Here is a 54,432-nt window from a genome sequence, read left to right as displayed (position 1 = left end):
CCTGGCGCCGTTCCTGGACGCGACGGGAGAGGCGCCCGGCGACGCCCCGGCCTGACACCCGCCCCGGCCCGGGGGCGGTCAGGCGGCCAGGCGGGTGGTGAGGGCGTCGGCGCGGTGTTCCAGGTCGTCCAGGCGGGCGTGCAGGGCGGCGCGCAGCCAGGGGGCGCCGGCGGCGCAGTGCGCGAGCATCCACGGCAGCGGCCCGGCGAGGTCGTCGCGGCGCGGGCCGTGCGCGGCCGCCGGGGCGCGGCAGAACACCACGGGGACCGCTCCGGGGAACGCGGTCTCCGAGTGGGGGGCGCCGGGGCCGCGGGTGAGGACGGCGACCAGGTCGGGGCCGGCGGCGAGCGCGGCCATCACACCGGCGGCCGGGCCGGCGGCGCCGCCCGCCTCGATGGTCTCCAGCCGGTCGCAGACGCGGGCCAGCGCCGCCCGCAGCGCGGCCTCCTCGGGGCGGGCGCGGCCGTGCGCGGGGGCGTCCAGGACGAGCGCGACGGTCCCGGCGAAGCGCGGGAGCGCGGCAGGCCGGTCGGCGGGGCGGTCGAGGGGCAGCGCCGGCTCCCCCGGCAGGGCCCCGGCCGCCGTCCGGGCGGCGGGGTCGTCGGGGCGGTAGAGGGCCTGGACGCGGGCGGGTGCGGCGGCGGGGTCGGTGAGGAAGCGCAGCAGGCGCCGCCGCAGGTAGTCCGAGCCGGTGTCGCCGGCGGCGATGCGGCGGGCGCAGCCGCGGGCGGCGGCGGCGCCGAGGGCGTGCTCGAAGCAGTCGCGCAGGGCGGCGCGGCGCGCGGCGATGAGCGCGTCGGCGCCGGGGTGCTCCAGGACGAACCGGAGCGCGGCGCGGGTGGTGTGCTTGTGGTTGGCGCGCAGCCGCCGCAGCGCGAGCAGGACGGTGACGACGTGCGCGGGCGGCAGCCCGAGGCACAGGATCCGGGCGGCGCGGGCCTGCACGGCGCGGGCGCCGTCGCCGAGCCCGGCCTGGGACGCGGCGAGGACCTGCAGCAGCACGCGGGCGCGCTGCCAGGGCGCCGCGCCGGGCGCGAGGCCGAGCAGCGCGTAGCGTTCGGCGTCGCGGGCGTGGGCGGCGCGGTGCAGTTCCGCGTCGTCCCAGCGCAGGGCGGCCCCTGGGGGCAGGGTGAGGGGTGCGCCGTGGCGGCGCAGGTGGGCGAGGAGTGTGGGGGTGTCCATGGTCATCGGCCTCCGCAACCATGGAGTCTAGGAACGATCTCGAGTGCCCCGGCACTCATTTTCCGGCGGCGGCCCCCTCGCCGGAGGCGCCGCCCGCTGCGCCGTCCTCTGCGCCGCCCGTGGCGTCCTCGGCGGGGTCCCCGGTGGCGCCGCCGGGTTCGGGCGGTGCGGCGGCGTAGCCGCCGAGGCCCTTTTCGAGGAGGTCGAAGGCGCGGGCGGCGGCGGCGTAGACGTCGTCGCGCATCTCGTCGAGGGTCTCCCCCGCGCTCCTGCGGTCGGCGATCTGCTCGACCAGGACGGTCTGCACGGCGAAGATCATCGCGGCGGCGGCGTGGGGGGCGATGTCGTCGGGGCCGGCGCCGGTGTCCTCGGCGATGCGGGCGGCGAGGCGGTCCTTGGCGCGGCGGCCGATCTCGCGCTGGCGGGCGCGGAGGGCGGGGCTGGCTCGGACGGTGCGGAGCCAGTCCTGCGATCCGTCGTGCAGGCCGGTGCGGTGGCCGCGGGCGTCCAGGTCCTCGAAGAACCGGCGGCGGAACAGCGCGGCGGCGCTCTCGCCGGGCCGGCGGGCGAGGAAGTCGCGGGCGGCGGACTCGATCGCCTCGTCCTGCCGGTCGAAGAACAGGTCCTCCTTGGTGCGGAAGTAGTTGAAGACGGTGTTGACCGACACGTCGGCGGCGCGGGCGACGTCGGCGATGGTGACCTCGTCGAAGCCGCGCGCCAGGAACAGCCCGGTGGCGATGTCGGAGATGCGGCGCCGCGTCTGGCGCTTCTTGCGTTCCCGCAGCCCCGGTTCGGGCCCGGTGAGCTCCTCACCCATGCGAGGAATATACCTTCGTTGGGGTCACTGAAAATTTGGAGTCACTGCAAAATTGTGGTTACGCTACCGGCGTCGTCCCAGAGGAGGATTCATCGTGATCGAGGCGCGCGGGCTGGCCCGCACCTTCACCGGCGGGCACGGGACCGTCGAGGCCGTCCGCGGCGTGGACCTGTCGGTCGGGCCCGGCGAGATCGTCGGGTTCCTCGGCCCCAACGGCGCCGGGAAGACCACCACGCTGCGGATGCTGACGACGCTGCTGGCGCCGACGGCCGGGACCGCGACCGTCGCCGGCCGCGACCTGCGCCGCGACCCGGCGGGCGTGCGGCGCCGCATCGGCTACGTCGCGCAGGGCGGCGGCACCGACCCCGCCGTCCCCGCCGCCGAGGAACTGGACCTGCAGGCCCGCCTGTACGGCGTCCCCGACCGCGCCGCGCGGATCGCCGGGCTGTGCGACCGCCTGGACCTGGCGGACCTGCGGGCGCGGCCGGCGGGGTCGCTGTCGGGCGGGCAGCGCCGCCGCCTGGACATCGCGCTCGGGCTGGTGCACCGCCCGCCGCTGCTGTTCCTGGACGAGCCCACCACCGGCCTGGACCCCAAGAGCCGCGGCGACCTGTGGGACCACGTCCGCGCCCTGCGCGACGGCGACGGCACCACGGTGTTCCTGAGCACCCACTACCTGGACGAGGCCGACGCGCTGTGCGACCGGATCCTGATCATCGACCGGGGCCGCATCGTCGCCGAGGGCGCGCCCGCCGACCTCAAGCGCCGCGTCGCCGGCGACGTCGTCACCCTGGAGCCCGCCGCCGCGTCCGGCTGCGAAGCGGTCCGCGCGGCGCTGGCGGCGCATCCGGGCGTCCGCGAGGCCGCCGTCGCCGGCGGCCGGGTGCGGCTCACCGTGGAGGACGGCGAGAAGGCGCTGATGCCGCTGATCCGCGCGCTGGACGGCGCCGGGGTGGAGCTGGCGTCGCTGAGCCTGGCCCGCCCCACCCTCGACGACGTGTTCCGCGCCGTCACCGGCCGCGCGCTGCGCGACGCCGCCTGACCCCCGTCCCCTCTCCCCCGTTCTCCATCCGAGCAAGGAGTCCTGCCATGCCGCTGTCATCGCCCGAATCGGCCCCGCCCGCGCCGCCCGCCGCACCGCCGGCGGCGGGGCCGGGCGCATCGTTCGCGCGGGTCGTGTCCGACACCCGGCTGATCTTCCTGCGGTACCTGCGGCAGACGCTGCGCAGCAAGGTCGCGGTGGTGTTCGGCGCGGTGCAGCCGCTGCTGTACCTGGTGCTGTTCGGGCCGCTGCTGTCGGATCTGGCGGACGTGCGCGGGTTCGGCGGCGGCGACGCCTGGCAGGTGTTCGTGCCGGGGATCCTGGTCCAGCTGGCGCTGTTCGGCGCCGGGTTCGTCGGGTTCGGGCTGCTGGCGGAGATGCGGTCGGGGGTGGTGGAGCGGCTGCGGGTCACCCCGGTCAGCCGCACCGCGCTGCTGCTGGGCCGCGTCCTGCGCGACACCGCCGTCATCGCGGTGCAGGGGGTGCTGCTGGTCGCGGCGGGGCTGGCGCTGGGGCTGCGCGCCCCGGCCGGCGGGATCGCCGCGGGCCTGGCGTTCGCGGTGGCGCTCGCGGTCGGCGTCGCGTCCCTGTCGTACGTGCTGGCTATGCGGACCCGCTCCGAGGACGCGTTCGCGCCGCTGCTGTCGGCGGTGACGCTGCCGCTGATGCTGCTGTCGGGGATCCTGCTGCCGATGGGCCTGGCGCCGGGCTGGCTGGACGCGGTGTCGCGGTTCACCCCGTTCCGGTACGTGGTGGACGGGACCCGGGCGGCGTTCCTCGGCGACTACGCCAGCACGGCGGTCGCGGAGGGGGCGCTGGTCACGGCGGTGCTGCTGGCGGTGTCGGTGGCGCTGGGCGTCCGCCGGTTCCGCGCCGAGAACCCCTGACCCCGGGGGCCCGGCGCCGGCTGGCGCCGGGGTCAGCCGTCGAGGACGGGCGCCCCGACGGCGCGGCCGGGGCGGGGGTCCCCGGCCGGCGGGGGCCGGTCGCCGGGGCGGGCGGGCGCGGCGCGCTGGGCGAGGTAGGCGCCGGTCAGCACGATCGCGCCGCCGGCGAGCTGCGGCCCGGTGAGGCGCTCGCCGAGCACGGCCCAGGCGATGAGCGCGGCGGCGACGGCCTCGGTGTAGCAGATCGCGGCGCCGACCTGCGCCGACAGCCGCTGCAGCCCCGCGACGCCGGTCAGGTAGGCCAGCACGGTGCTGACCAGCGCGATCCAGGCGACCAGGGTCCAGCCGGGCGCGGTGTGCCCGGCGACGGGGACCGGCGCGGCCAGCACGTCCCACGGCAGCGCCCACGGCGCGGCGAGCACGCCGAGCGCGGCCGCGGCGACGACGCTGCCGGCGGAGGTGATGACCAGCGGGTCCACGCTCCCGGTGAGCCGGTCGACGATGAGGAAGTAGCAGGCCTGGCAGGCGGCGGCGCCGAGCCCGGCGGCCAGCCCGACCGGGTCCAGCGACAGGCCCGTCCACACCTGCACGACCAGCGCGAGGCCGGCCATCGCGACCGCGACGCCGGCGGCGGCCGTGCGCTGCACCGGGACGCGGCGCACCAGTCGCAGCCACCCGAGCACGATCAGGGGGCCGCTGAACTCCAGCAGGATCGCCACCCCGACCGGCAGCCGCGACGCCGCCACGAAGTAGCAGGCCTGGCACCCGGCGACGCCGGTCAGCCCGTACAGGACCAGGACCCGCAGGTGGGGCCGCAGGTTCCGCAGCGCCGCGCGGCGCAGCAGCGCGGCGAGCGGGACCAGCACCAGCGCGGCGGCCGCGATCCGCAGCCACACCGCCTGCAGCGGGCCGAGCCCGGCCTCGATGAGGGCCTTGCCGAACGGCCCGGACGCGCCGAAGCACACCGACGACAGCAGCGCCAGCCCGAGCCCCGCCGCCCGGGTCCGCGCCGCGCCGCCGCCCGCCCCCGTGCCCGACCCCGCGCCCACCGCCATGCGCGCCGCCCTCTCCGCCGCCCCGCTGGAATCCGCTCGAATCCGCCCGCACGCGCCCGCATCCGGCGGGCTAAGCAGCATCCTGCCAGAACAGTCCTTACATGCCGAGGGGAGGATACCGGCCCGTAATTCCCGCGATGCCGGACGGTCCGCACCGGGCGACTACTATTCGCCGGATGAGCTGGCAGGCGGCCGGGGCGGGGCCCGGCGGAACCGGAGGCGGCCCGAGCGGCGACCTGTTCGCCTCGGTCGAGGGCAACGTGCGCGAACTGGTGGCCTCCCCGTGGTGGCAGACCGCCCAGCCCGCCGACCGCGCGGCCCAGGTCGCCGCGCGGATGCTGTGGGGCGCCGGCGAGTGGTGGCTGTACGGGGCGTGGGGCCGCTGGTACCGGTGCGGCCTGGACGGCAGCTGGCACCCCTGCCCGCCGCCGGCGGCGTTCGAGGACCGCCGCGTCGCGGTGCCCGCGCCGCAGGGCGCCGGGACCCCGCCGGTCCCGCCGCAGCTGTTCCCCACCGGCCCCGACCTCGCGGCGGGCCGGGTGGCCTCGCCGGGGTTCCTCGGGCCGGTGCCCGACACCGCCGTGGTGGCGCGGATCTCCCAGGCCCTGACCACCGCGCTGGCGGTGAACCCGCAGCAGTTCGCCCACCGCGACCCGATGTTCCAGCCGGGCACCCCCAGTACGGTCGCCGCCGCGTGGGGGGCGCTGCTGTGGTGCGCGGGGTCGCCGGTCGCGCTGACCGAGCACCCGCTGATCGAGTCGTTCATCCCGTTCCTGACCACCTCCGCCGACCGGCTGCACTGGATGATGCCGCCCGACTTCGCCACCCTGGCCGGCTACTACATCCACCGGCTCGGCGCCGGCGACGGCGGCGGCGCCGCCCATGTCGCCCGCGTGATGTACGAGGTCGCCGCGGGCCTGCAGGCCGATCCGCGGTTCCGGCCGGGCGCCGACGCGCTGGCCGCGGTGACGGCGGCGTCGCTGCGGATGGTCGGGCAGGACATGGCGACCGTCCGGTACGGGCCCGACGCCGTCCTGCAGGAGTGGCGGCGCCGCTGCCCCGCCGAGTACGCCACCCCGATGCTGCGCGACACCGCGCCCGGGGAGTACCTGCGGCTGGCCCTGTACGACCTGCAGCAGATCGTCGCGGGGCTGACCGGGCCGCGCCCGTCGGCGCCGGGCCGCGGCCACGACGAGGTCCGCCGCGCGGGCATCGCGGTGCTGGCCGCCGACCTGCAGGCGGCGCCGGGCGCGCTGCCGGCGCTGCAGCGGTGGCTGGACCCCGACAGCGTCCGCACGCTGCAGTCCGTGCTGTCGGATCCGGCCAGCCCGCTGCGGGAGCTGTGGCCGCGCGAGGGGCGGCTGCCCGAGGCGCTGCGCGGCGACGACGCCGACGCCCTGGCCGCGCTGCTGGCCACCACCTACACCCTCGGGCTGACGTGGTGCCGGCTGGCGCAGGTCGCGCCGCCGGCGACGGGGTTCGCGGTGCCGCAGGCGGTCGCGGCGGAGCTGACGTCCCCGGCGATGCACACCCCGCCGTCCACCGACGAGCTGTCGGCGTGGGACATCATCAAGGCCGCCCGCGCCCACATGGCCGCCGAGCGCGCCGGGGCGGGCGCCGACCAGCCGGTCGCGCCGGTGCCCGAGCCGCCGCAGGACCCGCCGGGCCCGCCGCCCGCGGTGGCGCCCGCCCCTCCCCCGGCCGCCCCCGAGCCGCCCCCCGCGCCCGCGCCGGAGGCGGCCTCGCCGCCGCAGCCGGTGGATCCGTTCGCGGCGGACGCGCCGCCGCCGCGGATCGCGCCGCCGCCACCGCCCGTCCCCGAACCGGCGCCGGAGCGAACGCCGGATCCGGTGCCGCCGCCGCGGGCGGCGGAGCCGACGACCGCCGACGCGGCGGGGGACGCGGCGGCCGCCCGGCCGCCCGCGCAGGTGCAGTACCCGCCGCCCGCGCCGGACCCGGTGTGGGCGTCGGAGCCGCAGCGCACGCAGCTGGACACCGACGCGTTCAAGACCCAGCTCGACCCGGGCCCGGCGTGGCCGGGCGCCGCCGCACCGCCCCCACCGCCCTCACCGCCGCAGCCCGTCCCGCAGCCCGGCCCGGCTGCCGGTCCGGCGGTGGGCCCGGTGCCCGAGCCGGCCCGGCCGGCGGACCTGCCTCCGCCGCCCGCTCCGGTGCCCGAGCCGCCGCCTCCGCCGCCGGCCGCGCCGGACCCCGAACCGCAGCCGCAGGTCGCCGAGGCGTACGGGATCCGGTTCCTGTGCGGCGCCGACGACATCGAGCGCGTCGTCACCGAGGTGCGGCGGCGCGGCAAGTGGGCGCGGCGGCTGCGCGGCCAGGAGGTGTCGAGCGCGTCGGCGCCGGCGCTGCTGCTGATCGGCGCGCCCTCCAGCGGGCAGCGGCGGCTGGCCCGGATGGCGGCGCGCGCGCTGGCGGAGGTCGAGGCGTCCAGCGGCGAGGTCCACTCCGTGCACGCCGAGGACCTGCGCGAGCACGGCCCCGACGGGCTGCGCGCCGCGCTGGAGGACCACGCGGGCCACGTGCTGCTGCTGGACGGCCTGGACGGCCTGATCCTGGACGAGGGCGACGGCGCGGCGTACGCGTCCGTGCTGTACCGGGCGCGGCTGGAGGGCGTCAACGACACCGCGCTGCTGGGCACGTGCGAGCCGGACCGGGTCGGGGAGCTGTCGGCGGCGGCGCCGGAGCTGACCGCGGACCTGCGGGCGGTGCGGCTGCCGGACCTGTCGGCGCCGCCCGCGCGGGCGGCGCTGGTGGGGCTGCTGGCCGAGGAGCGCAGCCTGCGGCTGGGCGCGGACGCGTGGGCGGTGGTGAACCGGGAGGTGGGGGCGCTGCGGCCGCGCGGGCGGCTGACCGGCGCCCGGCTGGTGGAGGCCTACCTGGACCGGGCCGCGACGCGGCATCTGGGCAGCGCGGAGGCGACGCAGGCGATCGGCAGCGCGCTGTCGCTGACGGCGGCCGACTTCGCGGGCCTGGCGGCGGAGCTGTAGGGCCCCCGGCCCGCCGGGGCCTGGCGGCCCGGTTGGCCCCGCGGGGTAAGGGTTTTGGGTCCCCGCGGGGCGGTGGATTGTCGGTGCCGCGGGTCACGATGGGGGCGTGGATCGCGTTGACCGGCTGCTGGCGCTCGTCGCCGAGCTGCGCGCGGCCGCGCCGGAGCCGCTGGACCCGGCGGTCCTGGCGGCGCGGCTGGAGGTGAGCGAGCGGACCGTCCGCCGCGATCTGGAGCTGCTGGCGCACGGCGGGCTGCCGGTGCGGGCGGGCCGGGGCCGCGGCTACGCGCTGCCGGCGGCGCCGGAGCCGGCGCCGCTGGGCGAGGCGGGGTCGCTGACGGGCCCGGTGCGGGGCACGCTCGCCGAGGCGGTCCGCACCCGCCGGGTGGTGCGGCTGGCCTACACGGGCCGGTCGGGGGCGCGCAGTTTCCGCGACGTGGAGGCGCACGGCCTGGTCATCGCCCCCTACGGGGAGTACCTGGTGGGGTGGTGCCGGATGCGGGACGGGCCGCGGATGTTCCGGCTGGACAGGATCGGCGCGGCGTTCCTGTCGGGGCGCGGCGCGCAGGTCCGCGACCTGGACGGGCTGCTGGCGGCGCTGCGGGTGCCGGTGCCGCGTCCGGCGGAGGCGGCGGGCGCGGGGCCGCGGGGCCCGGCGGACCCGGCGCGTGCGCGGGCGTGGACGCTGGACCGGCTGGAGCATGTGCGGTCGCGGCTGCGGGACGCGGCGGCCGAGGTCCGCGGCCCGGTGCGCGGCCTTGGGAGCGGCCCGGCGCGCGGGGCGGGTGCGGCGGAGCTGCGCGCGGCGCTGGGGCATCTGGCGGAGTGGAGCCGGTGGCAGGCGGCGGCGATCCGGTCGGCGGCGACGGGCGAGGAGCCGGTCCTGGCGGGCCGCCGCCCCGACTTCCCGCCGGTGTTCGGCCGCGACCTGCCCTACGAGGCGCGGGAGCGGATGATCCAGGACGCGATGGCGCCGCGGTCGCTGGGCGAGCTGGTGCGCGATCTGGAGGAGGTGCTGGCGTCGGTGGGGCACTGGGCGGCGGGCTGCGACGACGCGCTGTGGGTGGGCGAGCTGCCCGATCCGCGGCCGTTCGGGCCGCCGGGGCCGCCGCGTCCGCTGGCGGATCTGCTGGCGGGGTGGCGCGGGCCGCTGGCGCACATCGAGTGGCATCTGGACCGCCTCACCGACGAGCCGCCGCCCCCGCCGGCGGGCGGTGAGGAGGAGGCGTGGGTCGTGGACCGCTGCCCCTTGCAGGCGTGATCCCGGCCGTCCCGTCCGGCGGGCTCGTCCGGCGGGCTCGGTGAGGGGCGGCGGGTCAGGGAGCGGCGGTGCCCTGCGCGGCGGTCGGCGGGGCGGGGGCGGTGCGGCGGGTGAACCAGACGGTCTTGCCGGGCGGGCGGGGCCGGGCGCCGTGGTCGGTGGCGAGGGCGGCGACCAGGAGCAGGCCGCGGCCGGCCTCGGCCCAGTCCAGGACGGGGGGCGGCGCGCCGGGGGCGGCGGGCGCGGCGGGGTCGGCGTCGCTGACCTCGGCGGTGAGCAGTGCGCCGGCCGGGCCGCCGTCCGAGTCGCCAGCGGGGGCGCTGTCCAGGCGGAGGGCGAGGCGGACGGGGCCGGCGCCGTGCACGACGGCGTTGGTGACGAGTTCGTCGACCATGAGGACGATGTCGGCGGTGTCGTCGGGGTCGGTGACGTGCCAGCCGCGCAGGGTGCGCGCGGTGAGGTCGCGGGCGCGGGCGGCGGCGCGGGGCTGGGCGGGCAGGTCCCAGGCGGCCGCCGCGCGACCCGCGCCGGTGCCGGGGGTGTCCTGGTCGGTGCCGGGCGGTGCGGCGGCTGCGGGCCGTGCGGTCCCCGTGGTGGTCATGGCGGTGTCCCCCGTTTGGTGCGGCTTGCGCGGTGTTGCGCGGTCATAGTCAGGGACGCGTCCGCGCGCGGGGCGGTGCACGGGCGCAGACAACCCTCACTCCGGGGTGAGGTGGACGCCGCGCGGGGGGTGGCGGTGGCGGAGGCACGGGCCGGGAGCCGTTACAGTGGAGGGGTCGGTGTGGCATGTGTCCCCCGGGCTCTACCTGATGCCTTCGGGGAATACCGCCGGTCCCATGCGGTCCGGGCTGGAGCTTCGTTGTGCCTTTCGCCGTGAGGCGACCTCCACACCGGCTTGAACGCCGAGGCCCCGGCGAGATGATCTCGCCGGGGCCTCGGCGTTCGTGTGTGCGCGGGGTGGGGGCGGGTGTTACAGGACGGCGGCGGCGATGCCGGCGCCGACCGCGGCGAGGACGATGATGACGGCGGCGGCGGCGAGGACGATGGTGCGGGTCCGCCGGCCTCGGGGGGTGCCGTGGCGGGCGAGGCGCTGGGCCAGCCGCGGGTCGTCCTCGCTCAGGCGGACCTCGATCTGGGTGAGGATCCGCTGCTCCTCCATCGACAGCGCCATGCTTCAAACCTCCGGGGGGTGGTCAGGTGACTGGTTCCTCCCCAGAGATCATGATCATTATCCCTTCGCGGCGGTGGCCGTTGCGCCGCGTCCGGGGGCGCTTTCGCGGTGGAGGCGGTCCAGCGCGGTGACGTAGTAGGTGTAGGCGCGGCCGGGTTCGGCGCCCGGGTCGACGATGCCGCCGCCGCGGACGGCGGCGATGAGGGTGCGGGGGTCGACGGGGGCGCAGCCGGGGCGGTTGCCCTCGACCCGGTAGACGGCGTAGGAGGCGGCGCCGTCGGCGGGCTGCCAGGTGACGCGGACGCCCTTGCGGTCGGGGGCGGCGGCGGTGCCGCGGACGGGCGGCGGCGCGGCCGCGGTGTCCTTGCCGCCGCCGTCCGCGCCGGTCTTGCCGCCGCTGTCGCCGGTGCCGGTGCGGGCGGGGGGCGGGATGGCGGGGCGGGCGTAGTGGTCGTCGCGCAGCCGGGCGGCGAACCCGCGGCGGTTGGCGGCGATGTCGGAGGCGCTGAAGAACACGTCGCCGCGGACCTGCGGGTACTTGGCGTTCAGGGTGAGGTGGCGCGACAGTTCGGCGGGGTTCTTCCAGGCGCTGTCGGCGCCGACGCGGTAGGCGGCCTGCCCGATGGTCAGCTGCACGCCGGTGCCCTCGACCTGCTCGGCCCACCAGGCGACGAGGTCGGCGTAGTCGGCGCGGGGGTCGCCGATCGGCCAGTACAGCTGCGGGGTGATGTAGTCGATCCACCCCTTCTTGATCCATTTGCGGGTGTCGGCGTAGATGTCGTCATAGCTCTGCAGGGCGCGGGTGGGGGATCCGGCGGGGTCGCTGCTCTTGTTGCGCCAGACGCCGAAGGGGCTGATGCCGAACCGCACCCAGGGCTTGGCGTCGTGGATCTGGCGGGAGAGGGACTCCACGAGCGTGTCGACGTTGCGGCGGCGCCAGTCGGCGCGCTTCTCGCCCTTGCCGTACGCCTTGTAGGAGGCGTCGTCGGGGAAGTCGCGGCCGGCCTCGGGGTAGGGGTAGAAGTAGTCGTCGAAGTGGACGGCGTCGACGTCGTACTTGCGGACGACGTCCATGACGGCCTTGGCGGCCAGGTCGCGGACCTGCGGCAGGCCCGGGTCGTACCACAGCCCGGTCCCGTACTTGCGGACCCAGTCGGGGTGCTGCCGGGCGGGGCTGTCGGGGTGCAGCTTGCCGACGTCGTCCTGCCGCGACACCCGGTAGGGGTTGAACCAGGCGTGGAACTCCAGGTTGCGGGCGTGGGCCTCCTTGAGCATGAACGCCAGGACGTCGTAGCCGGGGTCCTTGCCCTGCGTGCCGGTGATCCACTGCGACCAGGGCTCGTAGGGGGAGTCGTAGAAGGCGTCGGAGTTCGGGCGGATCTGCACGAACACCGCGTTCATGTTCATCGCGGCGGCGGTGTCGAGGAGCTCGGTGTACTGCTTCTTCTGCGCGGCGGCGGAGCCGCCGGCGTCCTTGGGCCAGTCGATGCCGCCGACGGTGGCGATCCACATGCCGCGCAGCTGCCGGTGCGCGGAGTCGCCGGGCGCGGCGACGCGGGGGCACTCGGCCGCGGCGCCGGGCGGGGGCACCGAGCCGCGCCCGCCGGTCTCGCGGTCGCCGAAGGCGGGGATGCCGCAGGCGGCGAGCGCGCCCGCCGACACTCCCGCCGCGATCGCCGCCGTCACTGCCCGGATCCTGGTTCGCCATGCCATAGCGGCCCATTGTTACGCACCCGTTGCGATGCTCGGGCCGGAACCGCGATGTCCGTGTCCTACCCAACCGTCCCGTTTCGCCGTCCGCGCGTTGCGATCTTCGAACACATGTTTCATGCTCTCTGTGACCGATCGACTCGCCGGCGTGTTCGAGGAGGCGTGGATGTGGGAGCACGATCCGGGGCAGAGCGAAAGCGGCCGAGCGCCGGCCGCAGCGGATCGGGGGCACGGTGCGGACACGCCGATCCTCATGGCGGACGGCCGGACGAAGCCCCTGCGCGCCGTACGCCCTTCCGACCGGGTCTACGGCTCCCGGCTCGAAGGACGCTATCGCCGGTACGTCATCACGGGCGTCCTCGAGCGGAGGGAGCGGCCCGGCGTCGCTGTGCGGGTGACACTGCAGGATGGGACCCGACTCACGGTCGGGCGGGACCAGCGCCTGCTCAGCGACCGCGGCTGGAAGCACCCCACAGGGGCCGAGCAGGGCAGCCGGAGACGACCGCATCTGACGCTCAACAACAGCCTGCTGGGGGTGGGCGCCTTCTCGCCGCCTCCCCGGCGGTGCGCCGGGTACCGCATGGGCTACCTTTGCGGAATGATTCGCGGCGATGGCCAGATCGGCCATTATCCGCAGGGCAGGCCGGAAAAACCGTATGCCGTCATGCACCGATTTCGCCTGGCATTAGCCGATGTCGAGGCCCTGGACAGGGCACGCCGCTATCTCGCCGGATTCGGCGTCAACACACATGAGTTCGTATTCGCCGAAGCCGCCGGTCCCCGTAGTCGGATGATGGCCATCCGCGCGCAGAGCGCCGGCGCCGTCGCTCGAGTCGAGGAACTGATCCGCTGGCCGGCGAGGACGCCCGGACAGGGGTGGAGGAAGGGATTCCTGGCCGGAATATTCGACGCCGAAGGATCGTGCAGCGGAGGAATAACCAGGATCTCCAACTCGGACGCGGAGATCCTGGCCGTGATCAACGACTGCCTCCGGCATTTCGGCTTCCGCGCCGTGAACGAAGATCCGCGCACTCACGCCAACCTGCCGGTGACCGTGGTCCGGCTTCAGGGCGGCCTGCGGGAGCGGCTGAGATTCTTTCACCTCATCGATCCGGCGATCTCCCGGAAGACGTCCATCGAGGGAACGGCGCTCAAGAGCGACGCCCCACTCGGCATCGCATCCATCACGCCCTTGCCGGGCGCGGTCCCGCTGTACGAGGTCGTGACCGGCACAGGGGAACTGGTCGTCGACGGCGTCATCTCCGAAAGCCGTCCGCCGACAGGATGAGCGACCCGGCGGGGCGGGCGGTCAGGTGGGGTCGGGGGTGAGTTCGACGGGTTCGGCGATGACGTCGACCATCGCGCCGTTGCGCAGGACGGTGATGGGCAGCGGCCGGCCGATCGCGTCGGCGAACATCAGCTTCTGCAGCGACTGGGCCTGCGAGACGGGCGCGCCGCCGGCGGTCAGGACCAGGTCGCCGCGGCGCAGCCCGGCCCGGTCGGCGGGGCTGCCCGGCACGACCTCGGCGACGCGCAGCGCGTCGTCCTGCCCGGTGCGCTCCCGCAGCCGCGCCGGGACCGGCACCGGCGCGGCGGCCAGGCCGAGGAACGCCCGCCGCACCCGCCCGTCGCGCATCAGCGCCGCGATGATCCGCCGGGTCGTGGCGTTGATCGGGACGGCCAGCCCGAGCCCGATCCCGGCGACGGCGGTGCTGACGCCCACGACCCGCCCGGACGAGTCGGCCAGCGCGCCGCCGGAGTTGCCGGGGTTGAGCGCGGCGTCGGTCTGGATGACGTCCTCGATGACGCCGCGGACCGCGGTGCCCGTGCGGGTCGGCTGCGAGGCCGGCAGCGACCGGCCCAGCGCCGACACCACCCCGGCGGTGACCGACCCGGCCAGCCCGAGGGGGTTGCCGACCGCGACGACGAGCTGCCCGACCACCAGGGCGTCGGCGTCGCCGAGGACGGCCGGGTCGGGCACGGGCCCGTCGGCGCGGACCACGGCCAGGTCCGACAGCGGGTCGGTGCCGACCACGGTGAACTCGGCGGTGTCGCCGCCGGCGAACGCGGCCTGCCCGCCCGGCGCGCGGCCGACCACGTGCGCGTTGGTCAGCAGGAACCCGTCGCCGGTGAACGCCACCGCCGACCCGGCGCCCTCGCCGCGCCGGTGCCGGACCCGCAGCGCCGCCACGCGCGGGGTCAGCTCGCGGGCCACGGCGGACACGACGCGGGAGTAGGCGTCCAGCGGCCCGGTCGCCGGCTCGGGGGCCGGGCCGGTCGGAGGTTCGGTTTCCATGGCACCTCCCGGATGATTACATCGTTACACGGTAACCATCCGGGGGGAAGAGCTGTTCCCCCGCTGACGCCCCTGCCTGCGGTCACGGCAGCGGGTCGGTCCGCAGGACGCTGTACAGCACCTCGTCGTGGTACCGGCCGCCGAAGAACGAGTAGCCGCGCATCACGCCCTCCCGCGTGAACCCCGCCTTCTCCAGGGCGCGCTGCTCGGCGACGTTGCCGACGTCGGTCTCGGCCTGGATCCGGTGGACGGGGCTGTGCGCGAACAGGTACTCCACCAGCAGCCGCTGCGCGCGCGTCCCGGCGCCGCTCCCGCGCACCTCCGGCATCAGCGAGATCCCGATGCTCCAGCACCACATCCGCGCGGTCGTCATCACCCGCCGGTACGACACCAGCCCGAGCGGGTCCGCGCCGCGCACCACCAGCAGGTTCCCGGTCTCCTCGCCCAGCATGCCGTCGGCCTCCCAGCGGCGCCGGAACCGCCGCGGATCCGACCACCCCTCCCACAGGAACGGCCCCGCCAGCTCCGGGTCGGTCCGCAGCCGCTCGACGAACGGCAGGTCGTCCTCGGCCACCGGCCGCAACCCCACAAGATCGTCCACGGCGGCCACGCTAGGACGGCCGCGCGCCCGCCGCCACCCGGTTCCCCTACCGCAGCGTGGACAGGCCCCCGTCGACGTGGACGACCTGCCCGGTGACATAGGACGCCCGGTCCGACAGCAGGAACACCGCCACCTCCGCGACCTCCCACGCCGTCCCCTGCCGGTGCATCGGGATCAGCCGCGCGACCCGGTCCCGGTCCTCGTTCCCGGCCGAGGCGTCCCGGCCCATCACGGTGTCGATCAGGCCCGGCGCCACCACGTTCGCGCGGACCCCGCGCGGCGCGCCCTCGGCGGCGATGTGCCGCACCAGCCCCGCCAGCCCCGCCTTGGACGCGTCGTAGGACGGCGACCGCGACCCCGGCTTGGTCCCCGCCAGCGACCCGATGAACACCAGCGACCCGCCCGCCTCCAGCGCCGGCATCGCGGCCTTGCCCACCAGGAACGGCGCCCGCAGGTTCACGTGCAGCACCCGCTCCCAGTCGGCCAGCGCCGTGCCCGCCAGCCCGTACCCGACCCCGATCCCGGCGTTGAACACCACCCCGTCCAGCCCGCCGAGGCCCTCGGCCGCCTGCGCGACCACACGGTCGCACGACACGGGATCGGTGACGTCGGCGACCACCGTGCACGCCGTCCCGCCCGCGGCGGCGATCATCGCCGCGGTCTCCCCCGCCGCGCCCTCGTCGACGTCCGCGCACGCCACCGCCGCGCCCTCGCGGGCCGCGGTCACCGCGATCGCGCGGCCGTTGCCGACCGGCGCGGCGGGATCGGCGCTCGGCCGCGTCCCCGCGCCGACGACCAGGATCCGGCGCCCCGGCAGCAGGCCGCCGGGCGAAGCAGGCTCGGGCATGCCCGGCACCGTAGCCCACACCGCCCCATCCCGCCCACCCCCGGCCAGGTTCGGTCCCGGCACGCCCCGGCACGCCCCGGCACGCCCGCAGCGCGGGGCGGCGCGGGGACGGCTAGGGTGCGGGGCATGGGAATCGCCGCGTCCGCACCGCCGGTGGTGGTCGAGCGCGCCGCCGGGGTCGGCGGCGAACTGGTGCTGCGCCGCGCCGGCGCCGACTACGAGATCATCAGCAACGGCGTGTTCCTCATGGACACCCGCAACGGCGAGTCCGAGCGGCTGCTGGTCCGCACCGCCGTGGACGGCCTCGACGCGCCCGTGCGGGTGCTCATCGGCGGGCTCGGCGTCGGGTTCTCCCTCGCCGAGGCCCTCGCCCTGCCCGCCGTCGCGCACGTCACCGTCGTCGAACGCGAACCCGCCGTCATCGCCTGGCACGGCACCGCGCTGCGGCCCTGGTCGGGCGGCGCGCTGGACGACCCCCGCGTCACCGTCCGCGCCGCCGACCTCCTCGACGTCGTCGCCGACCCCGGCGCCGGCCGCTTCGACGCGCTGTGCCTGGACATCGACAACGGCCCCGACTGGACCGTCACCCCCGGCAACGCCCGCCTCTACGCCCCCACCGGCCTGGACCTGCTCGCCCGCATGCTCACCCCCCGCGGCGTCCTGGCGGTGTGGAGCGCCGGCGCCGCGCCCGCGTTCGAGGCGCTGCTGCGCGACCGGTTCGCCCGCGTCGAGGCCAGACCGGTGCCGGTGCCCCGCGGCGAACCCGACATCGTGTACCTCGCGGCGCGGCCGACAAAGCCGGACCGCCCGTTTCTGTAGCCCGCGCTGTTCGTCCCGGAAAGTGCATTCGCTAGGTTTCGGCCTGACAAAACCTTTTTGGGAGGATCTGTGGCTACTGCCCACGCAGCCCAGCGGCGCCCCGCCGTCCTGGGCGACCTGCTGCCCGGTGCCCTGGCCCGCGACACCGCCCTCGTCATCGGCGCCGCCGTACTCACCGGCATCGCCGCGCAGATCGCGGTTCCGCTGCCCGGCACCCCCGTCCCCGTCACCGGGCAGACCTTCGCGGTGCTGCTCGCCGGCGCCGCCCTCGGCCCCGGCCGCGCCGCCCTCGGCATGCTCGTCTACCTGCTCGCCGGCCTCGCCGGCGTCCCCTGGTTCACCGACGGGGCCTCCGGCGCCGGATTCGCCAGCTTCGGCTACATCCTCGGGTTCATCGTCGCCGGCGCCGCCGTCGGGCACCTCGCCCGCCGCGGCGGCGACCGCACCCCGCTGCGCACCGTCGCGACCATGCTCGCCGGAACCGCCATCATGTACGCCGCCGGCGTCCCCTACCTGATGGCCTACCTGCACGTGGACCTCGCCACCGCGCTCGACCTCGGCGTCACGCCCTTCCTGGCCGGCGACGCGCTGAAGGTCCTGCTGGCCGCCGGGCTCCTGCCCGCCGCCTGGAAGCTCACCGGCGCCGCACGCCGCCGCTGACCTCCGCACGCGGGCCCGCCACGCGCGGGCCCGCACCCGGGCCCGCCCCGTCCGTCCCGCCCCCGCACGCATGGGGACGGGACGGACGGGCAGCACACGCCCATGCCCCGCACCCCGGCAGGCCCCGCCCCCGGCCGGTGTGGCGCACATCATCCCGCACCCCCGCCCCCACCGTTTGAACAGGTTCAAATCTGTCGTACAGTGGCCACGTGAAGCTCGCCGTGACAGCACCGGACCGACTCACCGTCCGCACCGTCCCGATCCCCGACCCGGGCGACCTCATCGCGCGGCTTCCCCACCCCTCCGCGCTCGCCTGGATCCGCCACGGCCACGGCATCGTCGGCTGGGGCGAAGCGGCCCGCCTCACCCTCCCCGGCGGCGACGACCGCTTCACCACCGCCGCCCGCCACCTGCGCGACCTCTTCGACGCCGCCGACATCGACGACCCCGTCGCCCTCCCCGGCACCGGCCCCGTCGCCTTCGGCTCCTTCGGCTTCGACCCCAAATCCGGCGACTCCACCCTCATCATCCCCCGCCGCATCCTCGGCCGCCGCGACGGCCGCGCCTGGCTCACCACCATCGGCGACACCGCCGACCCCCTCACCCTCGCCAACCCGCCCCAACCCCCCACCGGCCTCACCTGGAGCGACGGCGCCCTCCCCGAACACCAGTGGAAGGACGCCGTCGCCGCCGCCGTCGACCGCATCCGCGCCGGCCACCTCGGCAAAGTCGTCCTCGCCCGCGACATCACCGCCCAGGCCACCGCCCCCATCGACGCCCGCGTCCTCCTCCAGCGCCTCGCCGACCGCTTCCCCGCCTGCTACACCTTCTCCTGCGCCGGCCTCGTCGGCGCCACCCCCGAACTCCTCATCCGCCGCACCGGCGACCACATCGAATCCCTAGTCCTCGCCGGCACCACCCCCCGCGGCGACACACCCGCCGACGACCACGCCCGCGCCGGCCGCCTCTTCGGCTCCGCCAAGGACCGCGAAGAACACGGCTACGCCGCCGACATGGTCCGCGACGCCCTCACCCCCCTCTGCTCCCACCTCACCGTCCCCCGCCAACCCGAACTCCTCACCCTCCCCAACGTCATGCACCTGGCCTCCCCCATCCACGGACGCCTGGCCGCCGACCGCTCCGTCCTCGACGTCGTCGCCGCCCTCCACCCCACCCCCGCCGTCTGCGGCACCCCCACCGCCACCGCCCTCGACCTCATCCGCGAACTCGAGGGCATGGACCGCGGACGCTACGCCGGCCCCGTCGGCTGGATCGACGCCCGCGGCGACGGCGAATGGGGCATCGCCCTGCGCTGCGCCGAGATCGACGGCACCCGCGCCCGCCTCTTCGCCGGCTGCGGCATCGTCGCCGACTCCGACCCCGCCGCCGAACTCGCCGAAGCCCACGCCAAATTCCGCCCCATGCGCTACGCCCTCCACGGCTGACCCGCACCCGCCCCGCACCACCCCGCACGCTGCGGCAACGACCCGCACCCGGCGACCACGCACCACCCCGCCACCGGTACGGTCATTTCGACCCCAGCACACGGAGACGGAGGACGAAGCACCGTGGACGTCGAACGGACCGCTTTGCCCGGCATCGGCCTGCAGCACATCATGACCACCGGCCGCGGCCGCCAACTCGGCGTCATCTCCCACCGCACCGGCCGCCGCGACCTGGTCATCTACGACAAAGAAGACCCCGACAGCTGCATCGCCACCGTCGCCCTCACCGCCGAAGAGGCCAACGCCATCGCCGAACTCCTCGGCACCGGCCGCATCATCGAACACCTCGCCGAACTCCACCGCCAGGTCGAAGGACTCGTCACCGAACAAGTCCCCATCCCCGCAGGCTCCCCCTACGACGGACGCCCCCTCGCCGACACCCGCGCCCGCACCCGCACCGGCGCCTCCATCGTCGCCGTCGTCCGCGACGGACAGGTCCACGCCAGCCCCCGCCCCGACTACACCTTCACCGCCGGCGACACCGTCGTCGTCGTCGGCACCGGAGAAGGCACCACCGCGGTCGCCCAGATCCTCGCCCACGGCTGACCGCGCATGCACTCAGCCGTACAGCTCATCGAACTCGGCGCCATCATCCTCGCCCTCGGACTCCTCGGCGCGGTCTCCGTCCGCTTCTCCATCTCCCCCATCCCCCTCTACCTCATCGCCGGCCTCGCCTTCGGCTCCGGCGGCATCCTCCCCCTCACCACCAGCGAGGACTTCGTCTCCATCGGCGCCGAAGTCGGCGTCATCCTGCTGCTGTTCACCCTCGGCCTCGAATACACCGCCGGCGAACTCGTCGGCACCCTGCGCACCTCCGCGCCCACCGGCCTCGCCGACCTCGTCCTCAACGCCGCCCCCGGCGTCGCCGCCGCCCTCCTCCTCGGCTGGGGCCCCGTCGCCGCCGTCGCCATGGGCGGCATCACCTACGTCACCTCCTCCGGCATCACCGCCAAAGTCATCGGCGACCTCGGCTGGCTCGGCAACCGCGAGACCCCCGCCGTCCTGTCCGTCCTCGTCTTCGAGGACCTCGCCATGGCCGCCTACCTCCCCATCCTCACCACCCTCCTCGCCGGAGCCGGCCTCATCGGCGGCGCCACCGCCCTCGGCGTCGCCGCCGCCACCATCACCGTCATCCTCTACATCGCCCTCCGCCACGGCACCCTCGTCGAACGCTTCGTCGCCTCCCCCAGCGAAGAAGTCCTCCTCCTCAAAGTCCTCGGCCTCACCCTCCTCGTCGCCGGCATCGCCCAGCAACTCCAGGTCTCCGCCGCCGTCGGCGCCTTCCTCGTCGGCATCGCCCTGTCCGGCACCCTCGCCCACACCGCCCAGAAACTCCTCACCCCCCTCCGCGACCTCTTCGCCGCCGTCTTCTTCGTCTTCTTCGGCCTCCACACCGACCCCGGCGACCTGCCCCCCGTCCTCGGCATCGCCGCCCTCCTCGCCGCCGCCGGCATCCTCACCAAGATGGGCACCGGCTGGATCGCCGCCCGCCGCGCCGGCATCGCCACCACCGGACGCCTGCGCGCCGGCGCCGCCCTCATCCCCCGCGGCGAGTTCAACATCGTCATCGCCGGCCTCGCCGTCAGCGCCGGAACCAACCCACGCCTCGGCCCCCTCGCCGCCGCCTACGTCCTCATCCTCGCCGTCGCCGGCCCCGTCATCGCCCGCGGCACCGAACCCGTCGCCGCCCTCATGCGCACCCGCCGCGCACGCCGCCGCGCCCCCCAGACCGACGACGACGTCCCCCTCATCCCCCGCCCCGCAGCCGGCACCGGCGACACCGGCCCCACACCCACCATCACCTGACCCGCACCCGCACCCGGCAGGCCCTCACCTGCCGCGTCATCACACGGCGGACGGCTGGCACCCCGGACACCAGAACAGGTTCCGCCCCGCCAGCACCGCCGCCGCCACCGCCGTCCCGCACACCAGGCACGGCAACCCCGCACGCCGGTACACGTACACCTCACCACCATGATCGTCCACCCGCGGCGGACGCCCCATCGCCTCCGGCGTGTGCTCCGGACGCACCGTGTCGATCCGCCCCACCCGCACCCCCTCCGCCATCAGCACCACCAGATCCGACCAGATCCCCGCCCACTGCCCCGCCGACAACCGCCGCCCCGGCAACCGCGGATCGATCCCATGCCGGAACAGCACCTCCGCCCGGTAGATGTTCCCCGGCCCCGCCACCACCGACTGATCCATCAGCAGCACCCCGATCGGCGTCCGCGCCCGCGAGATCCGCCGCCACGCCGCCTCCGGATCGGCGTCCGCCCGCAGCGGATCCGGCCCCAGCCGGTCCCGCAGCAGCTTCACCCCGCCCGGCTCCAGCACCTCGCACCGGTTCGGACCCCGCAGATCCGCGAAATGCGCCCCGCCCTCCAACCGCAACCGCACCAGCCCCACCGGCTCCGGCGCCGGCGACTCCCCGAACCCGAACCGGCCGTAGATCCCCAGATGGACGTGCAACGTCAGCTCATCGTCGAACCCCAGCAGCAGATGCTTGCCATGCGCGTCCGCCTCCACCAGCACCCGCCCGTCCAGCCGGCCCGCCCCCTCGGCGAACCGCCCCTGCGGACTCGACGCGGAAACGGCGCGGCCGCCGAACACCCGCTGATGCTCGGCGGCCAGGCGATGAATCGTGTGTCCCTCGGGCATGGCCCGGAGCCTATCCCCGCCCCTCCCGCAACGGCTCACCGATCTCCCGCATGTGACCGAGAGCCTCCCGGTACGACGCCACCAGACCCGTCTCGGTGTACGGCAGGCCCACCGCCGCGCAGTGCTCCATCACCAGCGGCCGCACCCGCCGCAGGCTGCACCGCGGGATCCCCGGGAACAGATGGTGCTCGATCTGGTAGTTCAACCCGCCCATCAGCCAGTCGGTCACCGCGCCGCCCCGCACGTTCCGCGACGTCAGCACCTGCCGCCGCAGATGCCCCCACCGCTCACCCGGCCCCGGCATCGCCATCCCCTTGTGGTTCGGCGCGAACACCGCCCCCAGATGCACCCCGAACAGCGCGTGCTGCACCGCGATCAGCGCCACCGCCTGCGCCGGCGGCAGCAGGACGAACGCCAGCGACAGGTACCCCACCGCGTGCGCCAGCAGCAGACCGCCCTCCACCAGCCGGTCACGACGCGACCGGCCCCGCAGGAACATCAGGCTCCCCACCTTCAGGTTCACGCCCTCCAGCGTCAGCAGCGGGAAGAACAGCGCCGCCTGATGCCGCGCCACCCACCGCAGCACGCCCCGCTGGCCCTCGGCCTGCTCCTGCGTCCACGCCAGCACCCCCTCGCCGACGTCCGGGTCCTTGCCCACGTGGTTCGGATTGGCGTGGTGCCGGTTGTGCTTGTCGTTCCACCACCCGTGCCCCATCCCCAGCAGCAGATTCCCCAGCAGCAGCCCCAGCCACCGGTTCCCCCGCGCCGACCCCGCGATCTGCCGGTGCCCCGCGTCATGCCCGAGGAACGCCGTCCGCGCCGCCACCACCGCGAGCGGAACGCCGAGCAGGACCGTCCACCACCCGTCCCCCGCCCACGCGACCGCGGCCCACAGCGCGGCCGTCGCCGCCAGGTTCAGCCCGATCGCCCGCGCGTAGTAGCCGCGGCGGCGCTCCAGCAGCCCGCTCTCCCGCACCCGCCGCGCCAGCGGGGCGAAGTCGCTGCCGGCACGCCTCACGGACGGTGCGGGGGCGGCGGGGGGAGCGCCGGGAGCGTGCAGGGTCGCGGGCATGGAACCTCCAGTGCGAGCAGCGGAAACCGTCTCCTCGCAAGCTACGGAGCGTGACACCGGGCGGTCGCCCCGCTGGAGAGCCAACCCTCCCCTGGCTCGCAGGTCCCGGTCGCCCCCGCCGCGCCTCGCTCCCCGGGGCGATCACCCCCCGCACCGGCCGCAACCGGACCCTGCACAAAAGCGGGGACACCCCACCCATATAGGGTCACAAGTCATGGACGATGGCACACGGTGGATCGAACTCGACGGTGCGGTCAACGCCCGAGACCTGGGCGGCCTCCCCACGGCGGACGGCCGCACCACCCGGCGGGGACGCGTCCTCCGCTCCGACAACCTCCAGGACCTCTCCGTCGCCGACGTCCGCCTCCTCCTCGACGACTACGCCCTCAAGAACGTCATCGACCTGCGCAGCGACGCCGAGGTGCGCCTCGAAGGGCCCGGCCCCCTCACCCGCATACCGACGGTGACCGTCCACCAGCTCTCGCTGTTCCCCGAAGGCGGCCGCAACACCGACGTAGCCGCCGACGTCGACGTGGACAAGGCGCTTCCCTGGCAGGACCGCTCGACCGGCCACTACCTCGGCTACCTCACCGACCGCGGCGACTCCATCGTCTCCGCCCTGCGCGTCATGACCCGCACCGACGGCTCCGCACTCGTGCACTGCGCCGCCGGCAAGGACCGCACCGGGGTCGTCTGCGCCCTCGCCCTCGACGCCGCCGGCGTCACCCGCGAGGCCATCGTCGCCGACTACGCCCAGACCGGCGAGCGCCTGGAGGCCGTCCTGCAACGGTTGCGCGGCACCGATACCTACGCCGCCGACCTCGACTCCCGCCCCGCCGACACCCACCGCCCCCACGCCGCCATCATGGAGAAGCTCCTCGCCCGCGTCGACGAGGAGTACGGCGGGACGCTCGGCTGGCTCGCCGGGCACGGCTGGACGCCCGAGGACACCGAAGCCCTCCGCGACCGCTTCCTCGCCCCCTGAACTCTGCTTCCCCTTCGGGGAAGGCTGGTTTTTGTGGGGGTGTAGATGCAACCCGCCCGGCGCCTTTACGTTGTAAGTTCAATACCGACGACTGAGAGACAGAGCCGGCTTCGGGCGTGTCTCCAGGTCAGGCCAGCGCCGCGCGGACGGCCTCCTGCGCCGCCTTGCGCATCTCGGCGTGCAGGGCCGCGTTCGACTCCCTGTCGGTACGGGCCTCCACGATCCGCAGCCCCTCCCCCGTCAGCGCCTTCGGCAGGTCGGCCGCAGCCTCCAGCCGCCGGTACGGGACGCCGTGCGCCGCCGCCACCGCGCTCACGTCCACCTGGTGCGGGGTGCCGAAGACCCGCTCGAACGGGCCGCGCAGCGCCGCCTGCGGCAGCAGCGAGAAGATCCCGCCGCCCTGGTTGTTCACCACCACGACCGCCAGGTCCGGCCGCCGGTCGTACGGGCCGATGACCAGCCCGTTCTGGTCGTGCAGGAACGCCAGGTCGCCGAGCAGCGCGTAGGACCGGCCGCTGTGCGCCAGCGCCGCCCCGATCGCCGTCGACACCAGCCCGTCGATGCCGCTCGCGCCCCGGCTCGCCATGATCCGGATCCCGCGGCGGGGCCGCATCACCTGGTCCAGGTCGCGGATCGGCATGCTCGCCGCCGTGAACAGCAGCGACCCGCCCGGCAGCCCCGCCACCAGGTCGCGGGCCAGCCGCGGCTCGGTCACCTCCGGCACCGCGTCGAGCACCGCGTCCACCGCCGCCGCGGCCGCCTGGTCCGCGGTCCGCCACGACTTCAGCCACGCGTCGTCGCCCGACACGACCGGGATCTCCACCTCCGGCGCCACCTGCGTCGCCGACCGGACCGGGTCCGGCCAGTGCGACAGGTCGGGCGCCAGCACGATGTGCTCCTCCGCCCGCCTCAGCAGCGCCAGCAGCGGCCGCGACAGCCCCGGCTTGCCCAGCGTCACCACCACCTCCGGGCGGTGCCGCTCCACGAACTCCGGCACGCCCAGAAGGAAATGGTGCGACGACAGCGCGTGGTCGCCGTAGCGGGCGTTGCCGTTCGGCTCGGCGAGCACCGGCCAGCCGGCCATCGACGCCGCCGCCACGTACCGCTTGACGTTCACCGCGCCGTCACCCACCACCAGGACGCCGCGCCGCGTCGGCGGGACGTGCAGCACCGACCCCGGCGTCGCCGCGCGCACCTTCGTCCACGCGCCCGTCGCGTCGCCGTCGAGGGGCTCGCACCACGTCTCGTCCCCGTCGGGGATCAGCGGCTCCCGGAACGCCGCGTTCAGGTGCACCGGGCCCGGCGACGGCGCCTGCGCCACCCCCCACGCGCGGCTCACCAGCGACCGCCAGTACGCCACCATCCCCGGGCGGTTCTCCGGCACCCCGACCTCGGTGCTCCACCGCGCCGCCGTCCCGTACAGCTTCACCTGGTCGACCGTCTGGTTCGCGCCGGTGTCGCGCAGCTCCGGCGGACGGTCCGCGGTGATCACGATCAGCGGGACCCCGGACTCGTGCGCCTCGATCACCGCCGGATGGAAGTTCGCCGCCGCCGTCCCCGACGTGCACACCAGCGCCACCGGACGCCCCGACCGCTTCGCCAGCCCCAGCCCGAGGAACGACGCCGACCGCTCGTCGATCCGCACGTGCAGCCGGACCCGGTCGGCCTCCTCGGCCGCCTGCAGCGCCAGCGCCAGCGGCGCCGACCGCGACCCCGGCGCCAGCACCGCGTCGGTCATCCCGCAGCGCAGCAGCTCGTCGACCAGCACCGCCGCCAGCGCGGTCGCCGGGTTCACGGCGCCGCCCCGATCACCGCCGGGCCGCCCATATGCTCCTGCGCCGCCAGCGCCCGCTCCCGCCACGCGGGCTCCGGGCCCGCCCAGCGGGCCAGCGCCTCACCGTCCACCACCGGCCGCCGCACCTCGATCTCCCCCGCCACCGGGCGCAGCGGGTCGGCGGCGACGTCGCCCTCCAGCAGCGACAGCGTCCCCAGCCCGCACGCGTACCGCAGCTCCGGCAGCGCCGCGGCCAGCGCCGCCCCCGCCGCCAGGCCCACCGATGTCTCCACCGCGCTCGACACCACCACCGGCAGCCCGCACGCCTCCGCGACCCGCAGCGCCGCCGCGACCCCGCCGAGCGGCTGCACCTTCAGCACCGCCACGTCCGCGGCGCCGGCGGCGCGCACCTTCAGCGGGTCCTCGGCGCGGCGGATCGACTCGTCCGCCGCGATCGGCACGTCCACCCGCCGCCGCACCAGCGCCAGCTCCTCCAGCGTCGCGCACGGCTGCTCGGCGTACTCCAGCTCCCACCGGTCCAGCGCCCGGATCATCCGGGCCGCGTGGTCGACGTCCCAGCCGCCGTTCACGTCGATCCGGACGCGGCCGTCCGGCCCGATCGCGTCCCGGACGGCCTCGACCCGCGCCATGTCGTCGGCGTCGCTCTGGCCGCGTTCGGCGACCTTCACCTTCGCGGTCCCGCAGCCGGACTCCTTGGTCAGCGCGAACGCCCGCTCAGGCCCGACCGCGGGGATCGTCGCGTTCACCGGGATCCGGTCGCGGACGGGCGCCGGCCAGCCCTCGAACGCGGCCTCCCGGGCGGCGGCCAGCCAGCGGGCGCACTCGGCCGGGCCGTACTCGGCGAACGGCGAGAACTCCCCCCAGCCGGCGGGGCCCTCGATCAGGACGCCCTCCCGCCGCGTCACACCGCGGAACCGCGTCCGCATCGGGATGGAGTACACCCGCACCCGCCGACCCCCTGACCTGCCGCTGATCTGGCCACCGAATCACGGTATTCCGGAGCACACCGTGCGTTTGAACCCTTAGTAGTACCACGGGAAACGCGACCAATCGGGGTCGCGCTTCTCCAGGAACGAGTCCCGCCCCTCGGCGGCCTCGTCGGTGCCGTAGGCCAGGCGCGTCGCCTCGCCCGCGAACACCTGCTGCCCGACCAGCCCGTCGTCGACCAGGTTGAACGCGAACTTCAGCATCCGCTGCGCCGTCGGGCTCTTGCCGTTGACCTTCCGCGCCCACTCCAGCGCCGTCGCCTCCAGCTCGGCGTGCGGGACGACGGCGTTGACCATGCCCATCCGGTGCGCGGCCTCGGCGTCGTAGGTGTCGCCGAGGAAGAAGATCTCGCGGGCGAACTTCTGCCCGACCTGCCGCGCCAGGTACGCCGACCCGAACCCGCCGTCGAAGCTCGCCACGTCCGCGTCGGTCTGCTTGAAGCGGGCGTGCTCGCGGCTGGCGAGGGTGAGGTCGCACACCACGTGCAGGCTGTGCCCGCCGCCCGCCGCCCAGCCCGGCACCACGCAGATGACGACCTTGCCCATCATCCGGATCAGCCGCTGCACCTCCAGGATGTGCAGCCGCCCCGCCCGCGCCGGGTCGATCGTGTCGGACGTCTCGCCCTCGGCGTACTTGTAGCCGTCCTTGCCGCGGATGCGCTGGTCGCCCCCGGAGCAGAAGGCCCAGCCGCCGTCCTTGGGGGACGGCCCGTTCCCGGTCAGCAGCACGCAGCCGATGTCGCTGGACATCCGCGCGTGGTCCAGCGCCCGGTACAGCTCGTCCACCGTGTGGGGGCGGAACGCGTTGCGCACGTCCGGCCGGTTGAACGCCACCCGCACCGTGCCGTGGTCGACGGCGCGGTGGTAGGTGATGTCGGTGAAGCCGAACCCCTCGACCTCTTTCCACGCGTCCGCGTCGAACAGCTCCGAGACCATGTGTTCCCCTCTATGAAGCGCGCGCGCCGCCGGGGGCGCGGGCGGCCGGTGACCCATTCAACCCTCCCCGCGTTTGAACGCGTTCAGCGGGGTCGTCTACGCTGATGAGATCATGGATCGCCCGCTGCACGCCGCCGTCCTGCCGCCCGGCCCCCGGCTGCTGCGGGCCCTCGCCGCCGCGCTCGACGGCGGCCCCGCGCTCTGCCCCCTCCCCCCTGACCTGCCCGAACCGGCGCTCAGGAGCCTGCTGGACGCGCTGGCCCCCGACGCGGTCGACACGCCGGACGGGCTGATCCCGCACTCTCCCGGCGGCCGCGCGCCCGTCGGTCCCGGCACCGCCGTGCTGATCGCCACGTCCGGCTCCACCGGGGCGCCGAAGTTCGTCGAGCTGACGGCGGACGCGCTGCGGCACTCCGCCGCCGGCACCCTCGCCCGCATCGGCGCCGCCCCCGGCGACCGGTGGCTGTGCTGCGTGCCGACCAGCCACATCTCCGGCGTGCAGGTGCTCGTCCGGTCCCTGGTCGCCGGCACCGACCCGGTCATCGCGCCGCGCTTCGACGCCGGCGCCGTCGCGAAGGCCGCCGGCTTCCACGTCTCGCTCGTCCCGACCCAGCTGCGCCGCGTCCTGGACACCGGCGCCGACCTGTCCCGGCTCGGCGCGATCGTGCTCGGCGGCGCCGCCGCCGCACCCGGCCTGCTCGCCGAGGCCCGCGACCGCGGCGCCCGGGTCTTCACCACCTACGGGATGAGCGAGACCTGCGGCGGCTGCGTCTACGACGGCACCCCGCTGGACGGCGTGCGCGTCGCACTCGGCGACGGCGGCCGGATCCGGCTGGCCGGGCCGTCGCTGTTCAGCGGCTACCGGCTGCGGCCCGACCTGACCGCCGCGGCGCGGGACGGCGACTGGTTCGTCACCCAGGACCTCGGCGCCCTTGAGGGCGGCAGGCTCCGCGTCCGGGGCCGCGTCGACGACGTGATCAACACCGGCGGGGAGAAGGTCGTCGCCGGCGAGGTCGCCGCCGCGCTGTCGCGGCACCCGGCGGTCCGCGACGTCGTCGTGGTCGGCCGGCCCGACCCCGAGTGGGGCGAGCGCGTCACCGCCGTCGTCGTCCCCGCCGCCCCCGCCGCGCCGGAGCTGGCGGACCTGCGGGCCCTCGTCCGGGAGACGCTGCCGGCCTTCGCCGCGCCCCGCGAGCTGGAGCTGGTGGACGCGATCCCGCTGCTGGCGTCCGGCAAGCCCGACCGCGCCCGCCTGCGCTCCCCCGCCGGCCGTCCCGCCCGCTGACCCGCGCCCCGTCCCGCTTTCCTGACCTGGGAGAACGGGTCGTCGCGCGGTACGGCCAGAGTCTGCGGCCGAAGGAAGTCGCACGGGTAGTGGTCTTCGTCACGTCGCCGCGGCCCGGCGCCTTTACGCAGTAAGGTGGCATCGGTTCAGGTCAGGCAGCGCGAAATCGTGTGAACCTGCCCATTCCGGGCACCAGACCGTTCTGGATCGTTCCTCCGCGATCCCCGGGGACGGGCCGTCGTCCCGCGGTCCTGGGAACAATGACCCGGCCGTGCGACGTTCCGTTAAGTGCGTGCGCCACCAGCGAACACACAATCCGCGCCGCACTCACACCGAAGGGAGGGGGGTGTCTCCATGCCGCGAAGCGCCGTCGAGACCCCGCTCACGGAGTCGGCGGGCCCCGCGCTCAACGAGCTCCTCAAGCGGGGCCGCGCCCAAGGGCGCCTCTCGCTCGACGAGGTTCGGGGGGCCTTCGAGGCCGCCGGGATCAGCCCGGCCCAGGGCCGCTCCATCCTGCGCGAGCTGGCCGAATCCGGGATCAGCCTGGCCGGCGAGGCCGACACCGTGCGCAAGCTCGCCGCGGCCGCCGACCACGACGGCGGGGAGACCGCCCAGGCGCCCGCCGGTCCCGCGAAGAAGCGCACCTCCCGCAAGACCGCCAAGGCCGCCGGGCCGGCGCGCCAGAGCGCCAAGGCAGGCGCCGACGCCGCGGACACCGCGGACGCCCCCGCCGACGGGGGGTTCGAGGTGACCACCGCCGAGGCCGACGCCGACACCGGGGCCGACCTGGACGACCAGTCGACCACCATGGGCGACTCCGTCCACACCTACCTCAAGGCCATCGGGCGCCGCCAGCTGCTCACCGCCGAGCAGGAGGTCGACCTCGCCAAGCGCATCGAGGCCGGGCTCTACGCCGAGCACAAGCTGGAGACCGAGGACCTCTCCCCCGGCGTGCGCGCCGACCTGGAATGGGTCGCCGCCGACGGCCGCCGCGCCAAGGCCCACATGCTGGAGGCCAACCTCCGGCTCGTGGTGTCGGTCGCCAAGAAGTACTCAGACCGCGGCCTGTCGCTGCTGGACGTCGTCCAGGAGGGCAACCTCGGCCTGATCCGCGCCGTGGAGAAGTTCGACTACTCCAAGGGCTACAAGTTCTCCACCTACGCGATGTGGTGGATCCGGCAGGCCATCCAGCGCGGCTTCGCCGACTCGGCCCGCACCATCCGGCTGCCCGTGCACGTGCTGGAGATGCTCAGCAAGCTGAGCCGCGTCGAGCGCGACATGCACCAGCGGCTGGGCCGCGAGCCCACGCCGGAGGAGCTCGCCGCCGAGCTGGACAAGAGCCCCGAGCAGGTCCGCGAGCTGCTGCGCACCAGCCGCCAGCCGATCAGCCTGGACTCCACGATCGGCGAGGACGGCGAGACCCGCATCGGCGACCTCATCGAGGACACCGACAGCCCCGAGGCGTCCGAGCTCGTCGACCGGCAGCTCATGGCCGACCAGCTGCGCCGCACCCTCGACATCCTGTCCCCTCGCGAAGCCAAGATCATGGCGATGCGGTTCGGGCTGTACGACGGGACGCCGCGCACCCTGGACGAGATCGGCAAGGCCCTCGGGCTGACCCGCGAGCGGATCCGCCAGCTGGAGAAGGAGTCGCTGTCGAAGCTGCGGCACCCCAGCAACGCCCGCCCGCTGCTGGACTTCGCCGTCTGACCCGTTCTCCCATGGGCGCGTGGGGGCCCGCCGGATCGCACCGTCCGGCGGGCCCTCACGCATGTCCGGCCGGGTCAGCAGCCCCGGACGGCGAACGCCAGGAACTCGGTGATCTCCCGCTGGTCGAAGTTGTCGTCGGAGGCGGCGACGAGGGTGCACTCCCCCGACTTCAGCCGCGGCCCCCACGCCAGCGCCTCCAGGTTCTGCGTCGGGGACGCGAACGCGCCGAGGTCGGCGACGAACCGCTTGCGCACCGGGCGGAACGGGGCGTCCCCGGCGAGGGAGTCGCGGCGCAGCACGTCGGTGGCGCCCCGCACGTCGAACTCGTACAGCCGGACCTTGTAGCCGACGCCCTCCAGCCAGGACCGCTCCAGCGCCAGGAACCGGTGGCCGCCCACGGCGAGGATCTCCGACACGCCGCTGTCGGTGACGCCGGTGGGCGGCTTCGGCGCGGCCGGGAGCCGGTCGACCGGGTAGGCGTACTGGGCGCGGACGCGCCCGGCTCGGTCCCACAGCGTGAGCCGGGTCAGGGCGCCGTGCCGCACGGTCGGCGGCTCGCCGTCCTCGTAGCGGGGGCCCTCGACCATCGCGGCGATGCCGTGCGGGGTGAACGTCAGCGCCTCGAACCCGAAGTTGCGGCGCGGCCCCCGGCGCTCCTCGGTGAGCCGCAGCGCCGGCGGGACGCGCAGCGCGCCCGCGTACCGCCCGTCGGTCCGCGCCCAGCTCAGCGACATCTGCGACAGCGGGATGCCCTGGTGGCCCTCGTCGGGCCGGTCGCCCTCGCTGCCCCACAGGACCCGCCGGCTGCGGGGGTCGAAGCGGATCGTCTCGGGGTCGGCCGACCCGGGCTTGCCGAAGCCGGGGTAGGGGTCGCCGCCGGGGCGGCGGAGCGTGACCGCGCCCGTGACCCGCACCCCGGTGAAGTTCCCGGTGGCGGGGTCGATGTCGAGCCGGCCGGTGTAGAAGCGCGCCGGGTCGTAGCGCCACCGGTCGTCGGAGATCAGGTACCAGGTGCCGGTGCGGGGGTCGCGGTCGATCCCCGAGACGCCGCCGAAGGTGGTGCCGCCGACCTTCATCATGTGCGGGAGGCGCCGCTCGCCCAGGAAGCGCGTGATCCGCAGCTCCGCCGCGCCGGCCCGGGGCGCCGTGCCGCTCGCGGCCTCCGCCCGGGGCCGCCCGTCCGCGAGCGCCGCGCCCGCCACCGCCGCCAGGACGGCGGCCGCCGCCGCGGCGCCCCGCCACATCACCCTGTTCACGTCCACGATCGCTCTTACCCTCCGCATTCGAACGAACACGCTTCGTGCGCAAGGGCAAGTATGCTGGAGCGCGGCCTGGCGCGGAGGTGACTTCTCAGTCGGCGCGGCGGAACTCCAGGATGGCGACCGCCATCAGGCCGAGGCCCATCCCGAGGACGATGAGGATCTCCAGCCAGACGGGGACCGTCCAGCCGCCCCAGGTGACGCCGGGGTCGAAGGTGCGCAGCAGCCGGTCCGAGACGTCCAGGTGCGCGAACACGACGTGCCGCATCGGGTCGACCGCGTAGGTGAGCGGGTTGAAGCGGGTCAGGACGCTCAGCCAGGTCGGCAGGCCGTTCAGCGGGTACAGCGCGCCCGACAGGAACATCATCGGCATCATCGCCATCTGCATGACGCCGAAGAACGCCTGCATCTGGGTGATCCGCGCCGCCATCATCACGCCGAACCCGGTGAGCGCGAACGCCCCGATGAACATCAGGCCGACCAGCTGCGCCATCAGCACCGGGTCGTAGGGGACGCCGGCCAGCGGCGCGAGCAGCACGATCACCACGCCCTGCAGCGTCGCGACGAGCGCGCCGCCGACGCACTTGCCGATCACGATGGCGCTGCGGCTGACGGGCGCGACCAGCATCTCGCGCAGGAACCCGAACTCGCGGTCCCACACGATCGACCCGGCGGAGAACATCGCGGTGAACATCACCGACATCGCGCACACGCCGGGGTAGATGAAGGTCTTCAGGTCGACGGCGCCGGCCGGGCCGCCGCCGCTGGTCACCAGGTTGGACAGGCCGGTGCCCATGACCAGCAGCCACAGCACCGGCTGGACGAGCCCGGACACCATCCGCAGCTTGTCCCGCCAGAACCGGATCAGCTCCCGGTGCAGGACGATCTTCACGGCCCGCAGGTCCTGCCGCAGGCCGCGCTCGGGCACCCGCACCCGGACGACCTCGGCGGCCGCCGCCGGCTCCGCCGTGCTCCCCATCGTCATCTCCTCGCCGCGCGCATCGCCATCCGCATCCGGTCGCTCCCCGTGGCCTCGGCGTCCCGGATCGTGGACCCGGTGAAGGACATGAACACATCGTCCAGCGACGGCCGCGCGACGTTCACCGAGCGGATCGGGACGCCCAGCTCGGCGAACAGCCGGGGCACGAACGCCTCCCCGGCGGCCACCGAGAAGGTCACCGCGCCCTCCGACACGACGGCGGACAGGCCGAACCGCTCCCGGATCGCGGCGATCGCGGCCGCGTCGTCGGCGGTCTGGATGCGGACCCGGTCCTCGCCGACGCCCGCCTTGAGCGCCTCCGGGGTGTCGAGCGCGACGATCCGCCCGGAGTCCATGATCGCGATGCGCTCGCAGAACTCGGCTTCGTCCATGTAGTGCGTCGTCATGAAGATCGTGATCTCCTCGGCCGCCTGCAGCTGCCGGATGTACTCCCAGATCGACGCCCGGGTCTGCGGGTCCAGGCCGACGGTCGGCTCGTCCAGGAACAGCACCCGCGGCGAGTGCAGCAGGCCGCGCGCGATCTCCAGGCGCCGCTTCATGCCGCCGGAGAAGGTCTGCACCAGGTCGCCGCGCCGGTCCCACAGGTTGACCATCTCCAGCACCTGCCGGATGCGGTCGCCGGTCACCGAGCGGGGCACCCCGTACAGTTCGGCGTGGAAGCGCAGGTTCTGCTCCCCCGACAGGTAGCCGTCGAGGGTGGGGTCCTGGAACACCAGCCCGATGTTGCGGCGCACGCTGTCGCGTTCGGCGGCGACGTCGTACCCGGCCACGCGCGCGTGGCCCGCGGTCGGCCGCAGCAGCGTGCAGAGCATGTTGATCGTGGTGGACTTGCCGGCGCCGTTCGGGCCGAGGAAACCGAAGATCTCCCCCGGCCGCACGGCGAAGTCGATCCCCCGCACGGCCTCCACCTCGCCGAACCTCTTGATCAGGCCGTCGACCTCGACGGCGGGTCCCCCGTCCGGCATGGGGCCTCCCTCCGCATGGAGCACGCACACCCACCTTTTGGGCCCTCCAACGGTAGGAGTACCCTATCTCTCACGTCAAGAGAGATAGGTCGTCCCAAGCAATTCCGAGGAGCCGGACGTGACGGACCAGTCCGACCCGATGTTCGAGTCGCCCAGCTACCTGATGTTCGAGATGGTGCGGCTCGTCCGGCGCACCGCCGCCCGCATGCTCCCCGGCCAGCCCCGGCTCCCGCACCTGCTCGTCCTGTGGTGCGTGGCGCGCTCCGGGCCGCTGTCGCAGCGGGCCGTCGCCGAGCGGCTGCGGATGGACGCCGGCGACCTGGTCGGCATCGTGGACGCCCTGGAGGAGGCCGGCCACCTGGAGCGCCGCCGCGACCCCGAGGACCGGCGCCGGTACGCGCTGGAGGTCACCGAGGCCGGGCGGCTGTTCCTCGGCGCGGGCCTGGACGCCCGCGTCCGCCTCAACGAGGCCCTGTTCGCGCCGCTGTCACCGCAGGAGCGCGCGCTGTTCAGGGACATGCTGCTGCGGGTCCTCGCCCACCACGACGACCGGTTCGCCGGTCAGGACGCGGACGCCCGCACCGGCGCCGCCGCCCCCGACCGGGCCTCGTCGTAGCGGCGCAGCACCAGCCGCGCCGCGGCCGGGTGCGCGCCGATCGGCGGCGCCGTGACATCGGCGCCGCAGGCCGCGGCCCGGTCGTGGAACCGGCCCGGGGCCAGCAGGTAGGACGCCACGGCGACCCGGCGGGCCCCGCCGCGGCGCAGGTCCGCCACGACCTCGTCCAGCACGGGCCCGCCGGCGGCGACGAACCCGTGCCGGACGGGCCGGCCCAGCCGCCGCGCCAGCAGCCGGGCGGCCTCCCGGGCGTCGGCGATGCCGGCCGGGTCGGCGGATCCCGCCGCGCCGAGGACGACGGCGTCCGGGCGCGGCGGGATCCGGGTCGGGGACCGGCCGCCGGTCAGGCGGTCGGCGAGGGCGTGCGCCAGCAGCGGGTCCGGGCCGAGCGGCCGGGACGCCACCGCGCCGGGCAGCAGCCGCGCCGCGCGCCCCGGGAAGTCGGCTAGCGCGTGGTGGCCGCGCGCCAGCAGCAGCGGCACCACGACCACCGGGCCGCCGCCGAGCGCGGCGGCGGCGTCCTCCAGCGACGGCTCCGCCAGCTCGCCGTAGGCCTCGGCGACCCGCAGGCCCGGCCGCATCGCCCGCACCCGGGCCAGCAGCTCCCGGACCGCGGCGGGCCCGGCCGGGTCCCGGGTGCCGTGCGCGACGGCCAGCAGCGCCGGCTCAGCCACCGGCGCCCGCCGCGAGCCGGCCGGCGGGCCGCGGATCGCACGCCAGCCGGTAGCCGCGCTTGACGACCGTCTCCACGATCCCCGGGCGGCCGAGGCCGCGGCGCAGCCGCGCCACCGCCATCTCGACCGCGTGCTCGTCGGCCTGCGGGCGCGCGTCCCGGCCCCGGGCCGCGCCGTTGCCGGCCGGGCGGCTCGGCAGCGCGCCGCACAGCTCCGCCCGCGACACCACATGGCCGGGGCGCCGCGCCAGCGCCCGCAGGATCGCCATCGGCGCCGGCGCGATCGGCCGCAGCTGCCCGTCCAGCACGACGGCGTGCCCGCGCAGCTCCAGCGACGCGCCGCGCACCGACAGCCGCCGCGACCGGCGCCGCGGCAGGTCGGTGACCAGCGCCCGCACGAGCGCGCCGAGCCGGGCCCGCTCCGGCTGGACGGTCGGCACGCCGCGGTCGGTGAGCGCCCGCGCGGTGACCGGCCCGACGCACGCCGCGACGACGGGGCCGCGCATGGCCTCCAGCAGGGCGTCCTCCAGCCCGTCCTCGGCGGCGACGGCGAGCGTCGCGGCGACCGCGGGCGCGCTGGTGAAGGTGATCGCGTCGACCGTGCCCGCGACGGCCTGCCCGGCGAGCCGGCGCAGCGGCGTCGGGTCGTCGACCCGCGACCACCGGTACACCGGGACCTCGATCACCTCGGCGCCGGCGGCGCGCAGCGCCCCGGTCAGCTCCGGCTGCCGCTCCCCGTACAGCTGCACGGCGACCCGCGCGCCGGCCAGGTCCCGCGCCAGCAGGTGCGCGGCGACCTCCGCGCAGCCCTCCGACGCCGGCGACCACTCCTCCCGCAGCCCCTCCGACCGGATCGCGCCGCGCGCCTTCGGGCCGCGGGCCACGATCCCCGCCCCGGCGAGGCTCGCGACGAGCGCGTCCCGCAGCCCGTGCCCGTCCGCCGCCTCCAGCCACGCCCGGAACCCGATCCCGGTCGTGACGACCAGGTGGTCGAGCGGGCCGGCGGCGACCGCGCGGGTCGCCTCCAGCAGCTCGGCGTCGTCGGCGAGCGGGACGAGCCGGATGGCGGGCGCGGCCACGACCCGGGCCCCGCGCCGCTCCAGCAGCGTCGCGAGCTCCTCGTGCCGGCGGGCCGCGGTCACCCCGACGGCGAACCCGGCCAGCGGGCCGGTGCGGCCGGCCGCGGCCTCACTGGCGGTGCTCATCGGTGAGCGCCACCTCCACCCGGTCCCCGGCGCGCCGCACCGGGAACGCCGGCAGCGCCACCCGCGGATCGTCCAGGCACGCCCCCGTCCGCAGGTCGAACACCTGCTTGTACATGGGGGAGGCGACCGTCGGCGTCCCGTCGCGGGTGCCGAGGATCCCGCGCGACAGCACGTAGGCGCCGCTGAACGGGTCGAGGTTCGACAGCGCGTACAGGGCGCCGTCGTAGACCCGGAAGACCGCCACCTGGACGCCGTCCACCATCGCGCAGACCCCGCGCTCGGGGATCAGGTCGGCGTAGGAGCAGATGTCGAACCAGCGGGCCGTCCCGCGGCCCGCCGGGTCCCTGGTGATCGTCGCTTCGGGTGTCGTGGTCATGGTCGGAATCCTCCGTTCGGGCGGTTTCGCGGCGGGGTCCCCTTTGTCACCGCCGTGTTAAAAGGCGCTCACGCCCGCGGTGACGCGGACGGCGCAGACCTTGAACTCCGGCATCCGCGACACCGGGTCGAGGGCGGGGTTGGTCAGCAGGTTCACCCGCTCCTCCCCCGCCCAGTGGAACGGGACGAAGACGGTGTCGTCGCGGATCGCGTCGGTGAGCCGCGCCCGGACGGTCACGGCGCCGCGGCGGCTCTCCAGCCGGACCTCGGCCCCGTCCTCGACTCCCAGGCGCGCGGCCAGGTCAGGGTGCAGTTCGGCGAACGGGCCCGGCGCGGCCTCGGCCAGGGCATGGACGCGCCTGGTCTGCGCGCCCGACTGGTACTGGGCGAGGACCCGCCCGGTCGTCAGGTACACGGGGTGCTCGGCGTCGACGTCCTCGGCGGGGCCGTGGTGCTCGACGGGGACGAACCGGGCGCGCCCGTCCGGTGTGGGGAAGCGGTCCAGGAAGGGTCGGGGCGTGCCGGGGTGGTCCGGGGCCGGGCAGGGCCAGAACACCCCGCCCTCGGCCTCGATCCGCGCGTAGCTGATGCCGGCGTAGTCGGCGGCGCCGCCCGCGCTGGCGCGGCGCAGCTCGCCGAACACCTCCTCCGGGTCGCCGCTCCACTCCCCCGGCGCCTTCAGCCGCTCCGCGAGCGCCGCGACGATCTCCAGGTCGGTGCGGGCGCCGGCCGGCGGGCGGACGGCACGGCGGCGGCGCAGCACCCGGCCCTCCAGATTCGTCATCGTGCCCGACTCCTCCGCCCACTGCGCGGCGGGCAGCACCACGTCGGCGCGCCGCGCCGTCTCCGACGGCACGAAGTCGGCGACCACCAGCAGGTCCAGGGCGTCGAGCCGGTCCTGCACGTGCGCGGCGCGCGGCGCCGACACCACGGGGTTCGACCCGAACAGCAGCAGCGCCCTCGGGCCGCCCGCGGTGCCGAGCGCCGACAGCAGCTCGTACGCCGACCGGCCAGGGCCCGGCAGGTCGGCCGGGTCGATCCCCCAGACCCGGGCGACGTGCGCGCGGGCCGCCGGGTCGTCGATCTTGCGGTAGCCGGGGAGCTGGTCGGCCTTCTGCCCGTGCTCGCGCCCGCCCTGCCCGTTGCCCTGCCCGGTGATGCACCCGTACCCGGAGCCCTCGCGGCCGGGCAGGCCGAGCGCGAGCGCCAGGTTGATGAAGGCGGTGACGATGTCGGTGCCGCGCGCGTGCTGCTCGGCTCCCCGCCCGGTCAGCACGTGCGCGCGCGGCGCGCGGGCCAGCAGCCGGACGGCCTCCCGCATCGCCGGGACGGGGACGCCGGTGATCCGCTCGACGCGGTCCGGCCAGTAGGCGTTGGCGGCGGTCCGGACGGCCTCGAACCCGGTCGTGCGCGCGGCGATGTAGCCGTCGTCGGCGAGCCCCTCGGCGAGCGCGAGGTGCAGCAGCCCGCAGGCCAGCGCGGCGTCGGTGCCGGGCACCGGCTGCAGGTGCAGGTCCGCCTGCCGGGCGGTCGCGGTGCGGCGGGGATCCACGACGATGAGGGCCCCGCCGCCGTCGCGCATCTCGGCCAGGTGCCGCATGAACGGCGGCATCGTCTCGGCGGGGTTCGCGCCCGCGAGCAGGACGGCGCCGGACACGGCCAGGTCCGTGACCGGGCCCGGCAGCCCGCGGTCCAGCCCGAACGCCCGGCCGGACGCCGCCGCGGCCGACGACATGCAGAACCGGCCGTTGTAGTCGATCTGGGACGTGCCGAGCGCGACGCGGGCGAACTTGCCGAGCTGGTACGCCTTCTCGTTCGTCAACCCGCCGCCGCCGAAGACCGCGACGGCATCCGGGCCGTGCAGCGCGCGGAGCCGGGCGGCCTCGCCGGCGACGCGGTCGAGCGCCTCGTCCCAGCCGCAGGGCCGCAGCGGCGCGCCCTTGCCGCGCCGCATCAGCGGCGTGGTCAGCCGGTCGGGGACGGTGAGCAGCTCCGCGGCCGTCCAGCCCTTCTGGCACAGCCCGCCGCGGTTGGCGGGCACGTCGTCCCGCGGCGCCACCTGGACGCCGCCGCGCCCGGTCCCGCTCAGGGTCATGCCGCACTGCAGGGCGCAGTAGGGGCAGTGCGTCGGAGTCGCGTTCATGCTGCCGAGGCTTGGCGGGCGCCGTTTCGCGGCCGAGTCCCCGGTGTGACCCCGGTGTTAAATGCCCTTCACACCCGCGCGCCGCGTCCGCCGAGGTCAGCGGCGCGGGGTTCGCGGCGCGGACGCGCCTCGCGGAGCCTTGACGAACGCGTGTCAAGCGTTGTCGAACCCTGTCATGCCCTATTCGTCGTATTTTGCCGCGTTATCGAACGGATTCGCGGCGGCCCGGTGATCTCACGGAGGGATGCGGCCCCCGCCGCCGCCCCGCCCCGATCGCCCCACGGTGATCACGCCTAACCTCGGTACATGCCCGACCTTGCTTACTACGCCTCCCTGCCGCGCGCCCGCGGCGCCGCGGCGGCCCTCCTCCTGGACGACCTCGGGCGGGTCCTGCTGGTCAAGCCCACCTACAGCGAGGGCTGGTATCTCCCCGGCGGGGTCATCGAGGCCGACGAGTCCCCGCTGTCGGCGTGCGTCCGCGAGTGCGAGGAGGAACTCGGCCTCGTCCCCCGCCTGGACGGCCTGGCGTGCGTCGACTGGGGCTCGCCCCGCGACGACGGCGTCGACGCCGTCAACGTGTTCGTCTTCGGCGGCACCATCACCGGCGCGGAGATCGCCGCGATCAGGCTGCCGCCCGAGGAGCTGTCCGACCACGTCCTGGTCGCGCCGGAAAAGGTCCCCGAGCTGGCGCCGCCGCACGTCTCCCGCCGGATGGACCCCAGCCTGCGGGCCATGGCCGACGGCCGCGCCGTCTACCTGGAGGACGGCCGCGAGCAGCCGTTCGGCGCGGCCCGCATCTGACCGGCCCGCATCTGACCGGCCCGCATCTGACCGGCCCGCACCCGGCCCGGCGGCACCCGGCCCGGCCGCACCTGCCCTGCCCTGGCCCGGCCGGGCCAGGGCCGCCTGCCCGCACCGGCCGGCCGCGCACCCCCGCGCGGCCGGGCGGTCACGCCGGGACCGCGTCCTTGATCTGCCGGGCGCCGTCCGGGTCCACGGCGCGGGCGCAGTGCGCGCAGCAGTAGAAGTGCCCGCCCACCTCCACCCCGTGCCCCATGATGCGGCACTGGCAGTGCTCGCAGATCGGCGCCATCTTCGTGACCGCGCACTCGAACGAGTCGAACGTGTGCACCTCGCCCTGCGCGTGCACCTCGAAGGCCATCGCGTAGTCGTTGCCGCACACTTCACAGGTCGCCATCGGTCTCGTCTCCGTTTCCCCCGCCGCACCGCGATCACTGCCTACCCGGCACCGCCCGGGTCTACCCCGCGCCTCACAGCCGGCGGGGACGCGCTGTGCGACGGAGTTATCACCGGCGTATGACCGGTCACACGCGCCCGAAACCCCGTCTTCCTACGGTCGGGAATCCGACCCGAACCGAGGAGACCGCTCCATGACCGTCACCACCCGGACCCCGCGCGGCGACCGCGCCCACCCGCCGAAGGGCCGCTGGATCGAGGACTGGCGGCCCGAGGACCCCGCCTTCTGGACGGCCCGCGGCGCGCGCGTCGCCCGCCGCAACCTCGCCTACTCGATCTTCTCCGAGCACATCGGGTTCTCGGTGTGGACGCTGTGGTCGGTGCTGGTGCTGTTCCTCGGCCCCGGCTACGGCGTCGACGCGGCCGGCAAGTTCACCCTCACCGCCGTCCCCGCCCTCGTCGGCGCGGCGCTGCGGCTGCCCTACACCTTCGCCGTCGCCCGGTTCGGCGGCCGCAACTGGACGGTGTTCAGCGCGGCGCTGCTGCTCGTCCCGGCGGTGCTGGCAGCGTTCCTGGTCAAGCCGGGCGTCTCGTTCACCACGCTGCTGCTGCTCGCCGCCGTCGCGGGCGTCGGCGGCGGCAACTTCGCGTCCTCGATGGCCAACATCAACGCCTTCTACCCGCAGCGCCTCAAGGGCTGGGCGCTCGGCGTCAACGCCGGCGGCGGCAACCTCGGCGTCGCCGTCGTCCAGCTCGTCGGGCTGCTCGTCCTCGCCACCGCGGGCAAGGACAGCCCCGGCCTCGTCGCCGGCGTCTACATCCCGCTCATCGTGCTGGCCGCCCTCGGCGCCTGGTTCCGGATGGACAACCTGGCGCACGCCCGCAACGACCGGCGGGCGATGCGGGACGTCTCCAGGGACCCGCACACCTGGATCATGTCGGTGCTCTACATCGGCACGTTCGGGTCGTTCATCGGGTTCGGCTTCGCGTTCGGGCAGGTCCTGCAGGTGCAGTTCGCCGCCGACTTCGACACCCCCGTCAAGGCCGCCTGCGTGACCTTCCTCGGCCCGGCGCTCGGCTCGCTGCTGCGCCCCGCCGGCGGCCGGCTCGCCGACCGGCTCGGCGGCGCCGCCGTCACCTTCTGGACGTTCACCGCGATGGCCGGCGCCGCCGGGCTCGTGCTGGCCGCGTCGCTGCGCGGCTCGCTGCCGCTGTTCTTCGTCGCCTTCGTCCTGCTGTTCGCGCTCAGCGGCGTCGGCAACGGCTCGACCTACAAGATGATCCCCGCCATCTTCCGCGCCCGGGCCCGGGCGGCGGCGGACGCCGGCGCGGCGAGCGCGGCGGCGGCCGAGCAGGAGGCGCGCCGGCTGTCCGGCGCGCTGATCGGGATCGCGGGCGCCGTCGGCGCGTTCGGCGGCGTCCTGGTCAACATCGCCTTCCGGCAGTCGTTCCTGACCTACGGCACCGGCGACGGCGCCTACCTGTCGTTCATCGCCTTCTACGCCGTGTGCTGCGCGCTCACGTGGCTGGTCTACCTGCGGGCCCGGCCGGGGCGGCCGGACGGCGTCTGACGGGCCGCCCGCCGGGGCCGCGGCCGTCCGGGCCGGTCGTCGGGCTCCGGCCAGCGCGGCGACCGGCCCGAGGAGCGCAGCACCGCCTCCCACGCGTCGCCCGGCTCCAGCGGCAGGTGCGGGACGCCCCAGTGCCACGCCGACACCAGCAGGTCCGGGTCACGCGGCCGGTAGTCCGCGCCGATCGCGCGGGCCATGTCCCAGGCGTGCAGGTGCCACTCGACGCACGCCGCGCCCGCGTGGTCGCCGACGGTGTACTTGGTGCCCCGGTAGATCAGATGGGTGCGGTCCCACATGTCCGGCATCAGGTCGGCGTACGCGCCGGCCGACACCCCGAACGAGATGATCCGGTCGGGGCCCGGCTCCGGCGGCAGCACCGCCAGCTCGGCCGCGTTCTGCCGCGCCTGCTGCCGGATGAGCACCGCCGTCGCCGCCTCCTGCGCGAACAGCGTCGCCAGCCGGCTGTCGGGCGCGTCCTGCAGGTACTCCAGGAAGTTCTCCGCGACGCAGCGCAGATGCCCCGCCAGGTCGATCAGCCGCCAGTCGGCGCAGGGCGTCGGCAGGTCCCAGTCGCCGGCGCGCTCCGCCAGCGCGCGGATCGCCGTGACGCCGTCCTGGTAGGACTCGAGTACGCGGCACCGGTCCGGCGGCGTGCGCTCCACGTGACATCCCCCAACGTCCAGAGCACCGTGTGCCCTCTCCGCCGGGACGCGTCCGCGCGCACGCTATGGCGGCGGGGGGCGCCCCGGCGTTCCCCGAGAGGGCAGACTCTCAAAGTTCGGTGGCGGGTGCCACCCGGTGACGCTGTGTCGTCACACGTGGTCCGGGACCTCAGCCGAGCGCGGCGGGCACCGTCTTGAAGCTCAGCCGGTGCGCCTCGCGGGCGGTGCGCAGCCGGTCGACCTCGTCGGTCCACGGGCGCACCGCCGGGCGCGCCTTGGCCTTGCGGTAGGCGATCTCGGCGGCGCGGCGCGTCTTGGCGTCCTGCCCGGCGCCCGCGTACACCTTCGGGCCCATCGCGACCCGCTCGGACGCCTCCGCGGCGGCGAGCACGGCGGTCATCGCCTTGTCGAACGCGACCGTGAGCGCGCGCAGCTCCGGCCCGGCCGCGCCCGCGGCCTGCGCGTCCCGCAGCTCCCGCTCCGCGTCGCCGGCCGCCGCGAGCCTGTCCTCGTACTCGGCGGCCAGCCGCTGGTCGGCCTCGTACGGCTCCGCGACGTCCTTGCTCACCCGGCGGCCCAGCGGCATGGTGGTACTCCCTCGACGATCCGACTGTCCGATCCAGGTAAGCGTACTCGGGGGTTCCGGCGTGTCGGCGCGGCGGACACCCGGCCGCGCGCCTTTACGTAGTAAGGTCACTGCTCATGGTCCGGCAGCCCAGCATCAACGCCCAGCACCGCGCCCCCCTGTCCACCGAGCGGATCATCGAGGCCGCCCTGCGGATCGTGGACGGCCAGGGACTCGGCCGCCTCACGATGCGCCGCCTCGGCGACGCGCTGGAGGTCGAGGCGATGGCGATCTACCACCACCTCCCCCGCGGCAAGGAGCAGCTCCTCGACGGCCTCGTCGCGCACGTCGCCGCCGCCCCCGCCGACACCTCCGGCGGCGCCTCCGCGGGCCGCTGGCAGGACGCCCTGCGCCGGTGGGCCGCCGGCTACCGGGACAGGCTGATCGCCCACGCCGGGGTCCTCCCCCTCGTCGTCACCCGCCGCAACCCCGCCGCGCTCACCGCCACGGTCGCGTCCCTGCGCGAGGTCATGCGAAGCGGCGGCGTCGCCGAGGACACCGCCGCCGTCGCCGCGCACACGCTGCTCGGCTACGTGATCGGCCACACCGCCCTGGAGGTGCGCGGCACCAACGAGGACGGCGCCGACCGCGTCGTCGACTGGGACGCCCGCTTCACCGCCGGCCTCGACCTCATCATCGCCGGGGTGCGCTGAGCGGGGTCCGGTCAGTCCTCGACGACGAGGACCTCCAGGTGCAGCGGGCCGTGCACGCCCTCCGCCCGGACCCCCTCGACGCCGTGGGTGGCGGACGGGCCGCTGATCCAGGTGAGCGGCCGCGCCGGGTCCAGCCGGGTGACGGCCTCCGGGACCGTTCCGACGATCTGGTCGGCGTGGACGACGCACAGGTGGTAGCCCGGCACCAGGGTGAGCGCCCGCCTGCCCTGCGCGCGGCCGCCGTCCAGCACCACCGTGCCCGTCTGCGCCACCGCCGCCGCGCAGCCGGTCACTACGCCGTCGACGGCGGCGAGGGCGTCCAGGTCGAGCGCCGGGGTGTCGGCCAGCGCCCGCACCCCGTCCAGCTCCGCGAGCCACCCGAACGGCAGGTCCGCCGGGACGGCGATCCGCTTGGCCTCCCGCCCCCACAGCGCGGCGGCCACCGCGGTGCCGAGCTCGTCGGCGCCGACGTGCCGCACCGCGGCCCGGTTGTCGGCGACCCGCTCGGTGAACAGCGCCACGACGTCCGCCCGCGTCGCGGCCTGCGGCCCGGTCAGCCGGCGCGCGTAGCCGCGCGGCACCGGCGGGTGCGCGCCCCGCGACCCGCCGAGCGCCTCGCGCACCCGGCGCAGCATCTCCTCCCGCGCGGTCATGCCCGCGTCCTGTCCCACCAGGCGCGGAAGCTCTCCGCCGGCGGCGCCGGCAGGTCGCGGGCCTCCGTCCACGCGCCGAGCAGCCCCGGCAGGCGGCGGATCCGCCCGCCGCGCGACAGCAGCCGCGCCCACCGGGTGCCGCGCCGCAGCACGGCCTCGTGCCGGCGCGGGTCGCCCATCGTCCACGCCAGGCCCCGCATCAGCACCATCTCCGGCGGCGGGACGGGCCGCCGGCGGCGCGAGTCGACGACCAGGCCGCGCAGGTGGACCAGCACGTCCGGGATGTCGATCTTCACCGGGCAGACGTCCGCGCAGGCCCCGCACAGCGTGGACGCGTACGGCAGCGACGCCATGGCCGCGCTCTCCACGCCGCGCAGCTGCGGGGTGAGGATCGCGCCGATCGGGCCCTGGTGAACCGGTCCGTACGGGCGGCCGCCCGTCCGCTCGTAGACGGGGCAGACGTTCAGGCACGCCGAGCAGCCGACGCAGCGCAGCGCGGCCCGCCCGACCTCGTCGGCCAGGGCCCGCGTGCGGCCGTTGTCGAGCAGGACGAGGTGGAACGCGCGCGGCCCGTCGCCCGGCGTCACCCCCGTCCACGACGACACGTACGGCGTCATCCGGTCGCCGGTCGACGACCGCGGCAGCAGCTGGAGGAACACCTCCATGTCATCCCACGTCGGAACGACCTTGTCGATGCCCGCGACGCAGATCAGCGTGTCCGGGAGCGTCAGGCACATCCGCGCGTTGCCCTCGGACTCGACCACCACTGCCGTGCCCGTCTCGGCCACCAGGAAGTTCGCCCCGGTCACCGCGACGCGGGCGCGCAGGAACCGGTCGCGCAGGTGGGCGCGGGCCGCGCCGGCGAGGGCCTCGGGGTCGTCGGGCAGGTCGGCGCCGGCGGCGGGCATCCCGCGCCGGAACAGCTCGGCGACCTGGGCGCGGTCGCGGTGCGCGGCCGGAGACAGCGGATGGGACGGCTCGTCCTCGCCGAGCCGGACGGCCAGGTCGCCGAGCGCGGTCTCCTGGACGGCCACGCCCGCGCGGGCCAGCGCGCGGTCCAGGCCGATCTCCCGGAGCGTCAGCGACGCCGCCTTCAGCACCTCCCCCGCCCCCGACGCCCGGACCAGGCCCGTGACGACGCGGCGCGCCTCGGCCGCGTCCGCCGCCCAGTGCACGGTGCCGCCCGCCTCGGTGACGGCGCGCTCCAGGTCCTCCAGGTGGACGTCGAGGTTGAGCAGCGCCTCCTCGCCGATGGCGCGGCCGGCCTCGCGCAGGTCCTCCCAGTCGGCGGGCTCGGCGGCGGCCGCGGCCGCCCGCCCCCGCAGCCGCGCGGTCGCGCCGCGCAGGCTCCGGCGCAGGCCGGTGTCGGCCAGCGCGGGCCGCGCGGCGGCGGCGAACTTCGGCATCGGGAGCGGGACCGGCCCACCCGGCGCGGTGCCGGTCGCCCCGCCGGTCACGCCGCCGGCCGCTCCGCCGGTCACGAGGCCCCCGTCGCGGCGAGGATCTCGGCCAGGTGCATGGTCCGCACCCCGGCGCGCAGCCGCGACAGGGCCCCGCCGATGTGGGCGAGGCAGGAGTCGTCGACCGCGCACACCACGTCCGCTCCCGTGCCGCGGACGTGCCGGATCTTGTCGGCGACCATCGCGACCGACACGTCCGCGTTCTTCATCGCGAACGCGCCGCCGAACCCGCAGCACTCCTCCGCGGCCGGTAACTCGGCCAGGTCCAGGCCCTTCACCGCGCGCAGCAGCCGCAGCGGCCGGTCGCCGACCTCCAGCGACCGCAGCGACCGGCACGACGGGTGGTAGGTGACCCGGTGCGGGAAGTAGGCGCCGACATCGGTGACGCCGAGGACGTCGACGAGGAACTCGGTCAGCTCGTAGACGGCCAGGCCCTCGGCGGCGCGGGCGAGACCGGGGTCGCGGGCCGCCCGCGCGATCCGCGGGTAGTCGGCCCGGACGGCGGCCGCGCAGGACGCCGACGGCGCCACCACGACGTCCCCGCCCTCGAACGCGGCCGCGTACGCGCGGGCGAGGCCGGCGGCCTCCCGGTGGTAGCCGGCCGCCCAGTGGATCTGCCCGCAGCAGGTCTGCCCGGGCGGGAATACCACCTCATGCCCCAGGCGTTCCAAAAGGACGGTCACGGCCCTCCCCGTATCAGGGAAAAGCGCGTCGTCGAAGCACGCGACGGACAACGCGACCCGCATCGGCCTCACTCCCCCCAACGCCCTCAGGGCGTTCCCCGCCGACATCGTAGGGGTTTCGCTCCCGGCGGCGTGTCGTTCTTCGTCCGTTATCGCGCGGGAGAGACCCTATGCCTGACACCTCGGAGTGAGGGTGATCACACCCGACCGGTACTCCGGTACCAAAGGACAACCGTCCCAACGGGCTATAGCCGGTCCGGGCGAACCACTCCACACTGGGGTGCGTCATAAAGGAAAGCACCACCACCGACCAGTAGTTGAGACCGGAGGCACGCCATGTGCCCGCACCAGCCGCCCTGTCCCTCGCACAACGCACCCGACCGCGACGCAGCCCGCACGCTGGCCGCGCACCCCGAGCAGGGGTGGAGCCTGCTGTGCAACGGCGTCGTGCTCTTCGAGGACACCGGTGAGCTGCTGCCCGACGGGGGAGTCATCGCACCGCACCGGCCGACCGACCTGCAGGCGCCGTCGGCCGCTTGACCGGTCTCCACGGGGGACTAGTCCAAGCGGGTGATCATCCTCGGGGCAACGCCCACCCGCCCTCGCCCTCCGGGCCCGCACCGGGCCCGGATCGAGCCGTCACTCCCGGCCCGTCCGCACCGGACGGGCCGTTCGCGTGTCCGGCACCGGTCAGCGCGACGCCCACTTGCGCAGCCACGGCTCGACCGCCCGGCCGACCGCACCGGGATCCTTGTTCAGGTCGTGCCGCTCCCCCGCCAGGACCACGACGTGCGCCGCGTCGGCCGCGTCCGGCACGCCGAACGGGTCGCGGTCGCCGTTGACGACGAGGACCTCGACGCCGGCCGCGCGCAACTCCCCCACCCGCGTCTTCTCCGGCTTGCCGGGCGGGTGGAGCGGGAACGCCAGCGCCACCACCCCGGCCGCGCCGGCCGCCGTCGCCGTCCGGCACGCCACCCGCGCGCCGTTGCTGCGGCCGCCCTGCACGAGCGGGACGCCCGCGAACCGCTCCCGCAGCGGCCCGACGATCTCCAGCCACGCCTCGTCCTGCCTGGCCGGCGCGCCGGGCGCCCGGCGGCCCGCGAAACGGAACGGCTGCGTCACCCGCGCGACGGCGCCGCCGAGCCCGAGCGCGGCCTCGCGGACGGCGAGCAGGTCGGGGGCGTCCACGCTCCCGTTGGACCCGTGCGTCAGGACCAGCAGGAACGCGGCGTCCCGCACCTCGTCCAGCACCACCTCGGCGGGCCCGTGCGCCGTCGTGACCTCCATGCGACCACCGTAACGGCCGCGCCAGATGATCTCTGCGGCAGACTGGGCGCATGGAGAAGATGACAGACGGCGAGTGGCGCGCGTTCGTGAGCGAGGGCACCCGCACCGGCAAGGCCGGCGTCATCCGCAAGGACGGGACGCCGCACGTCACACCGATCTGGTTCGTCCTCGACGGGGACGACCTGCTGTTCAACACGAGCCGGCACAGCGTCAAGGGCCGCGCCCTGGCCCGCGACCCGCGCCTGTCGGTCTGCGTGGACGACCAGACCCCGCCGTTCTCGTACGTGCAGATCCAGGCGGAGGCCGCCCTGATCGAGGACCTGGACGAGATGCGGCACTGGGCCACGCTCATCGGCGGCCGCTACATGGGCGCCGAGCGCGGCGCCGAGTTCGGGGCGCGCAACGCCGTCCCCACGGAGTACCTCGTCCGCGCCCGCATCACCAAGGTGGTCGCGGAGCGCGCCATCGCGGACTAGCCGCCCGGCCCGCTCCCCCGGCTAGCCGTCCGGCCACTCCGGGACGGGCGCGCCCGTCGCCAGGCGCAGCCGCTCGGCGAAGCTCTCGTGCAGCAGCGGACCCCACGGGTAGCCGTCGGGGACGCGGACCGCCCCGCCGAGCACCGCGTGCGCCTCGTCGCCCCGCCGCTCGGCGTACCGGACGGCCAGCAGCGCGTACATGTGGTCGAGGGCGCCGAACGCCTCCCCGGCGAGCGCCGGGAGCGTGCCCTCCGACACGGCCTGCTCGACGACCGGCTCCCACCACAGGTCGGCGTCGCCGTCGTCCTCGCCGAAGTCGCGGCGCAGCCTGGCCCGCACCTGCGGCGCGGTGCCCGGTTCGGCGAGCCCGCGCCGCCACACCTCCCCGGCCTCGCCGCCGCGCCCGCGCAGCGGCAGCGTCCGCGCCAGCAGCTCGGTGGCCAGCGGCCCGGTCTCCGGGTCGGCGGGCTCCGCCGCCAGCGCCGCGCCGAACGCGCCGATCGCCTGGTCGAGGTAGGAGATGCCGAGCGCGACGGCGAGCCGCGCGTAGGCGTACGGGGCGGCGTCGCGGTCGATCAGCCGCAGCCCGGCGGCCAGCGTCTTCTGCGCCCGCGCCGGGTCGCCGCGCTCGAGCAGCCGCTGCGCGAGGTCGTGCGCGGCGAGCGGCCCGTACTCGGCGTCGCCGGTCGCGACCGCGGCCTCCCAGTGCTCGCGCGCGGCGTCGAAGTCGCCGCCGTCGTCGGCGATCCGGGCCAGCGCCAGGTGCGCGGGCGGCAGGTAGGCGGGGTTGCCGAAGCCGACCACGGCGCGCCAGGCGGGCGCGGCCCGCTCCGGCTCGCCGGCCCGCTCGTGGGTGAGCGCCAGGTGGTAGGCGGCGCGCGGCCCGTACTCGGGGTCGCCGGTGGCGATCGCGACGCCGTCGGCCTCCCGGGCCCGCTCCACCTCGCCGGCGTCGTCGAGGACGACGGCGAGGCCGAGCGCGGCCCGCGCCCGCACCGGCGTCTCGCCCATGGCGAGCACCTTCTCGAACAGCAGCGCCGCCTGCCCGGCGGCGCCGCCCTCGGCGAGGCCGCGGGCCTCGTCGCACATCCGCGCCGGGTCGGCCGTCTCGTCCGGCAACTCGCTCATCGGCCCCTGCCCTCTGGGGTTCGTGGAAGTCCGCACAGAGACTAGCGACCCGGCGCCCCCGCGTCCCGCGACGACACCCCGAAACCCCCACCAAGATCACATATCCGTCCCGGCGGGGGCCCGGTCCCCGGCCCTCAGTCCTCGAACGCCTCGGGGGGCGGGCAGGAGCAGACGAGGTTGCGGTCGCCGTAGGCCTGGTCGATGCGGCGGACGGGCGGCCAGTACTTGCCCTCCCGCACCGACGGGACGGGGTAGGCGGCCTCCTCGCGGGTGTAGGCGTGCTTCCAGTCGTCGGAGACGAGGGAGGCGGCGGTGTGCGGGGCGTTCTTCAGCGGGTTGTCCTCGCGGTCGTAGCCGCCGTCGGCGACCCGCTGGATCTCCCGGCGGATCTCGATCATCGCGTCGCAGAACCGGTCGAGCTCGGCGAGGTCCTCGGACTCGGTCGGCTCGATCATCAGGGTGCCGGCGACGGGGAACGACAGGGTCGGGGCGTGGAAGCCGTAGTCGATCAGCCGCTTGGCGACGTCCTCGGCGGTGATCCCCGTCTCCTTGGTGATCTTGCGGAGGTCGGCGATGCACTCGTGCGCGACGAGCCCGTTGCGGCCGGTGTAGAGGATCGGGTAGTGCGGGGCGAGCCGCGCGGCGAGGTAGTTCGCGCTGATGATCGCGCCCTCGGTCGCGGCGCGCAGCCCGTCCGGGCCCATCATCGCGATGTAGGCCCAGGAGATCGGCAGGATGCCCGCCGAGCCCCACGGAGCCGCGGAGATCGGGCCGACCCCCGTGTCCGGCCCGGCCTCCGCGCGCAGCGGGTGGTTCGGCAGGAACGGGGCGAGGTGCGCGCGGACGCCGACCGGGCCGACGCCCGGACCGCCGCCGCCGTGCGGGATGCAGAACGTCTTGTGCAGGTTCAGGTGGGAGACGTCCGAGCCGAACTCGCCGGGGCGGGCGAGGCCGACGAGGGCGTTGAGGTTGGCGCCGTCGACGTAGACCTGGCCGCCCGCCGCGTGCACGGCCGCGCACACGTCGGTGATCGTCTCCTCGAAGACGCCGTGCGTGGACGGGTACGTCACCATGATCGCGGCGAGCTGCCCGCCGTGCCGCTCGATCTTGGCGTGCAGGTCGTCCAGCGCGATGTTGCCGCCCTCGTCGCACTTGACGACGACGACGCGCATCCCCGCCATGACCGCGCTGGCGGCGTTGGTGCCGTGCGCGGACGACGGGATCAGGCAGACGTCGCGGTGCTCCTCGCCGCGGGACGCGTGGTAGCCGCGGATCGCCAGAAGGCCCGCCAGCTCGCCCTGGGAGCCGGCGTTCGGCTGCACCGACACCTTCGCGTACCCGGTGATCTCGGCGAGGGCGTCCTCCAGCTCGCCGATCAGCTCCAGGTGGCCGGCGGCCTGGTCGACCGGCGCGAACGGATGGATGTCGGCGAACTCCGGCCAGGTGATCGGCTCCATCTCGGCGGTCGCGTTCAGCTTCATCGTGCAGGAGCCGAGCGGGATCATCGAGCGGTCGAGCGCGATGTCCTTGTCCTGGAGGCGGCGCAGGTAGCGCAGCATCGCGGTCTCGGAGCGGTGCGCGTGGAACACCGGGTGGGTCAGGTAGGGGCTCTCCCGGCGCAGCGCGTCCGGGATCGCCTCGGCGGCGTCGCCGGCGGGCGCGGCGCCGAACGCCTCCAGCACGGCGGTGACGTGCTCGGGCAGCGTCGTCTCGTCGCAGGCGATCCCGACGCGGTCGGGGCCGTCCGGGCGCAGGTTGACGCCGCGCTCGCGGGCGGCGGCGACGACCTCGGCGGCCCGGCCCGGCACGCGGGCGAGGACGGTGTCGAAGAAGGCGCCGTGCACGACCTCGACGCCGGCGGCCCGCAGCCCCGCGGCGATCTCGGCGGCCCGGCGGTGGGCGCGCTGCGCGATCGCGGCCAGCCCCTCGGGGCCGTGGTACACCGCGTACATGCTCGCCATCACGGCCAGGAGGACCTGCGCGGTGCAGATGTTGCTGGTGGCCTTCTCCCGGCGGATGTGCTGCTCGCGCGTCTGCAGCGCCAGCCGGTAGGCGAGGGCGCCGTCCGCGTCGACGGACACGCCGACGAGGCGTCCGGGCAGCTGCCGCTGGAGGCCCTCGCCGACCGCCATGTAGCCGGCGTGCGGCCCGCCGAAACCGTAGGGGACGCCGAACCGCTGCGCCGACCCGACCGCGATGTCGGCGCCCGACTCCCCCGGCGGGCGCAGCAGCGTCAGCGCGAGCAGGTCGGCGGCCACGACGGCCTTGGCGCCGCGCTCGTGCGCCTGCGCGATCACCGGCTCCAGGTCGCGGACGGCGCCGGACGCGCCCGGGTACTGCAGCAGCACGCCGAAGAAGTCGCCGTCCGGGAGGCCCTCGGACAGGTCGGCGGTCACCACCTCGATGCCGAGCGGGACGGCGCGCGTCCGGACGACCTCGATCGTCTGCGGAAGCGCGTCCGCGTCGACGAGGAACGTCCCCGGGTCCTTGCGCCTGGACGCGCGGTGCGCGAGCGCCATCGCCTCGGCGGCGGCGGTGCCCTCGTCCAGCATGGAGGCGTTGGCGACGGGCAGGCCGGTCAGGTCGGCGACCACCGTCTGGAAGTTCAGCAGCGCCTCCAGCCGCCCCTGGGAGATCTCCGGCTGGTACGGCGTGTAGGCGGTGTACCAGCCCGGGTTCTCCAGGACGTTGCGCAGGATCACGCCCGGGACCGTCGTCCCGTGGTAGCCGAGCCCGATCATGGAGGTCAGCACGGTGTTGCGGGACGCCAGCTCGCGGAGCCGGGCCAGCGCGGCGGGCTCGCTCAGCGCGGGCGGCAGGTCCAGCGGGCGGGAGGTGCGGATCGCGGCGGGGACCGCGGCGTCGATCAGCGCCTCGGCGCCGGAGTAGCCGATCGCGGCGAGCATCCGGTCGCGGTCGGCCGGGCCGGGGCCGATGTGCCGGTCGGCGAACGCGGTGCGGGCGTGCTGCGGCGAAGCCACGGGGGCGAAGAACTGCGCGGTCATGGAGAGCCTCCTGGCTGCTGCGGTCGCTCAGGGCCACCGCCGGCGCGCGGGCCGGCGGCCGGTCTCCCCCTCTGTCATCGGCACCTGAGAGCTTCACCCGCGCGGCGGGGTTTCCCCTTCGGTGAGCCGCGTTCCCCGCGCGCGGGGAACGACGCCTGCTTTCCAGAGGTGCCTCGCCCGAGCGGTCCTTTTGCCTGAGAGGTTCCGGGGAGGTTGCCCCTTCGGCGCCCCGCGCTGGCGGCGCGGGGGCTCTCCCGCCCAGGGTCGACGGCATGTCCTGACCGAACCCTACCCAAAGACCGGTCCCGGCCGCCGCCGCGGCCCCGGCGGGACGGGGTCACCCCGCCGCGGACACGGAGGGCGTCCCCCGGTGCCGGACCGGTACCGGCCGGTACGATGTGCTGATTCACCTGGGACAAGACGGACCTCGGGCCACGGGGGCGGAGATGGGGCTGCGGGGTGCACGCGCGACCGGCCGGGAGGCGTCCCGGCGCTCGACGGCGCGCCGCCGGTTCTGGGACGCTGATCACGATGACGGACGGCCCGGGCGGTAGCGGCGTGACGCAGACCCACGACGGCGCGGTGCGCGCGGCGCGCGGCGCGCCCGCCGGGGCGCCGGTCGACGAGCCCGCCCTGCCGGACCGGATCCGCCGGCCCACCGACGCGATCAGGTTCGCGGCGTCGCTGGCCGGGCTGGCGGCGGTGATGCTGCTGGTGTCGATCGCGCAGCAGACCACGCACGGCCTGCAGACCGACATCGCCGAGGGCACCGCGCACGCGCCCCGGCTGCTGCTGACGCTCGCGACGCTGGTGTCCAGCTTCGGGGTGCTGGCGGTGCCGGTCGCGTTCGCGGTGGAGCGGCTGTTCCACAAGGACGGGACGCGCGTCGCGATCGCGCTGCTGGCCGCCGTGATCGCCTTCGGGATCACCGTGGGGCTGGACGACCTGGTGGTGCGGGCCGCCCCCGGCGGCGTGCTGGACTCGCTGATCTGGGGCGGCACCGAGACCGCGCCCGTGCACACCGACATCGCCCCCGTGATCGCGTTCGCCACCGCCGTCGGGATGGCGGGGCGCACCCGGTGGCAGGCGGCGACCTGGATCATGATCGGGCTGGCGGCGCTGACCGGGCTCACCGCGTCGTACGCGTCCGTCGCCGCCCTCGCGGCCACCTACTTCCTCGGCCGCGCCATCGGCCACGGCACCCTGTACGCCGTCGGCACGCCGAACCCGCGGCCGTCCGGGACGGCGGTGGTCGCGGCGCTGGAGCGGCTCGGGATGCGGCCGGAGCGGGGCGCGCGGCTGGACGAGCCCGCCGACGACACCGAGGACGGCCGCCGCTACGGCGTCGTCCTCGGCCCGTCCGCCGCCGGCGGGTACGGCGCCCGGGTGCCCGCGGGGCGCGGCGCGCACGGCGACTGGGACCTGGAGGTCCGCGTCCTGGACCGGGACCAGCAGACCGCCGGCCTGCTGTACCGGATCTGGCGGCTGCTGCGGCTGCGCGCCGCGACCAGCGGGCGGACGCTGCGGTCGCTGCGCCGGTCCCTGGAGCAGGAGTCGCTGATGGCGTACGCGGTCGACGCGGCGGGCGTGCGGACCCCGCGGCTGGCCGGCACCTGCGAGGTCGGCACGGAGGCGGCGCTGCTGGCCTACGAGCACGTGCCGGGCCGGCGGCTCGGCGACGTGCCGGACGGCGAGGTCACCGACGAGCTGCTGACCGACGTCTGGCGGCAGTTCCGGGCGCTGCAGGGCGGCCGGCTCGCGCACCGGCGGCTGGAGGACCGGGCGCTGCTGATCGGCGAGGACGGCCTCGCCTACGTCACCGACCTGCGGGCCGGGGAGACCGCCGCGGGCGACCTGGTGCTGCGCCTCGACCTGGCGCAGCTCCTCACGACCCTCGCGCTGCGGGCCGGCCCCGAGCGGGCCGTGCGGACCGCCGCGTCCGTGCTCGGCGAGGAGGCCCTCGGCGGGGCGGTGCCGCTGCTGCAGCGGGTGGCGCTGTCCCGCGCCACCCGCGCCGCGCTGGGGCGCGACCGGGAGCTGCTCACCCGCATCCGGGAGCAGATCGTCCGGCTGAAGCCGGAGACCGAGGCGGCCCCGGCCCGGCTGGAGCGGTTCCGGCCGAGGACGATCTTCAGCGTGGTGGCGCTGTCGATCGCCGCCTACATCGTCATCCCGCAGGTGACCAGCCTGGACGTCGGGTACCTGGCGGCCACGGCGAGCTGGCACTGGGTCGCCGCGGCCCTCGGCGCGGCGGCGCTGACCTACGTCGGGGCGGCGCTCATGCTGATGGGGTTCGTCCCGGAGCGGCTGCCGCTGGGCCGGACGGTGCTGGTGCAGCTCGCCGCGTCGTTCGTGAAGCTGGTCGCGCCGGCGGCCGTCGGCGGCGTCGCGGTCAACACCCGCTACCTGCAGCGCTCGGGGGTGCGGCCGGCCCTGGCCGTCGCGAGCGTCGGCGCGTCGCAGCTCGTCGGGCTGGTCACGCACATCCTGCTGCTGGTGCTGTTCGGG

General features: G+C 75.8%; 51 protein-coding genes and 2 riboswitches (2 of these 53 running past the window's edge). Of the genes, 21 read left to right on the top strand and 30 right to left on the bottom strand.

The window, feature by feature from the left end; all coding sequences use genetic code 11:
* Nucleotides 1-55, top strand: partial view of an acyl-CoA thioesterase gene (locus tag ACGFI1_RS35185; protein WP_392791603.1) — the 3' portion only. 386 nt of this gene lie to the left of the window's left edge; only the last 55 of its 441 coding nucleotides appear in the window; its start codon lies off the left edge, out of view; the stop codon is at nt 53-55.
* Nucleotides 56-78: 23 nt separating this feature from the next.
* Here the strand turns inward: ACGFI1_RS35185 and ACGFI1_RS35180 are convergent, their stop codons facing one another.
* Complete coding sequence (locus ACGFI1_RS35180) at nt 79-1,188, bottom strand: hypothetical protein (RefSeq protein ID WP_392791600.1); 1,110 nt, start codon at nt 1,186-1,188, stop codon at nt 79-81.
* Between the two features lie 49 nt (nt 1,189-1,237).
* Nucleotides 1,238-1,999, bottom strand: a complete 762-nt coding sequence (locus ACGFI1_RS35175; RefSeq protein WP_392791598.1) for a TetR/AcrR family transcriptional regulator — start codon at nt 1,997-1,999, stop codon at nt 1,238-1,240.
* 94 nt (nt 2,000-2,093) lie between these two features.
* On the opposite strand from ACGFI1_RS35175, the gene ACGFI1_RS35170 reads away from it, so the two are divergent.
* Together ACGFI1_RS35170 and ACGFI1_RS35165 are read left to right on the top strand one after the other, a co-directional pair.
* Nucleotides 2,094-3,041 carry an ATP-binding cassette domain-containing protein gene (locus ACGFI1_RS35170; RefSeq protein WP_392791595.1) on the top strand — a complete coding sequence of 316 codons (948 nt, stop codon included), beginning with the start codon at nt 2,094-2,096 and terminating at the stop codon, nt 3,039-3,041.
* A 47-nt stretch (nt 3,042-3,088) separates the two neighbouring features.
* Nucleotides 3,089-3,928, top strand: a complete 840-nt coding sequence (locus ACGFI1_RS35165; protein WP_392791593.1) for an ABC transporter permease — start codon at nt 3,089-3,091, stop codon at nt 3,926-3,928.
* Between the two features lie 32 nt (nt 3,929-3,960).
* On the opposite strand, the gene ACGFI1_RS35160 is transcribed toward ACGFI1_RS35165, so the two are convergent.
* Entirely contained in the window at nt 3,961-4,983 is a 1,023-nt protein-coding gene (locus ACGFI1_RS35160) for an EamA family transporter (RefSeq protein WP_392791591.1), read from the bottom strand.
* 176 nt (nt 4,984-5,159) lie between these two features.
* Here ACGFI1_RS35160 and ACGFI1_RS35155 point away from each other — a divergent pair, with 176 nt between their 5' ends.
* On the top strand, nt 5,160-7,988 hold the full coding sequence (locus tag ACGFI1_RS35155) for a hypothetical protein (protein ID WP_392791588.1): 2,829 nt from the start codon (nt 5,160-5,162) through the stop codon (nt 7,986-7,988).
* Nucleotides 7,989-8,094: 106 nt separating this feature from the next.
* Nucleotides 8,095-9,249, top strand: a complete 1,155-nt coding sequence (locus ACGFI1_RS35150; protein WP_392791585.1) for a helix-turn-helix transcriptional regulator — start codon at nt 8,095-8,097, stop codon at nt 9,247-9,249.
* A gap of 55 nt (nt 9,250-9,304) precedes the next feature.
* Here ACGFI1_RS35150 and ACGFI1_RS35145 read toward each other — a convergent pair whose 3' ends face one another.
* The 3 genes from ACGFI1_RS35145 to ACGFI1_RS35135 form a co-directional block, all read right to left on the bottom strand.
* Nucleotides 9,305-9,850 carry an ATP-binding protein gene (locus tag ACGFI1_RS35145; protein ID WP_392791582.1) on the bottom strand — a complete coding sequence of 182 codons (546 nt, stop codon included), beginning with the start codon at nt 9,848-9,850 and terminating at the stop codon, nt 9,305-9,307.
* A gap of 369 nt (nt 9,851-10,219) precedes the next feature.
* Nucleotides 10,220-10,420 carry a DUF3040 domain-containing protein gene (locus ACGFI1_RS35140; RefSeq protein WP_387067024.1) on the bottom strand — a complete coding sequence of 67 codons (201 nt, stop codon included), beginning with the start codon at nt 10,418-10,420 and terminating at the stop codon, nt 10,220-10,222.
* A gap of 57 nt (nt 10,421-10,477) precedes the next feature.
* Entirely contained in the window at nt 10,478-12,106 is a 1,629-nt protein-coding gene (locus tag ACGFI1_RS35135) for a glycoside hydrolase family 10 protein (RefSeq protein WP_392791580.1), read from the bottom strand.
* A gap of 151 nt (nt 12,107-12,257) precedes the next feature.
* Between ACGFI1_RS35135 and ACGFI1_RS35130 the strand changes: the two genes are divergently transcribed.
* Nucleotides 12,258-13,418 carry an LAGLIDADG family homing endonuclease gene (locus tag ACGFI1_RS35130; protein ID WP_392791579.1) on the top strand — a complete coding sequence of 387 codons (1,161 nt, stop codon included), beginning with the start codon at nt 12,258-12,260 and terminating at the stop codon, nt 13,416-13,418.
* 21 nt (nt 13,419-13,439) lie between these two features.
* Here ACGFI1_RS35130 and ACGFI1_RS35125 read toward each other — a convergent pair whose 3' ends face one another.
* The 3 genes from ACGFI1_RS35125 to ACGFI1_RS35115 form a co-directional block, all read right to left on the bottom strand.
* Nucleotides 13,440-14,426, bottom strand: coding sequence for a S1C family serine protease (locus tag ACGFI1_RS35125; protein WP_392791576.1), 987 nt, complete (start codon nt 14,424-14,426; stop codon nt 13,440-13,442).
* A gap of 82 nt (nt 14,427-14,508) precedes the next feature.
* A complete protein-coding gene (locus tag ACGFI1_RS35120; protein WP_392791574.1) occupies nt 14,509-15,027 on the bottom strand; it encodes a GNAT family N-acetyltransferase in 519 nt (172 codons plus the stop codon).
* A 46-nt stretch (nt 15,028-15,073) separates the two neighbouring features.
* Nucleotides 15,074-15,874 (bottom strand): SDR family NAD(P)-dependent oxidoreductase, encoded by an 801-nt coding sequence (locus ACGFI1_RS35115; protein WP_392791572.1) that lies wholly within the window; start codon nt 15,872-15,874, stop codon nt 15,074-15,076.
* A 126-nt stretch (nt 15,875-16,000) separates the two neighbouring features.
* Here ACGFI1_RS35115 and ACGFI1_RS35110 point away from each other — a divergent pair, with 126 nt between their 5' ends.
* The 5 genes from ACGFI1_RS35110 to ACGFI1_RS35090 all read left to right on the top strand — a co-directional run bounded on the left by ACGFI1_RS35110 (nt 16,001) and on the right by ACGFI1_RS35090 (nt 20,664).
* Nucleotides 16,001-16,693, top strand: coding sequence for a spermine/spermidine synthase domain-containing protein (locus tag ACGFI1_RS35110; RefSeq protein WP_392791569.1), 693 nt, complete (start codon nt 16,001-16,003; stop codon nt 16,691-16,693).
* 69 nt (nt 16,694-16,762) lie between these two features.
* A complete protein-coding gene (locus ACGFI1_RS35105; RefSeq protein ID WP_364554263.1) occupies nt 16,763-17,353 on the top strand; it encodes a biotin transporter BioY in 591 nt (196 codons plus the stop codon).
* Between the two features lie 209 nt (nt 17,354-17,562).
* Nucleotides 17,563-18,798 carry an isochorismate synthase gene (locus tag ACGFI1_RS35100; protein ID WP_386865939.1) on the top strand — a complete coding sequence of 412 codons (1,236 nt, stop codon included), beginning with the start codon at nt 17,563-17,565 and terminating at the stop codon, nt 18,796-18,798.
* Nucleotides 18,799-18,921: 123 nt separating this feature from the next.
* Entirely contained in the window at nt 18,922-19,404 is a 483-nt protein-coding gene (locus ACGFI1_RS35095) for a cation:proton antiporter regulatory subunit (RefSeq protein WP_301177141.1), read from the top strand.
* Nucleotides 19,405-19,410: 6 nt separating this feature from the next.
* Nucleotides 19,411-20,664, top strand: a complete 1,254-nt coding sequence (locus ACGFI1_RS35090) for a cation:proton antiporter (RefSeq protein WP_387067043.1) — start codon at nt 19,411-19,413, stop codon at nt 20,662-20,664.
* A 39-nt stretch (nt 20,665-20,703) separates the two neighbouring features.
* On the opposite strand, the gene ACGFI1_RS35085 is transcribed toward ACGFI1_RS35090, so the two are convergent.
* Together ACGFI1_RS35085 and ACGFI1_RS35080 are read right to left on the bottom strand one after the other, a co-directional pair.
* On the bottom strand, nt 20,704-21,519 hold the full coding sequence (locus ACGFI1_RS35085) for an Fpg/Nei family DNA glycosylase (protein WP_392791567.1): 816 nt from the start codon (nt 21,517-21,519) through the stop codon (nt 20,704-20,706).
* Nucleotides 21,520-21,529: 10 nt separating this feature from the next.
* On the bottom strand, nt 21,530-22,591 hold the full coding sequence (locus ACGFI1_RS35080; RefSeq protein WP_392791565.1) for a fatty acid desaturase family protein: 1,062 nt from the start codon (nt 22,589-22,591) through the stop codon (nt 21,530-21,532).
* Between the two features lie 214 nt (nt 22,592-22,805).
* Between ACGFI1_RS35080 and ACGFI1_RS35075 the strand changes: the two genes are divergently transcribed.
* Nucleotides 22,806-23,576, top strand: coding sequence for a tyrosine-protein phosphatase (locus tag ACGFI1_RS35075; protein ID WP_392791563.1), 771 nt, complete (start codon nt 22,806-22,808; stop codon nt 23,574-23,576).
* A gap of 127 nt (nt 23,577-23,703) precedes the next feature.
* On the opposite strand, the gene menD is transcribed toward ACGFI1_RS35075, so the two are convergent.
* The 3 genes from menD to ACGFI1_RS35060 all read right to left on the bottom strand — a co-directional run bounded on the left by menD (nt 23,704) and on the right by ACGFI1_RS35060 (nt 27,293).
* A complete protein-coding gene (menD, locus tag ACGFI1_RS35070; protein ID WP_387067050.1) occupies nt 23,704-25,371 on the bottom strand; it encodes a 2-succinyl-5-enolpyruvyl-6-hydroxy-3-cyclohexene-1-carboxylic-acid synthase in 1,668 nt (555 codons plus the stop codon).
* Nucleotides 25,368-26,297, bottom strand: a complete 930-nt coding sequence (locus ACGFI1_RS35065; RefSeq protein WP_392738360.1) for an o-succinylbenzoate synthase — start codon at nt 26,295-26,297, stop codon at nt 25,368-25,370. Before ACGFI1_RS35065 ends, menD begins: the two co-directional genes overlap by 4 nt.
* Nucleotides 26,298-26,393: 96 nt before the next feature.
* A complete protein-coding gene (locus ACGFI1_RS35060) occupies nt 26,394-27,293 on the bottom strand; it encodes a 1,4-dihydroxy-2-naphthoyl-CoA synthase (protein ID WP_301177134.1) in 900 nt (299 codons plus the stop codon).
* A gap of 112 nt (nt 27,294-27,405) precedes the next feature.
* Here ACGFI1_RS35060 and ACGFI1_RS35055 point away from each other — a divergent pair, with 112 nt between their 5' ends.
* Both ACGFI1_RS35055 and ACGFI1_RS35050 read left to right on the top strand, forming a co-directional pair.
* Entirely contained in the window at nt 27,406-28,578 is a 1,173-nt protein-coding gene (locus ACGFI1_RS35055; protein WP_392738357.1) for an AMP-binding protein, read from the top strand.
* A 354-nt stretch (nt 28,579-28,932) separates the two neighbouring features.
* Nucleotides 28,933-30,288: an RNA polymerase sigma factor gene (locus ACGFI1_RS35050; RefSeq protein WP_386865955.1), complete on the top strand. Its 1,356-nt coding sequence runs from the start codon at nt 28,933-28,935 to the stop codon at nt 30,286-30,288.
* Between the two features lie 74 nt (nt 30,289-30,362).
* Here the strand turns inward: ACGFI1_RS35050 and ACGFI1_RS35045 are convergent, their stop codons facing one another.
* The 3 genes from ACGFI1_RS35045 to ACGFI1_RS35035 form a co-directional block, all read right to left on the bottom strand.
* Nucleotides 30,363-31,550 carry an esterase-like activity of phytase family protein gene (locus tag ACGFI1_RS35045; protein WP_392791561.1) on the bottom strand — a complete coding sequence of 396 codons (1,188 nt, stop codon included), beginning with the start codon at nt 31,548-31,550 and terminating at the stop codon, nt 30,363-30,365.
* An 88-nt stretch (nt 31,551-31,638) separates the two neighbouring features.
* Nucleotides 31,639-32,526: an ABC transporter permease gene (locus ACGFI1_RS35040; protein ID WP_138640408.1), complete on the bottom strand. Its 888-nt coding sequence runs from the start codon at nt 32,524-32,526 to the stop codon at nt 31,639-31,641.
* Between the two features lie 2 nt (nt 32,527-32,528).
* Nucleotides 32,529-33,512 carry an ATP-binding cassette domain-containing protein gene (locus ACGFI1_RS35035; protein ID WP_138640409.1) on the bottom strand — a complete coding sequence of 328 codons (984 nt, stop codon included), beginning with the start codon at nt 33,510-33,512 and terminating at the stop codon, nt 32,529-32,531.
* Between the two features lie 118 nt (nt 33,513-33,630).
* Between ACGFI1_RS35035 and ACGFI1_RS35030 the strand changes: the two genes are divergently transcribed.
* Nucleotides 33,631-34,128 carry a MarR family winged helix-turn-helix transcriptional regulator gene (locus tag ACGFI1_RS35030; RefSeq protein WP_138640410.1) on the top strand — a complete coding sequence of 166 codons (498 nt, stop codon included), beginning with the start codon at nt 33,631-33,633 and terminating at the stop codon, nt 34,126-34,128.
* Here the strand turns inward: ACGFI1_RS35030 and ACGFI1_RS35025 are convergent.
* Genes ACGFI1_RS35025 through ACGFI1_RS35010 form a run of 4 tightly spaced genes read right to left on the bottom strand, consistent with a single transcriptional unit; the run spans nt 34,074 to nt 38,524 of the window.
* On the bottom strand, nt 34,074-34,802 hold the full coding sequence (locus ACGFI1_RS35025) for a sirohydrochlorin chelatase (RefSeq protein ID WP_392791558.1): 729 nt from the start codon (nt 34,800-34,802) through the stop codon (nt 34,074-34,076). The genes ACGFI1_RS35030 and ACGFI1_RS35025 overlap by 55 nt on opposite strands.
* A complete protein-coding gene (locus ACGFI1_RS35020; protein ID WP_386865962.1) occupies nt 34,795-36,006 on the bottom strand; it encodes a uroporphyrinogen-III synthase in 1,212 nt (403 codons plus the stop codon). The genes ACGFI1_RS35025 and ACGFI1_RS35020 overlap by 8 nt, the downstream gene beginning before the upstream one ends.
* Complete coding sequence (nirD, locus tag ACGFI1_RS35015; RefSeq protein WP_138640412.1) at nt 35,990-36,382, bottom strand: nitrite reductase small subunit NirD; 393 nt, start codon at nt 36,380-36,382, stop codon at nt 35,990-35,992. The genes ACGFI1_RS35020 and nirD overlap by 17 nt, the downstream gene beginning before the upstream one ends.
* A 57-nt stretch (nt 36,383-36,439) precedes the next feature.
* Nucleotides 36,440-38,524: a molybdopterin oxidoreductase family protein gene (locus ACGFI1_RS35010; RefSeq protein WP_392791555.1), complete on the bottom strand. Its 2,085-nt coding sequence runs from the start codon at nt 38,522-38,524 to the stop codon at nt 36,440-36,442.
* Between the two features lie 306 nt (nt 38,525-38,830).
* Here ACGFI1_RS35010 and ACGFI1_RS35005 point away from each other — a divergent pair, with 306 nt between their 5' ends.
* Complete coding sequence (locus ACGFI1_RS35005; RefSeq protein WP_386865966.1) at nt 38,831-39,325, top strand: NUDIX domain-containing protein; 495 nt, start codon at nt 38,831-38,833, stop codon at nt 39,323-39,325.
* A gap of 148 nt (nt 39,326-39,473) precedes the next feature.
* Here the strand turns inward: ACGFI1_RS35005 and ACGFI1_RS35000 are convergent, their stop codons facing one another.
* Nucleotides 39,474-39,722: a hypothetical protein gene (locus ACGFI1_RS35000; RefSeq protein WP_386865968.1), complete on the bottom strand. Its 249-nt coding sequence runs from the start codon at nt 39,720-39,722 to the stop codon at nt 39,474-39,476.
* 193 nt (nt 39,723-39,915) lie between these two features.
* Here ACGFI1_RS35000 and ACGFI1_RS34995 point away from each other — a divergent pair, with 193 nt between their 5' ends.
* Entirely contained in the window at nt 39,916-41,292 is a 1,377-nt protein-coding gene (locus tag ACGFI1_RS34995; protein ID WP_386865970.1) for a nitrate/nitrite transporter, read from the top strand.
* On the opposite strand, the gene ACGFI1_RS34990 is transcribed toward ACGFI1_RS34995, so the two are convergent.
* Both ACGFI1_RS34990 and ACGFI1_RS34985 read right to left on the bottom strand, forming a co-directional pair.
* Nucleotides 41,253-41,954 (bottom strand): maleylpyruvate isomerase N-terminal domain-containing protein, encoded by a 702-nt coding sequence (locus tag ACGFI1_RS34990; RefSeq protein ID WP_386865972.1) that lies wholly within the window; start codon nt 41,952-41,954, stop codon nt 41,253-41,255. The genes ACGFI1_RS34995 and ACGFI1_RS34990 overlap by 40 nt on opposite strands.
* A 169-nt stretch (nt 41,955-42,123) precedes the next feature.
* Nucleotides 42,124-42,540: a plectin gene (locus ACGFI1_RS34985; RefSeq protein WP_386865974.1), complete on the bottom strand. Its 417-nt coding sequence runs from the start codon at nt 42,538-42,540 to the stop codon at nt 42,124-42,126.
* A gap of 116 nt (nt 42,541-42,656) precedes the next feature.
* Here ACGFI1_RS34985 and ACGFI1_RS34980 point away from each other — a divergent pair, with 116 nt between their 5' ends.
* Nucleotides 42,657-43,232 (top strand): TetR/AcrR family transcriptional regulator C-terminal domain-containing protein, encoded by a 576-nt coding sequence (locus tag ACGFI1_RS34980; protein ID WP_386865976.1) that lies wholly within the window; start codon nt 42,657-42,659, stop codon nt 43,230-43,232.
* Nucleotides 43,233-43,243: 11 nt separating this feature from the next.
* Here ACGFI1_RS34980 and ACGFI1_RS34975 read toward each other — a convergent pair whose 3' ends face one another.
* From ACGFI1_RS34975 to ACGFI1_RS34965, 3 genes are read right to left on the bottom strand one after another with little or no spacing between them, the layout of a single operon-like run.
* Complete coding sequence (locus tag ACGFI1_RS34975) at nt 43,244-43,885, bottom strand: LutC/YkgG family protein (protein ID WP_138641322.1); 642 nt, start codon at nt 43,883-43,885, stop codon at nt 43,244-43,246.
* A complete protein-coding gene (locus tag ACGFI1_RS34970) occupies nt 43,882-45,366 on the bottom strand; it encodes a lactate utilization protein B (RefSeq protein WP_392791551.1) in 1,485 nt (494 codons plus the stop codon). Before ACGFI1_RS34970 ends, ACGFI1_RS34975 begins: the two co-directional genes overlap by 4 nt.
* Entirely contained in the window at nt 45,363-46,091 is a 729-nt protein-coding gene (locus tag ACGFI1_RS34965; RefSeq protein WP_392791548.1) for a (Fe-S)-binding protein, read from the bottom strand. The genes ACGFI1_RS34970 and ACGFI1_RS34965 overlap by 4 nt, the downstream gene beginning before the upstream one ends.
* Before the next feature lie 273 nt (nt 46,092-46,364).
* On the opposite strand from ACGFI1_RS34965, the gene ACGFI1_RS34960 reads away from it, so the two are divergent.
* Nucleotides 46,365-46,568 carry a DUF5999 family protein gene (locus ACGFI1_RS34960; RefSeq protein ID WP_138641325.1) on the top strand — a complete coding sequence of 68 codons (204 nt, stop codon included), beginning with the start codon at nt 46,365-46,367 and terminating at the stop codon, nt 46,566-46,568.
* Between the two features lie 150 nt (nt 46,569-46,718).
* Here ACGFI1_RS34960 and ACGFI1_RS34955 read toward each other — a convergent pair whose 3' ends face one another.
* On the bottom strand, nt 46,719-47,315 hold the full coding sequence (locus ACGFI1_RS34955) for an alpha/beta hydrolase family protein (RefSeq protein WP_392738331.1): 597 nt from the start codon (nt 47,313-47,315) through the stop codon (nt 46,719-46,721).
* A 50-nt stretch (nt 47,316-47,365) separates the two neighbouring features.
* Here ACGFI1_RS34955 and ACGFI1_RS34950 point away from each other — a divergent pair, with 50 nt between their 5' ends.
* The gene (locus tag ACGFI1_RS34950) at nt 47,366-47,791 is read left to right on the top strand and encodes a PPOX class F420-dependent oxidoreductase (protein ID WP_392738329.1); all 426 of its coding nucleotides are present in this window, start codon (nt 47,366-47,368) and stop codon (nt 47,789-47,791) included.
* A 21-nt stretch (nt 47,792-47,812) separates the two neighbouring features.
* Here the strand turns inward: ACGFI1_RS34950 and ACGFI1_RS34945 are convergent, their stop codons facing one another.
* Together ACGFI1_RS34945 and gcvP are read right to left on the bottom strand one after the other, a co-directional pair.
* A complete protein-coding gene (locus ACGFI1_RS34945; protein ID WP_138640578.1) occupies nt 47,813-48,919 on the bottom strand; it encodes a tetratricopeptide repeat protein in 1,107 nt (368 codons plus the stop codon).
* 134 nt (nt 48,920-49,053) lie between these two features.
* Nucleotides 49,054-51,924, bottom strand: coding sequence for an aminomethyl-transferring glycine dehydrogenase (gene gcvP, locus ACGFI1_RS34940; protein ID WP_392791545.1), 2,871 nt, complete (start codon nt 51,922-51,924; stop codon nt 49,054-49,056).
* Between the two features lie 61 nt (nt 51,925-51,985).
* Nucleotides 51,986-52,096, bottom strand: a riboswitch (glycine riboswitch).
* Nucleotides 52,097-52,191: riboswitch (glycine riboswitch) on the bottom strand.
* Nucleotides 52,192-52,455: 264 nt separating this feature from the next.
* On the opposite strand from gcvP, the gene ACGFI1_RS34935 reads away from it, so the two are divergent.
* Nucleotides 52,456-54,432, top strand: the 5' portion of a protein-coding gene (locus ACGFI1_RS34935) for a lysylphosphatidylglycerol synthase transmembrane domain-containing protein (protein ID WP_386865989.1). It continues 528 nt past the right edge of the window; the window shows 1,977 of its 2,505 coding nt (coding positions 1-1,977); it begins with the start codon at nt 52,456-52,458; the stop codon falls past the right edge of the window.

The sequence above is a fragment of the Actinomadura geliboluensis genome (genome assembly GCF_043197915.1).
Classification (GTDB): domain Bacteria; phylum Actinomycetota; class Actinomycetes; order Streptosporangiales; family Streptosporangiaceae; genus Spirillospora; species Spirillospora geliboluensis.
The sequence above is the reverse complement of the archived record's forward strand: the minus strand, read 5'-3'. Positions and strand labels throughout refer to the sequence as shown.

Bases quoted from the DNA above. Each gene is read 5' to 3' on its own strand.
- ACGFI1_RS35165 (WP_392791593.1), top strand. From the start codon at position 3,089: ATGCCGCTGTCATCGCCCGAATCGGCCCCGCCCGCGCCGCCCGCCGCA.
- ACGFI1_RS34965 (WP_392791548.1), bottom strand. From the start codon at position 46,091: ATGCGGGTCGCGTTGTCCGTCGCGTGCTTCGACGACGCGCTTTTCCCT.
- ACGFI1_RS35085 (WP_392791567.1), bottom strand. From the start codon at position 21,519: ATGCCCGAGGGACACACGATTCATCGCCTGGCCGCCGAGCATCAGCGG.
- ACGFI1_RS35160 (WP_392791591.1), bottom strand. From the start codon at position 4,983: ATGGCGGTGGGCGCGGGGTCGGGCACGGGGGCGGGCGGCGGCGCGGCG.
- ACGFI1_RS35065 (WP_392738360.1), bottom strand. From the start codon at position 26,297: ATGCGGACGCGGTTCCGCGGTGTGACGCGGCGGGAGGGCGTCCTGATC.
- gcvP (WP_392791545.1), bottom strand. From the start codon at position 51,924: ATGACCGCGCAGTTCTTCGCCCCCGTGGCTTCGCCGCAGCACGCCCGC.
- ACGFI1_RS35175 (WP_392791598.1), bottom strand. From the start codon at position 1,999: ATGGGTGAGGAGCTCACCGGGCCCGAACCGGGGCTGCGGGAACGCAAG.
- ACGFI1_RS35050 (WP_386865955.1), top strand. From the start codon at position 28,933: ATGCCGCGAAGCGCCGTCGAGACCCCGCTCACGGAGTCGGCGGGCCCC.
- ACGFI1_RS34950 (WP_392738329.1), top strand. From the start codon at position 47,366: ATGGAGAAGATGACAGACGGCGAGTGGCGCGCGTTCGTGAGCGAGGGC.
- ACGFI1_RS35060 (WP_301177134.1), bottom strand. From the start codon at position 27,293: ATGGTCTCGGAGCTGTTCGACGCGGACGCGTGGAAAGAGGTCGAGGGG.
- ACGFI1_RS35035 (WP_138640409.1), bottom strand. From the start codon at position 33,512: ATGCCGGACGGGGGACCCGCCGTCGAGGTCGACGGCCTGATCAAGAGG.
- ACGFI1_RS35055 (WP_392738357.1), top strand. From the start codon at position 27,406: ATGGATCGCCCGCTGCACGCCGCCGTCCTGCCGCCCGGCCCCCGGCTG.
- ACGFI1_RS34995 (WP_386865970.1), top strand. From the start codon at position 39,916: ATGACCGTCACCACCCGGACCCCGCGCGGCGACCGCGCCCACCCGCCG.
- ACGFI1_RS35180 (WP_392791600.1), bottom strand. From the start codon at position 1,188: ATGACCATGGACACCCCCACACTCCTCGCCCACCTGCGCCGCCACGGC.
- ACGFI1_RS34985 (WP_386865974.1), bottom strand. From the start codon at position 42,540: ATGCCGCTGGGCCGCCGGGTGAGCAAGGACGTCGCGGAGCCGTACGAG.
- ACGFI1_RS35080 (WP_392791565.1), bottom strand. From the start codon at position 22,591: ATGCCCGCGACCCTGCACGCTCCCGGCGCTCCCCCCGCCGCCCCCGCA.
- ACGFI1_RS34955 (WP_392738331.1), bottom strand. From the start codon at position 47,315: ATGGAGGTCACGACGGCGCACGGGCCCGCCGAGGTGGTGCTGGACGAG.
- ACGFI1_RS35020 (WP_386865962.1), bottom strand. From the start codon at position 36,006: ATGAGCACCGCCAGTGAGGCCGCGGCCGGCCGCACCGGCCCGCTGGCC.
- ACGFI1_RS34975 (WP_138641322.1), bottom strand. From the start codon at position 43,885: ATGACCGCGCGGGAGGAGATGCTGCGCCGGGTGCGCGAGGCGCTCGGC.
- ACGFI1_RS35155 (WP_392791588.1), top strand. From the start codon at position 5,160: ATGAGCTGGCAGGCGGCCGGGGCGGGGCCCGGCGGAACCGGAGGCGGC.
- ACGFI1_RS34960 (WP_138641325.1), top strand. From the start codon at position 46,365: ATGTGCCCGCACCAGCCGCCCTGTCCCTCGCACAACGCACCCGACCGC.
- ACGFI1_RS34980 (WP_386865976.1), top strand. From the start codon at position 42,657: ATGGTCCGGCAGCCCAGCATCAACGCCCAGCACCGCGCCCCCCTGTCC.
- ACGFI1_RS35090 (WP_387067043.1), top strand. From the start codon at position 19,411: ATGCACTCAGCCGTACAGCTCATCGAACTCGGCGCCATCATCCTCGCC.
- ACGFI1_RS35110 (WP_392791569.1), top strand. From the start codon at position 16,001: ATGGGAATCGCCGCGTCCGCACCGCCGGTGGTGGTCGAGCGCGCCGCC.
- ACGFI1_RS35125 (WP_392791576.1), bottom strand. From the start codon at position 14,426: ATGGAAACCGAACCTCCGACCGGCCCGGCCCCCGAGCCGGCGACCGGG.
- nirD (WP_138640412.1), bottom strand. From the start codon at position 36,382: ATGACCACGACACCCGAAGCGACGATCACCAGGGACCCGGCGGGCCGC.
- ACGFI1_RS35040 (WP_138640408.1), bottom strand. From the start codon at position 32,526: ATGGGGAGCACGGCGGAGCCGGCGGCGGCCGCCGAGGTCGTCCGGGTG.
- ACGFI1_RS35140 (WP_387067024.1), bottom strand. From the start codon at position 10,420: ATGGCGCTGTCGATGGAGGAGCAGCGGATCCTCACCCAGATCGAGGTC.
- ACGFI1_RS35000 (WP_386865968.1), bottom strand. From the start codon at position 39,722: ATGGCGACCTGTGAAGTGTGCGGCAACGACTACGCGATGGCCTTCGAG.
- ACGFI1_RS35010 (WP_392791555.1), bottom strand. From the start codon at position 38,524: ATGAACGCGACTCCGACGCACTGCCCCTACTGCGCCCTGCAGTGCGGC.
- ACGFI1_RS35075 (WP_392791563.1), top strand. From the start codon at position 22,806: ATGGACGATGGCACACGGTGGATCGAACTCGACGGTGCGGTCAACGCC.
- ACGFI1_RS34945 (WP_138640578.1), bottom strand. From the start codon at position 48,919: ATGAGCGAGTTGCCGGACGAGACGGCCGACCCGGCGCGGATGTGCGAC.
- ACGFI1_RS35145 (WP_392791582.1), bottom strand. From the start codon at position 9,850: ATGACCACCACGGGGACCGCACGGCCCGCAGCCGCCGCACCGCCCGGC.
- ACGFI1_RS35005 (WP_386865966.1), top strand. From the start codon at position 38,831: ATGCCCGACCTTGCTTACTACGCCTCCCTGCCGCGCGCCCGCGGCGCC.
- ACGFI1_RS35115 (WP_392791572.1), bottom strand. From the start codon at position 15,874: ATGCCCGAGCCTGCTTCGCCCGGCGGCCTGCTGCCGGGGCGCCGGATC.